Consider the following 56,204-nt stretch of genomic DNA (forward strand, 5'->3'; position numbering starts at 1 on the left):
GAAGTAGCGTGAGCTGCGGAACGCTTCCAGGTACGTGCGACTTTGCGGGCTCTGGTCTTGGTCATACACAGCGAAGGCCAGTTTTTCTACATCGAGGGAAATACCGAAGCCGAAGACCACCATCATGAACAGGGCCCCCAGCAGGGCGAAGGCCATCCGTACTTTGTCGCGCAGCAGCTCCTTACCTTCACGGCTGGCGACAGCCCATAGGCGACCTAGGCTCAAGCCGCGCTGGTCCCGGGGTGTGTCGGCGCTGTCGAGGGCCACTGGGGCGGGGTCCTGCTGCGTCTCGCCCTGGGCTCTTTCCAGGCAAGTGACAAACGCGGCTTCCAGCGTCGGGCCGTTGAATTGCGCCTGTAAAGCCGTCGGCGTATCACAGGCCAATACTTTGCCGGCGTGCATCAATGAAATGCGGTCACAGCGCTGGGCCTCGTTCATGAAGTGCGTGGAAAGGAAAATCGTCACGCCCTGCTCGCGAGACAGCTCGACCAATAGCCGCCAGAAATCATCCCGCGCCGCCGGATCGACACCTGAGGTCGGCTCATCGAGGATCAGGACTTCCGGGCGATGCAACACCGCCACCGCCAGGGACAAACGCTGGCGAAGGCCCAGTGGCAGCGCGCCGGAAGGTTGGTCCGCCAGCGCCCGGAGATTGAAGCGCTGGATCAACTCATCGATGCGCTGGCGACTGTCCGCCGTGGGCAGGTCGAACAGCTTCGCGTGCAGCGTCAGGTTCTGGCGCACGCTCAGTTCGCCGTACAGCGAAAAGCTCTGGGACATGAAACCCACTCGCTTGCGGGTGGCCAGGTCCTTGGCGTCGACCGGGTTGCCCAGCAGCTTGGCACTGCCTTCGCTGGCGGGGATCAGCCCGGTCAGCACCTTCATGGTGGTGGTCTTGCCGCAACCGTTGGAGCCCAGGAACCCAAAGATTTCACCGCGGCCAATCGCGAAGCTGACGTTATCGACGGCAGTAAAATCGCCGAAGCGCAAGGTGAGGTCGTGGGCTTGGATGGCAATGTCGGTGGTGTTGGCGTTCCTCGCAGGGATCAGCAACGGTTCGGTGTCGCGACCACGGTTGCCCTGGAAGTGGGTGAAAGCCGAGTCGAGCTTGCCATCCGGGGTGATCTTTGCCAGCTCTGCGCTCAAGCCCTTGGCGATCAAGCGACCGTTGTCGAGCATCAGGCAATGTTCGAATTGTTCGGCCTCTTCCATGTACGCCGTGGCGACCAGCAGGGTCAGTTGCGGCCGTTGTCGGCGCACGCCTTCTATCAGTTCCCAGAAGCGCCGCCGGGACAGCGGGTCCACGCCGGTGGTGGGTTCGTCGAGAATCAGCAGGTCCGGTTCATGGATCAGCGCGCAACACAGGCCGAGCTTCTGTTTCATGCCGCCGGACAGTTTGCCCGCCGGACGGTCGGCAAAAAGTTGCAGGTCGGTGGCCAGTAGCAAGGTATTCATGCGTTGGTCGCATTCGGTCCGCGATAACCCGAACAGCGTGCCGAAAAACCGAATGTTCTCGCGTATCGACAGATCAGGGTAAAGGTTGCCTCCCAGCCCTTGAGGCATGAAGGCAATGCGTCGATAGAGCGTATTGCGATGGCGTCGATCATTGATCGATGCACCCAGCACGTCCAGTTTGCCGTGCTGAAGTTTTTTTACCCCGGCGATCAACCCCAGCAGGCTTGACTTGCCTGCGCCGTCCGGGCCGATCAGGCCGCAGCGAGTGCCGGCGGGCAGGCTAAAGGTGATATCGCTCAACGCCGCGTGCTGGCCGTAGCGATGCTCAATGCCCGAGGCGTGCAATGCTTCGCTGGGGGCGATGCTCATTGCAAGTTGGCCGGCCAATCAATGGGGGCGGTTCGCACATAGCCGGCGCCGGGCATGCCGGGTTTGGCCTGGGGCACTTCGCCGGGACGGGTCAGGCGCACTTTGACGCGGAATACCAGTTTCTGGCGTTCATCGCGGGTTTCGACTTCTTTCGGGGTGAACTGGGACTTGGCCGCGACGAAACTGACCTTCGCCGGCAGCGGTCGCTCGGGCAGGGCGTCCAGCAGCAGTCGTGCCTCATCGCCCACTGCCAGTTTCCCGACCACCGACGCCGGCAGGTAGAGGTTCATGTATTGATCGTTCGGGTCGATCATCAACAATACTCGACCGCCGGCGCCCAGCACTTCACCGGGCTCGGCCAGGCGCAACTGGATCACGCCGTCGAGCGGTGCCCGCAACGTGCTGTCATCTATTTCGCTGGTGAGCTGGGCCACTTGGGCCAGGGTCGCGCCGATGGCCGCATTGGCGGCCGATTCCTGGGCCCGGGCGGCGTTGACCGCTGCATTGGCGGTGTCGACGCGGGCTTGCTGCTGATCGATGACCTGGCCGCTGGCGTAACCGCGCTTGAACAGTTCCTGGGTTCGCTTGAGTTCCTGATGGGCGAGCAATTGTTCGCTCTGGCGAAACTGTACATTGGCCTGGGTGGCGGCCAGATTTTGCCGGGCACGTAAGACTTCGGCCTCGGCCTGGTTGCGCTGGGCCTCCAGGGTCCGGGTGTCCATGCGTGCCAGCACTTGGCCCTTGATGACGCTGTCGCCCTCATCGACATGGACTTCGGCCAGGCGCCCGGGCGTCTTGCTGGCGATCTGGACTTCGGTGGCCTCGAGGCGACCGTTGCCCAGGCTCAAACCGTCCGGCAGGCGATCATGGCGCGACTTCCAGTAGCCGAAACCGCCGGCAGCCAGCAACACAGCCATCAAGGCGAGGGCAAAAAAGCGAGAGGTACGATGGTTCGTCGACATGTCCGGCATCCTGCTGCTGTAGCGTCGAAGTCTGCAGCATCAATAACCGGCTCAGCTTGATGTCCATCAACTCATCGCTAGTCAGCGCAGCGCAAGCACCGCCGCCCACTGTTCGGCTGTCACCGGCATCACCGACAGCCGCGAGCCTTTCTGTACCAGCGGCATCTCGGCAAGGGCGGCCTGCTGTTTTAGGTAGTCGAGCTTGAGTACGCGTGGGAACGTCTCGATATGGGCGACATCGATCGCAGTCCAAGGATTTTTTTCCGGGCTGGCCTTGGGGTCGAAATAGTGGCTGTCAGGCTCCAGGGCAGTAGGGTCTGGGTAGGCAGCCTGGATGATTTTGCCGATCCCGGCGATGCCTGGCTCGGGACAGCTGGAATGGTAGAAAAAGAACGTATCGCCCACCGCCATGGCCCGCAGGAAATTGCGCGCCTGATAGTTGCGAACGCCGTCCCAGCGCGCTTGGCCGAGCTTTTCCAAGCCCTGGATGGACAATTCGTCGGGCTCGGATTTCATCAGCCAATGGGCCATGATTTCTACTCCTGGGCGATGTGGAAAAAAATAGTTCAGCGATTTTATGACAAACCGACAGTCGGTTGACGCCAGAGTTTGCGTGTGGGTCCGGGTTGCCGCAAAATGCCGGCCTTCCAAGCTTGACGCTGCTGCACGGCCAATAAGAAAACCGCTGCTGTCATCGTGTGTGATATGCCTTGAGGGGGGCAATCGATGAAACGCAAACCGGATTTGTTGTGGATACTGGTCATTCTGTTTGGCCTGGGTGTCGTGACCACGGGTTACGCCCAAAGCCTTTGGGCCAACAAGACCGATGCGCCGGTGGAAATCACCCAGCCCGCACAATCGCTCAAGCGCTGAGCCCGCTTTCCAGGGGCCGCTGATCACCGCGGCGTCTATCCCGCGATATACCATCGCTTGTCGCTGACCGTTCCTTGCAGCGGCACGTCCCAGCTTGCCTGTGCCAATCGTTCGACTTTCTGGCATTCATGGGCCAGCCCCAACAGCGTCGGCTTGCGCCACTGTCTACGTCGTGCCAGGTACGCCAGGCTGCGGTCATAAAAGCCGCCGCCCATGCCCAGTCGACCTCCGGCGTCATCGAATCCCACCAACGGCAACAACACCAGGTCCAGGGCCCAGACCTTGCGCTGCCGGGCGATGTTCTGGCGCGGTTCCGGGATACGAAAGCGGTTGGGCTGCATTTTTTCGCCGGCGTGAATGCGCTGGAACACCATCTTGGTCTGCGGCCAGGGGCTCAGTACCGGCAAGTAGGTCGACTTGCCTCGACGCTGGGCCGCGCGCAGCAGCAGGCGCGGGTCGATCTCGCCGTCGTTGGGCAGGTAAAGCGCAATGTGCTTCGCGCGGCGAAACAGTGGATGCTGGGCCAGTTGCCTGTAGAGCCCGCGGGCCGCTTCCCGCTGCTGGGCCGGCGTCAGGGCACGACGGGCCTGGCGCAGCAGGCGTCGGAGTTGCGGGCGAGGCAGCAGCGCAGGTTCTGTCATATCGAGGCTTCACGAGGCGGTGTCATCACCACAGCGTAACCGCAAATGATCAGGCCAGAAATGGCGAAAGCAGAAACGACAATGCCAGTCATGATGACTGGCATTGTGTCGAGAATCAGGCTCCCCGGATGAACCGCTGTCGGCTTAGCCCTTGAACCCGAAAGTTCAAGGTGGAAGTTGCAGGAGGCGTTAAGGCTTTCCGTCAAGCGGACATGCACACCGGCCCCAACGTGCAACCCCCGTGGTTGTGCGTATCGGCTCAGGGACATCACCAACTGGCAAGCACCCCAGGGAGTGTCGCAAGTATACCCCAGGCAGCCTCGCGAATCAGCCCTTGCTGACGTCCGGATCAGTGGCCAGTACCAAATCCACCCGTTCCAGCAGGTCGCGCACCTGTTCGCGGGTCGAGCCGCTGACCTGTAGGTCGGGCGTATCCTGGCGGTGTAGCAGGTCGTGAGTGATGTTCAAGGCGGCCATCACGGCGATGCGGTCGGCGCCGATGACTTTGCCGCTGCTGCGGATCTCGCGCATCTTGCCGTCCAGGTAACGGGCGGCGCTCACCAGGTTGCTGCGCTCTTCCTGGGGGCAGATGATCGAATATTCTTTATCGAGGATCTGCACGGTGACGCTATTGCTTGAACTCATGAGTCTTGCTCCAGGGCCTTGAGGCGCGAAATCATCGATTCGACCTTACGCCGGGCGATTTCGTTTTTTTCAATGAGGTGCGCGCGTTCCTCGCGCCAGGTTTTTTCCTGAGCTAATAAGAGTCCGTTTTGGCTCTTAAGTTGCTCGACCCGTTCAATTAGCAGCTCGAGTCTGGCCATCAGCGCTTGCAGGTCGGTATCTTCCATTGTGTCCACTGAGGATTGTGTCTGATGGGGAATAAGGGTCGCACAGCCTTTAATGGTCTTGGCGAGTCTGTCGATGTAGGATACAAGGCCTCCATTCTAGACATAGCGCCGTCTGGCGCCTAGCTGCCCATGCCCATTCAGAATTCCCCGTATCAAGCATTCGCCACCCTGCTGAGCACCAGCGGTCATCCTGTCTCGCCTGCCGAACTGCATGGCTTGCTGCTCGGTCGCAGCTGTGCCGGCGCCGGTTTCGACGCCGATGGCTGGCTGGCCGACGCCGCCGAGATGCTCGAAGGCGAGCCTGCCGACAACGTGCGCAACGCGCTCATCGGCCTGCAGGAAATGGTCAAGGGTGAGTTGACCAGCGATGACATGACCGTCGTCCTGCTCCTGCCGACCGACGATGCGCCGTTGAGCGAACGCGCCGCCGCGCTGGGCCAGTGGTGCCAGGGCTTCCTCGCCGGTTTCGGCCTGACCCGCCGCGAATACACCCTGAGCGATGAAGCCAAGGAAGTGCTGCAAGACCTGGCGGCCATCTCTCAGGTCCAGGATGCCCTGGAAGAATCCGACGACGGCGAAAGCGACTATATGGAAGTGATGGAATATCTTCGGGTCGCGCCACTGCTACTGTTTACCGAGACCAAGAAAACCGCTGAGCCGGCTGCCAAGCCATCCTTGCACTGATCGCTTGAAAGGGAACACCGTCTGCCCATGATTCATATCCCGAAATCGGAATACAGTCGTCGCCGCAAGGCCTTGATGGCGCAGATGGAACCCAACAGCATCGCAATCCTGCCCGCCGCCGCCGTTGCTATCCGCAACCGCGACGTCGAGCATGTCTATCGCCAGGACAGCGATTTCCAGTACCTCAGCGGCTTTCCCGAGCCGCAGGCGGTCATTGTGCTGATGCCCGGCCGGGCCCATGGCGAGTACGTCCTCTTCTGCCGCGAACGCAACGCCGAGCGTGAGCTATGGGATGGACTGCGCGCCGGCCAGGAGGGCGCAATTCGAGACTACGGCGCCGACGACGCATTTCCCATCACCGATATCGACGACATCCTGCCGGGCCTGATCGAAGGTCGCGACCGGGTGTACTCGGCCATGGGCAGCAACCCTGAATTCGACCGGCACCTGATGGAGTGGATCAATGTGATCCGTTCCAAGGCCAACCTCGGCGCCCAGCCGCCGAACGAATTCGTTGCCCTGGATCATCTGCTTCACGACATGCGCCTGTATAAATCGGCAGCGGAAGTGAAAGTGATGCGCGAAGCGGCCCGGATTTCGACCCAGGCGCATATACGGGCGATGCAGGCGGCTCGGCCCGGGCTGTATGAGTTCAGCCTGGAAGCCGAGCTCGATTACGAATTCCGCAAGGGCGGCGCAAAAATGCCGGCCTACGGCTCCATCGTCGCGGCGGGGCGCAACAGCTGCATCCTGCACTACCAGCAGAACGACGCGCTGCTCAAGGACGGCGACCTGGTGTTGATCGATGCCGGTTGTGAGATCGATTGCTACGCCAGCGACATCACCCGTACCTGGCCGGTCAGCGGCAAGTTTTCGCCCGAGCAGAAGGCGATCTACGAAGTGGTGCTGGCCGCCCAGGAAGCGGCGTTCGCTGAAGTCGCGCCGGATAAACACTGGAACCAGGCCCATGAAGCGACGGTCCGGGTCATCACCGAAGGGTTGGTGCGCCTGGGCTTGCTTGAGGGCGACGTGGATGAGCTGATTGCCAGCGAAGCCTACCGGGCGTTCTACATGCATCGCGCCGGCCATTGGCTGGGCATGGATGTGCATGATGTGGGCGAATACCGCGTCGGTGGCGAATGGCGCGTATTGGAAGCAGGCATGACGTTGACGGTGGAGCCGGGAATTTATATCTCGCCGGACAACCGCAACGTAGCGAAAAAATGGCGCGGCATTGGCGTGCGCATCGAGGATGACGTGGTAGTGACCAAGACCGGTTGTGAAATCCTGACCCGTGGCTTGCCCAGGACGGTCGCCGATATCGAGGCCCTGATGGCCGCTGCACGGACCCAGGCGGCATGAGCCGGGTCAATGTGGCAATCGTCGGCGGCGGCCTGGTCGGCGCGAGCCTTGCGCTGGCGTTGCAGGCCGGTGCAAAGGCGCGGGGCTGGAAGATCATGCTGATCGAGCCCTTTGCACCTGGCGACACCTGGCAGCCGAGCTATGACGCGCGGTCCTCGGCGCTTTCATTCGGCGCCCGGCAGATCTATCAACGCTTGGGCCTGTGGCAGGAGATTTCCCGCCGCGCCGAGCCGATCAAGCAGATCCACGTGTCCGATCGCGGGCGGTTTTCCACGGCGCGGCTGTCCGCGATGGAAGAGGGCGTGCCGGCCCTCGGCTATGTCGTGGAAAACGCTTGGCTCGGCCAGTGCCTGTGGCAGGGCTTGGATCCGGAGGTCGTCAGTTGGCGCTGTCCGGCGCAGGTCACTCGGATGGAGCCGCAAGTCGAGGGTTATCGCCTGACCCTCGACGACGAAACCGTCCTCGAGTGCGACCTGGCGGTGCTTGCCGACGGCGGTCGTTCCGGCCTGCGGGAGCAGTTGGGGGTCGGTGTGCGCAACCGACCTTATGACCAGAGCGCGTTGATCGCCAACATCACGCCGGGCGAAGCCCATAACGGCATGGCGTTCGAACGGTTTACCGATGACGGTCCGATGGCCCTGTTGCCGCTCCCGGAGAATCGCTGTGCGTTGGTCTGGACCCGGCAGGGGATGGATGCGCAACGCCTGGCGGCATTGGACGAGCGCAGCTTCCTCAGTGAACTGCAGGAGGTGTTTGGCTATCGGTTGGGCGCGCTCAAGCAGGTCGGCGCGCGGCATCTTTACCCCTTGGCGCTGGTGGAGGCTGAAGAACAGGTCCGTCCGCACTTGGTGATCCTGGGCAATGCCGCCCATAGCCTGCATCCGATCGCCGGACAGGGGTTCAACTTGTCCCTGCGCGATGCGCAAGCCCTGGCCGATGCCTTGCTGGAAAGCGACAGCACGCCTGGCGATTTCGCCGTGCTGCAGGCCTATCGTGAGCGCCAGCGGATGGATCAGGCCCTGACCGTGGGATTCTCGGACCAGGTGACACGCTTGTTCGCCAGCGATCTGCCGTTGGTGTCCGTGGGACGCAATCTGGGCCTGTTGGGCCTTGATCTGTTGCCGCCGGCCAAACGCTGGTTCGCTCGCCAGGCCATGGGCCTGGGAACCCGTCCCGATGCGTGAGCCGGGGTATTTTTTTCACGGGCGGCTCATGTCGCCAGCTACACAGGCTTAAAGCATGGAATTGCGTGCAGATCTGCTGATTGTCGGCGCCGGTATGGTCGGCAGCGCCCTGGCGCTGGCGTTGCAGGGCAGTGGCCTGCAAGTGCTGTTGCTCGACGGCAGCCCGATGAGCGTCAAGCCCTTTGATCCACAGGCGGCGTTCGAGCCGAGGGTCAGCGCCTTGTCGGCGGCCAGCCAGCGGATTCTCGAACGCCTTGGCGTCTGGGACGGCATCACCGGACGGCGCGCCAGCCTGTATACCGACATGCACGTCTGGGATGGCAGCGGCACCGGGCAGATTCATTTTTCTGCCGCCAGCCTGCATGCCGAAGTGCTGGGGCATATCGTCGAGAACCGCGTCGTTCAGGATGCCTTGCTGGACAGGTTGCATGACTGCGACCTGGGCTTGCTGGCCAGTGCGCGCCTGGAGCAGATGCGCCGCTCCGGTGATGACTGGCTGTTGACCCTCGCTGACGGCCGAACCTTGCGGGCACCGCTGGTGATTGCCGCCGACGGCGCGAATTCTGCCGTGCGCCGCTTGACCGGTGTCGCTACGCGCGAATGGGATTATCTGCACCACGCCGTCGTGACCAGCGTGCGCACCGCCAAGCCCCATCGATTGACGGCCTGGCAACGTTTTACCGACAACGGCCCGCTGGCCTTCCTGCCGCTTGCGCGCGACGGCCAGCAGGATTGGTGTTCCATCGTCTGGTCCACGACCCCCGGCGAGGCGCAGCGCCTGATGGCGCTCGATGACGCAGCGTTCCGCGACGAACTGGAACGTGCTTTCGAAGGTCAGCTCGGCACGGTTCTCGCTGTCGACCCGCGCCTGTGCGTGCCGCTGCGCCAACGCCACGCCAAGCGCTACGTGGCCGAAGGGCTCGCACTGATTGGCGACGCGGCCCATACGATCCATCCGTTGGCCGGGCAGGGGGTGAACCTCGGCTTCCTCGACGCCGCCGTGCTGGCTGAAGTGCTGTTGCAAGCGGCCGGACGCGGCGAGCGCTTGGCGGACGTGAAGGTATTGAGCCGCTACGAGCGGCGACGCATGCCTCACAACCTGGCGTTGATGGCGGCGATGGAGGGGTTCGAACGGTTGTTCCAGGCCGATCCGCTGCCGGTTCGCTGGTTGCGTAACACCGGGCTGAAACTGGTGGATCGCCTGCCTGAGGCCAAGGCGCTGTTCGTGCGCGAGGCGCTCGGGTTGATTGGGGATTTGCCGGATTTGGCCAAGGCCTGAGAGGTGGGTTGGGCTCATGGCCTCATCGCGAGCAGGCTCGCTCCCACAGGGTTATGTGAAAGCAGGTCAATGTGGGAGCGAGCCTGCTCGCGATGAGGCCGGAACAGCCACCTCGACCCCACCGCTGCAACATTTGGAAACGTGTCTGCCCACTGTCCGATTGTGGTGCTAAATGTGAGTCCTTATCATTTGCGCTCCGTTCACAATCGAGAGACCGCTACCATGTTGGCCACAAAACGCCTGCTGTCCGCCCTCGCCTTGGCCCTGATTGGCACTTCCGCTGCCCAGGCCGCCGATGAGGTGGTGGTCTACTCCTCGCGCATCGATGAATTGATCAAACCGGTTTTCGATGCGTACACCAAGAAGACCGGCGTAGCGGTAAAGTTCATTACCGACAAGGAAGCGCCCCTGATGCAGCGGATCAAGGCCGAAGGTGCGAACGCCACCGCCGACCTGCTGCTCACCGTGGACGCCGGCAACCTTTGGCAAGCCGAGCAGATGGGGATCCTCCAGCCCTTCACCTCGCCGGTCATAGACGCCAACATCCCGCCTCAATATCGTGCGTCCTCCCACGCCTGGACCGGCTTGAGCCTGCGGGCGCGGACCATCGTCTATTCCACTGACCGGGTCAAACCGGGCGAGTTGACCACTTATGAGGCCCTGGCGGGCAAGGAATGGGAAGGCCGCTTGTGCCTGCGGACGTCGAAGAAGGTCTACAACCAGTCCCTGACCGCGACCCTGATCGAAACCCACGGGGCGGAAAAAACCGAGGAAATCCTCAAGGGTTGGGTCAAGAACCTGTCTACCGACGTGTTCTCCGACGACACTGCGCTGCTTGAAGCGATCAATGCCGGCCAGTGTGATGTCGGTATCGTCAACACCTACTACTATGGCCGCCTGCACCAGCAGAAGCCGGACTTGAAGGTCAAGCTGTTCTGGCCGAACCAGGCCGATCGGGGCGTGCACATCAACCTTTCGGGCATTGGCTTGACCAAGCATGCGCCGCACCCGGAGGCCGCGAAGAAGCTGGTGGAATGGATGACCACGCCTGAAGCGCAAAACATCTTTGCCGACGTGAACCAGGAATTCCCGGCGAACCCGAAAGTGGAGCCTTCCAAGGAAGTTGCCGCCTGGGGCAAGTTCAAGGCCGATACGTTGCCGGTGGAAGTCGCGGGTAAGCGCCAGGCCGAAGCCATCCGCATGATGGATCGTGCTGGTTGGAATTAACACCTGTGGGAGGGAGCTTGCTCCCACCGGGCCTGTAGGAGCTGGCAGGGACTGGTCGGAGTTGGTAGGAGCTGGTAGGAGCTGTCGAGTGGAACGAGGCTGCGATCTTTCCCCAGACACTTGAATCTCAAACGAAAGATCAAAAGATCAAAAGATCGTCCGAACGCGGCCCGAGCCTTCGCCAGCTCCTACAGAGCCAGCGGGAGCAAGCTCCCTTGCCACGTGACCATTTAACGAGAGTTTTCCTTGGCCCACCCCGCCCAACGCCGCTGGTATCCCCTGGTCTTCGCCGTCACTGCGTTGGTCCTGCTGCCCTTGAGTGTGCTGCTGCTGTCCTGGCAAAGCATCGATCAGCAGATCTGGTCCCATCTGTGGGAAACCCAGATGCCGCGCCTGTTGGGTAATACCTTGACGCTGATCCTTGGCGTGGGCATCGGCGTGACGCTGTTGGGCGTCAGCCTGGCCTGGCTCACCAGTCTTTGCGAGTTTCCCGGCCGACGCTGGCTCGACTGGGCGTTGATGCTGCCGTTCGCGATTCCTGCCTATGTCCTGGCATTTGTATTCGTTGGCCTGCTGGATTTTGCCGGCCCCGTACAGACGCTGCTGCGTGAATGGTTCGGCAGCGGCCTGCGCCTGCCCCGGGTGCGTTCCACTGGCGGGGTGATCCTGGTTCTGGTCCTGGTGTTCTACCCCTATGTCTATCTGCTCGCCCGAAGTGCTTTCCTGGCCCAGGGCAAAGGACTGATGGAAGCGGCCCGGGCGCTGGGGCAGTCGCCATGGCAAGCGTTCTGGCGTGTGGCGTTGCCGATGGCGCGGCCGGCAATCGGCGCGGGCGTAGCGCTGGCCTTGATGGAGACCCTGGCGGACTTCGGCGCGGTGTCGGTGTTCAATTTCGACACGTTCACCACGGCGATCTACAAGACCTGGTACGGCTTTTTCAGCCTCTCCAGTGCGGCCCAACTGGCAAGTCTCCTGCTGTTGGCGGTGATGGTGGTGCTCTACGGTGAGCGCCGAGCCCGGGGTGCCCAGCGAGCCGGCAACGAGCGACCTCGGGTCAAGGCGCTTTACCCCCTGCAAGGGCTCAAGGCGCTGGCCGCCAGCGGTTGGTGTTTCCTGGTGTTTGCCTGCGCTTTTGTCATTCCGGTGCTGCAACTGGTGGTGTGGTTCTGGCAGCGCGGTCGTTTTGACCTGGACGAGCGTTATGCCGGGCTGATCGTCCATACCCTTTATCTGGGCGGCTTGGCTGCGCTGGTTACCGTATGCGTCGCCTTGCTGCTGGCCTTTGCCCGACGACTGGCGCCGACCCGCGCCATCCGCGCCGGTGTCGGTCTGGCGAACTTGGGCTATGCGTTGCCGGGCTCGGTGCTGGCGGTCTCGATCATGCTTGCGTTCAGCTATCTGGACCGTGAGTGGGTCATTCCGCTGTCGAGCCTGTTCGGCGGTGCGGGCAAACCGCTGCTGCTGGGCAGTCTTTCGGCTCTGGTGTTGGCGTACCTGGTGCGTTTCCTGGCGGTGGCCTACGGTCCATTGGAAAGCAGCCTGGCGCGCATTCGTCCGTCCTTGCCCGAGGCCGCCCGAAGCCTCGGCGTCAGTGGACCGCGATTGTTTTTCAAGGTGTATCTGCCATTGCTGTTGCCGGGCACCCTGAGTGCGGCGCTGCTGGTATTCGTCGATGTGCTCAAGGAAATGCCCGCGACCTTGCTGATGCGCCCGTTCGGTTGGGACACCCTGGCGGTGCGGATCTTTGAAATGACCAGTGAGGGAGAATGGGCCAGGGCAGCGTTGCCGGCGTTGACGCTGGTGCTGGTGGGGCTGTTACCGGTCATCGGATTGATACGACGTTCGGCCCATCGAAACCCCTAGCAGGCGATCTCAATTATTGAGCGTCCTCCTAGGTGCCAGTCCTACATCATGCGGATACAATGCGCGGCATTCGGTGCGGTCCGTCTGTCGGACCGGGTAGCTGGGAGCGTCAGAAAACTCTTCTTTTCAGATGCTCGTGCTGTGCAGTGCCCGTCCGCACCTTCGCCAAGCCCGGAAGGAGAAACCCATGGGACAGCGTACGCCTCTGTATGACCTTCATCTCGCCCTCGGCGCGAAGATGGTCGATTTTGGCGGTTGGGATATGCCTTTGCACTACGGCTCGCAAGTCGAAGAGCACCATCAGGTGCGTCGCGATTGCGGTGTGTTCGATGTATCCCACATGACCGTGATCGACGTTGCCGGTCCCCAGGCCAAAGCCTGGTTGCAGCGCTTGCTGGCCAACGATGTCGATCGCTTGCAGGACGCGGGCCGTGCGCTGTACAGCGCCATGCTCAATGAGCATGGCGGCATTGTCGACGACATGATCATCTACCGGGTCGAGGACGGCTATCGGTTGGTGTTCAACGCTTCGACCCGCGATCAGGACCTGGCTTGGATGCAGGCGCAGCTCGGCGATTACGACGTGCAATTGCATGAGCGTCCCGAACTGGCGATGCTGGCGATCCAGGGGCCTCACGCCCGGCACAAGATCGCTGAACTGGTCACGCAATCTCGCGGCCAATTGCTTCAGCAACTCAAGCCTTTCGAAGGTCGCGCCGACGGTGATTGGTTCATCGCTCGTACCGGCTATACCGGAGAAGACGGTCTTGAAATCGTTCTTCCGGCCCATGAAGCCCCAAGCTTTTTCAACGACCTGGTGGGCGCCGGTATTTCACCCATTGGCCTCGGCGCCCGCGACACCCTGCGCCTGGAAGCTGGCATGAACCTCTATGGCCAGGACATCCACCAGGATGTTTCGCCCTTGGCTTCGAACATGGCCTGGAGCATCGCCTGGGAGCCGGCCAGTCGCCAATTCATCGGCCGCGAAGCGCTGGAAGCCGAACTCGCTGCGGGCGTGCAGCACAAATTGGTGGGGTTGGTGCTTGAAGAACGGGGAGTCTTGCGCGCCCATCAAGTGGTTCGAATCGCAGATGTTGGCGAAGGGGAGATCACCAGTGGTAGTTTTTCTCCTACGCTTAGCAAGTCAATTGCCTTGGCTCGTGTCCCAATGGCCACCGCCGACCGTGCCGAGGTGGAAATTCGTGGCAAGTGGTACCCGGTACGGGTGGTCAAGCCGACCTTCGTCCGCCATGGCAAAACCCTGATCTAACCTTTTTACGGCGGGCCGCCGGCCGCTGACACTTCTCTTGAGGACACAGAATATGAGTGATATCCCTGCCGAACTGCGTTTCGCCGAAAGCCATGAGTGGGCGCGCCTGGAAGCCGACGGTACTGTCACCGTGGGCATCAGCGATCACGCGCAGGAAGCCTTGGGCGATGTGGTGTTTGTCGAGCTGACTGAGGTCGGTAAGGTTTTTGCTGCGGGCGATCAAGCCGGTGTGGTGGAGTCGGTCAAGGCCGCTTCCGATATCTATTCCCCAGTTTCGGGTGAAGTGATTGCAATCAACGAAGAGTTGAGCGGTTCGCCAGAGCTGCTGAACTCCGACCCGTACGGGGCATGGATCTTCAAGCTCAAGCCAAGCGACAAGGCCGAGCTGGACAAGCTGCTCGACGCTGCCGGCTACAAAGCTGCAATCGGCGAATAACCCGGATCTAATGCGGGAGCGAGCAAGCCCGCTCCCGCACTGGGTACTGCGGGCAGCCTGATAATATTTTCGGGCAAAAAAATGCCGCTCAATCGAGCGGCATTTTTTATGGGCCGGGAATCAATCCTGGGCGACGGCGTTCTTCGCCAGGATCGCGTTGGCCAGTTCCATGTCGGTGGCCTGCAGGCCTGGGTTGTCGGCACGGACTTTCTGCATCGCGGCTTCCAGGTAAGGGCCACGGATGCTGCCGTCACTGGCGACAAAGCTGCCGGCGTCGTCCTGGGCGGCGACGATCAGCTTGTGATCCTTGAAGGTCAGGTAGGTGGATCCGGTGGTTGCACCGGACGAGATGACGTTACGCCAAAACGTGTCGGCCATTGCCGAGCCCACAGGAAGAGACAGCAAGGCTAGGGTCGCGACAGCAAGTTTGAGACGCATGATAGGTGACTCCACTGGGTTAACTATGACGTTGGATTGTCGAGGGCTCGATTCAGTTCCATGACGCGTCACTCCGCTCGTTCAACCGTCAACACCGTCCCCTCCTGCGTCACCACCCTGACCCGGGCGCCAACAGGCGAATCGGGTCCCTTCGCCAACCACACGCCATCGGCCACCTTGATCTTGCCCCGTCCATCGACGATTGCCTCGTGGACCTGGAAGACCTTGCCGATCAGTTCCTGACCGCGCAGGTTCAGGTGTGGCTGATCGCTCTGGCGCACCGCGCTGCGCTGGCGTCGCCACCAATACAGGGCTGTTGCGATGGCGAACAGGCCGAACAGCAGGAACTGCATCTCCCAAGCCATTTGCGGCAGGATAAAGGTCAGCACACCGACCGCAGCGGCGGCCATGCCGATCCAGAGCAGATATCCGCCGGCGCCGAATACCTCCAGGATCAGCAGGATGACGCCAAGCGCCAGCCAGTCCCAATACGACATCTGTTGCAGGAAACCCCACATACGCGCGCCTCAGGCTTTCTTGCTGTCGAAGGTGGCCTTGACGATCTCACCGATACCGCCGACGGCGCCAATGACCTGGCTGGCTTCCAGCGGCATCAGGATCACCTTGCTGTTGTTGGCCGAGGCAAGACGGCCGAGGGCATCGATGTATTTTTGCGCAACGAAGTAGTTCACGGCCTGGACGTTACCGGCGGCGATCGCCAGGGACACCACCTGGGTAGCCAAGGCTTCGGCTTGCGCCTGGCGTTCGCGGGCTTCCGACTCCAGGAACGCGGCCTGCCGACTGCCTTCGGCCTCGAGGATCTGCGCCTGTTTCTTGCCTTCGGCGGTAAGAATGGCCGACGCTCGCAGGCCTTCCGCTTCGAGGATCTGGGCACGCTTGATCCGTTCGGCTTTCATCTGCCCGGACATGGCGGCCATCAGGTCGGCTGGCGGGCTGATGTCCTTGATCTCGATCCGGGTGATCTTGATGCCCCACGGCGCCGTGGCCTCATCCACGGTGCGCAATAGTTTTTCATTGATGCCGTCGCGCTGGCTGAGCATGGCATCCAGTTCCATGGACCCCAGCACCGTGCGGATGTTGGTCTGCAACAGGTTGCGGATGGCGTGTTCGAGGTTGTTGACCTCGTAGGCGGCCTGGGCTGTGTTGACGACCTGGAAGAAACACACGGCGTCGATCTGTACCGTGGCGTTGTCGGCGGTAATCACTTCCTGGGGAGGAATATCCAGCACGCTTTCCATGACGTTGATCTTGCGCCCAATGCGATCCATTACCGGAATGATGATGTTCAGGCCGGGCTTGAGCGTATTGGTGTAACGGCCAAAGCGCTCGACGGTCCACTGGTAGCCCTGGGGCACGACCTTGAACCCCATGAACAGGATGGCGACCACGAGGCCGATGAACAGTAAAAGTACGCTACCGATCTGCATGACGGTTCCCTGTGCGAATTGAAATGGACCTGCGAACCCTGAGTGTAGGGCACGCGGCCATTATCTTCGCTACGGTCCGTTCCGGTTTGTTTGTGGGATATTTCTGCCTCTTGAGCAGGATGGTGCCTACTTCTGCTCGCTCTGTGGCGTTACCCGCAATACTTCCTCGACGGTGGTCAAGCCCGCCGCAACCTTTTGCGCGCCCGAGAGCCGCAGGCTGCGCATGCCTTCCTTGAACGCCTGGCGGCGTACGGCCAGCAAATCGGTGTCGGGGTGGATCAAGCCTTTGACGCTGTCGCTCAATTGCATGATTTCGTAGACCCCGGCACGCCCGCGATAGCCGGTGTCACGGCACTCCGAGCAACCGACCGCCCGTTGGGCATTGGTGGGCAAGGGTGCCTGCCAGGGACGCGTCAGGGTTTGCCAGTCGTCTTCGTCCAGGGTCAACGGTGCCTTGCAATGCGGGCACAGCGTACGTACCAGGCGCTGGGCCATGACCCCGAGGACCGTGGCCTTGATCAGGTAATGCGGCACGCCAAGCTCCAGCAGGCGGCTGATGGCGCTCGGCGCGTCGTTGGTGTGCAGGGTCGAGAGCACAAGGTGTCCGGTGAGCGCTGCCTGGATCGCCATCTCGGCGGTTTCCAGGTCGCGGATCTCGCCGATCATGATGATGTCCGGGTCCTGTCGCATCAGCGCGCGGACGCCGGCGGCAAACGACAGCTCGATATTGTGCTGGACCTGCATCTGGTTGAAGGACGACTCGACCATTTCAATCGGATCTTCGATGGTGCAGAGGTTCACTTCCGGTGTCGCCAGCTTCTTGAGCGTGGTGTAGAGGGTCGTGGTCTTGCCGGACCCGGTGGGCCCCGTAACCAGGATGATGCCGTTGGGCTGGCGCGTCATGTCCTGCCAGCGGCGCAGGTCGTCGGCGGAAAAACCGAGCTGGTCGAAATCCTTGAGCAGCACTTCCGGGTCGAAGATCCGCATGACCATTTTTTCGCCGAATGCCGTGGGCAAGGTCGACAGTCGCAACTCCACTTCGCCGCCGTCCGGGGTCTTGGTCTTGACGCGTCCGTCCTGGGGCTTGCGCTTTTCCGCGACGTTCATCCGCCCCAGGCTCTTGAGGCGACTGATGATCGCCATCGTCACCTGCGGCGGGAACTGGTAGACGGTGTGCAGCACGCCGTCGATGCGAAAACGCACGGTGCCCTGCTCGCGGCGGGGTTCGATGTGGATATCGCTGGCGCGCTGCTGGAAGGCGTACTGGAACAGCCAGTCGACGATATTGACGATATGGGCGTCGTTGGCGTCCGGCTCCTGGTCGCTGGCGCCGAGATTGAGCAGTTGTTCGAAGTTGCTCAAGTTGCTCGGTTGCTGCTCGACCGTGGTGGCACCGCTGACCGACTTGGCCAGGCGGTAGAATTCCACGCTGAGGCGCTGGATATCCACCGGGTTGGCGACCACCCGCTTGACCGGCAACTTGAGCACGTGGGTCAGGTCCGCTTCCCAACTGCTGACGTAAGGCTGGGCGCTGGCAACGGTGACCGCGTCGCGATCGACCGCCACGGCGAGGATCTTGTGGCGCTGCGCAAAGGCGTAGGACATCAGGGGCGTAACGGCTGCCACGTTGATCTTCAACGGGTCGATGCGCATGTAGGGCTGGTCGGCCTGCTCGGCCAGCCACAGCGTCAGGTTTTCCAGGTCCAGGCGCTTGCCGGGACGGCTCAGGTCGTCCAGGTGCTGGTTGGCAATGAATTCAAGTGGATGCAACTGGCTGTTGGCAGTGTGACGCCGACGCGCATTGAGTGCGGTTTCCGCTGAATCCTGGCTGATGATGCCTTGGGCGACCAATTGGCGCAGCAGATCGTTAAGGTCCAGCCAGCGGTCCTGAGTGGCGTGTTTGGTGGACATGAGCGTTCGAATTCCTATTGGACAATTGCAGCAAAGCCGCGATACAGACACCTCGATGTCTTGGCCTGGTCTGCAAAAGAATAGTCGCGACGTTATGTACCGTTGGGCCACTACCCGACCAATGAGTTTCGAATTCTTGCCGCAGCGATCTCAACTCGCTGCCTGAACCGATCCAGCCCGTGCAATATCAATGTCTTGCATGTCCACCGAACTCACGCTGATCAAGTTACGTAATTTTTCCGCAATCACCTGGGCACGGTGCCAGCTCAGCCCGTCCACGAGGATCTCCATGGACAGTTGATCATGGTGGCACTCCATATGGATTTTCTCCGGCGTCAGGCCCTGCAACGCGAACAGGTTGAGCACCCGGCAAGGCAGATCCGGCTCGGCCTCGCCCGACAATTGATACTCGACGCGACGATGGGGATTGGCGGAGTGCCAGACGTCGGCGCGCAGTGGAGGCGTGGCAGTGGATTCGAATGAGGGCATGGAACATCTCCTGGATATGCGGAGAAATATTTACATGCGTCCTGAGGTATTTCTTATCTAAGATATGCCTTTATGCTGTTCTAGCGAATTAATCCAATCGATATCTGGCTTGTTAAAGGTTTATTTATGCACAGCGAGCTGGACAGCTACGACCGCAGGATACTCGCACTGCTGCAAGAGGACGCTTCGCTGTCCAGCGCGCAGATTGCCGAGCAGGTGGGTTTGTCCCAATCGCCGTGCTGGCGACGGATCCAGCGGATGAAGGAGGAGGGGATCATTCGCGGGCAGGTGACGTTGCTGGATCGCAAGAAAATCGGCCTGAACACGCAGATATTCGCCGAAGTGAAACTCAACGCCCACGGTCGTTCGAACTTCACTGAGTTCACCGAGGCGATCCGCGGCTTTCCCGAAGTCCTGGAGTGCTATGTGCTGATGGGGTCAGTGGATTTCCTGCTGCGTATCGTCACGGCGGACATCGAGGCGTATGAGCGGTTCTTCTTCGAGAAGCTGTCGATGGTGCCGGGGATCCAGGAAGTGAACTCGATCGTGGCGCTGTCGGAGATCAAGTCGACGACGAGTTTGCCGGTGGTGCGCTGAGCTTGTTTTTGCGATGTTTGGGCTGACCTCATCGCGAGCAAGCTCGCTCCCACAGTTGATCTTCAGCGGCCACAAGATCTGTGTGCAACGCTGGACCCCTGTGGGAGCGAGCTTGCTCGCGATGGCGATCTTACAGGCGCAACAAAGTCTTCCACGCCCGATTCTGATACACCGCGATCGCCTGTTGCTTGCGCGCATCCAGAAGCTCGTCGGTGATCGGCTCGTTGGCCAGTTGCGCCAGCTTGTTCAATTCACCGTAGAGGCGGTCCATTTCCGGAATATCGAGGACGTGGCGGGCATGGTGCAGCCAGGCCTGGATCCGTTCGATGCGCGGCAATTGCTCGGCCAGGTCTTCCGGCTGTTGCTGGTAGCGTTGCAGTTGCAAAGACGAAGCTTCTTCGCTCAACAGGCGCGGCAACCAACTGCCCAGTTGCGCTGCGCCTTGGCGGTTGCCGCGGGTGTTGCGGTCGGCGGTCCAGCTACGGGCCAGCAACCAGCGTGAGGCTTCGAGGGAGAACAGGCCCCAGCGCGGGTCCTGCAGCTCTTCGAGGAATTGCTCCGGGGCTGCCTTGCGCACGTCTTCGTCTTCGATGCCGGCCTGGACCAATGGGCGCCAGTCTTCCAGCAGTGCGTCCAGGGCAACGCGCAGATCATGAGTCGATTGACGCGGCGCGGCCTGGCCGAGGCTGCTGAGCAGCGCACGCAGTTCGGCGAGGTTTTCCGCCCAGTCTTGCAGCAGGCGCCAATGGCCATTGAAACGGTATTGTTCGGCCAGGCGCTGGCTGCTGCCCAGCAAATGCCAGCTCAAGGCGGCGAAGGCATCGTCCAGCGGTGTTTCGACGGTCAGTTGCGGGGCCGGCAGGCTCAGGGCATAGCTGCCCGCGTCATGCAGGCGATAGCCCCGTTCGGCCTTGCTGATGTCGCAGGGCATCAAGGGCAGGGTCACGGCCAGCTCGGCGGCCAGCTCCAATAGCGCGGCGGGTTCGCCTTCGCGCAGCTCCAGCTCCAGCTCGCAGATTTCTTCCTTCTGCTTGCCCACCACGACGTGGCCCAGGTCGAGCGCGGCCTCGATGACCACTTTGCTCTTGCCACGGCCCCAGGCGATTTCGGCGCGCTCGCGAACGAAGTCGGTGGTGAAGATCGCCTTGAGGGTTTTCTTGTCCAGTTCGGCCAGTGCCTCGGGCCAGCATTCGCCCTCGAGTTTCTTCAGGTCCAGCTTGGCCTTGGGCAGGTGCCAGTCGTACTCGTTGCGCTCGGACAGGCCGGCGACGCTCTGGCCACGGGTCTTGAGGGTCTGGATCACTTCTTCACCGTCGCGGCGCAGGCGCAGGGCAACCTTGGCCCGGGCGAGGTCACGCTCCGGGGTGTCGAAGTACTGATTCATCAGTTCGTGGCGTTCCCAGCCACTCTTGTTGCGTTTTTTCAGCAGCGGATGCTCACGCAAGGCTGCCAGGGTCTCGCGGCTGACGCGGAGTTTGATTTCGGTTTCTTTCTGCATGGCCGGAAAATCCAGGGATCGGGTGCGCAGCCGGGGGGAGGTGTGGCTGCCAAGGTCGTGCAGTGTACAGGACTGACTCGCCCTAGGTTTATTCCTGGGGCCAGATGGTTCTATGATGAACGCCAATCTGTAAGCCCGGAGCCAGCGATGCCTTTGCCGTCCATGAAAGATCAGTTCGCTGCCCTGATCGCCGCGCCTTCGGTCAGTTGTACCCAGCCTAAGCTGGACCAATCCAACGGTGCGGTGATCGAGTTGCTGGCGGGCTGGCTTGCCGAGCTCGGGTTTTCCTGTGACATCCAACAGGTGAGCCCGGGCAAATTCAATTTGCTCGCCAGTTTTGGCACAGGCCCCGGCGGGCTGGTGCTGGCCGGTCACAGCGATACGGTGCCGTTCGATGGCGCGTTGTGGCAGACCGATCCGCTGAAACTCACCGAAGTCGACGGTCGTTGGGTGGGCCTGGGCAGTTGTGACATGAAGGGTTTTTTCGCCCTGGCCATCGAAGCAGTCAAGCCGCTGCTGGACCAACCCTTCAAGCAGCCGCTGTTGATCCTCGCCACCTGCGATGAAGAAAGCTCCATGTCTGGCGCCCGTGCCCTGGCCGACGCCGGACGGCCGTTAGGGCGTGCCGCGGTGATTGGCGAGCCCACCGGCTTGCGGCCGATCCGCCTGCATAAAGGCGTGATGATGGAGCGCATCGACATCCTCGGGCGCAGTGGCCATTCTTCCGATCCGAGCCTGGGCCACAGCGCCCTCGAAGCGATGCATGACGCCATGGGCGAGCTGCGCGGCCTGCGCCTGCAATGGCAGCGTGAATTCCGCAACCCGCAATTCACCGTGCCGCAACCGACCCTGAATTTCGGCTGCATCCACGGCGGCGACAACCCCAACCGGATCTGCGGCCAGTGCTCCATGGAATTCGACTTGCGGCCCTTGCCCGGCATGGATCCGCAAGTGCTGCGGGCGGCGATCCAGCAGAAGCTCGACCCGATTGCCGAACGACACCACGTGAAGATCGACTACGCGCCGCTGTTCCCCGAAGTGCCGCCATTCGAGCAGGTCGAGGATGCCGAACTGGTGCGCGTGGCCGAACGGCTTACCGGCCATCGTGCCGAAGCAGTGGCGTTCGGCACCGAAGCGCCTTATCTTCAGCGCCTTGGCTGCGAAACCCTGGTGCTCGGCCCTGGCGACATCGCCTGTGCCCACCAGCCGGGCGAATACCTTGAAATGTCACGTTTGCAGCCTACCGTGCAATTGCTCCGTCAGTTGATTGGGCACTACTGCTTGACGCCGGCCACGGCCGGTTAAATTGCCCTCTTGCGGGCCCGTATTCATCACATGAGGAGAGCGCGCGTGTCGCCAAGCCTGTTCCGACGATAACCACCAGCCCGCTGTGCGTTCTGTTTCGTCTTTTTTCGGCTGTTATTTATTACAGGTCAGGTTCATGCCCGAATACGTCAATTGGCTTCGCCACGCTTCGCCCTATATCAATGCCCACCGTGATTGCACCTTCGTCGTCATGCTGCCCGGAGATGGGGTTGAACACCCCAACTTCGGCAACATCGTTCATGACCTGGTGTTGCTGCACAGTCTCGGCGTGCGCCTGGTGCTGGTCCATGGTTCGCGCCCGCAGATCGAGACTCGCCTCGCGGCACGGGGCCTGACGCCTCATTACCACCACGGCATGCGCATCACCGATGCCGCGACCCTGGAGTGCGTGATCGACGCGGTCGGCCAACTGCGCATCGCCATCGAGGCGCGCCTGTCCATGGACATGGCGTCTTCGCCCATGCAGGGCTCGCGGCTGCGGGTCGCCAGTGGCAACCTGGTCACTGCGCGGCCGATCGGCGTCCTTGAGGGCGTGGACTATCACCACACCGGCGAAGTGCGCCGGGTCGATCGCAAGGGCATCAACCGCCTATTGGACGAGCGTTCCATCGTGCTGCTGTCGCCGCTGGGCTATTCGCCCACGGGGGAAATCTTCAATCTGGCCTGCGAGGATGTCGCCACCCGGGCGGCCATTGACCTGGCGGCTGACAAGTTGCTGCTTTTCGGCGCTGAACAGGGGCTGATCGATGAGCATGGACGCCTGGTTCGCGAGTTGCGTCCGCAACAGGTTCCGGCCCACATGCAGCGATTGGGCAGCGACTACCAGGCGGAACTGCTCGACGCCGCGGCCCAGGCTTGCCGCGGTGGTGTCGCGCGCAGCCATATCGTCAGCTATGCCGAGAACGGTGCGCTGTTGGCCGAGTTGTTCACCCGCGATGGCAGCGGCACGCTGGTGGCCCAGGAGCAATTCGAGGTGGTGCGCGAAGCGGCCATCGAGGACGTTGGCGGCTTGCTGGACCTCATCAGCCCGCTGGAGGAGCAGGGGATCCTGGTGCGTCGTTCCCGTGAAGTGCTGGAGCGTGAGATCGAACAGTTCAGCGTGGTCGAGCGCGAGGGCATGATCATTGCCTGCGCCGCGCTGTATCAGATTGCCGATTCGGACGCGGGTGAGCTGGCCTGCCTGGCGGTCAATCCGGAGTATCGCCATGGCGGGCGCGGTGATGAACTGCTGGAGCGAATCGAAACCCGTGCCCGTGCCCAGGGGCTCAAGACGCTGTTCGTGCTGACGACCCGGACCGCCCACTGGTTCCGCGAACGGGGCTTCGAGCCCAGCAGCGTCGAACGCCTGCCGGCGGCGCGGGCTTCGCTGTACAACTACCAGCGCAATTCGAAGATCTTCGAAAAATCCCTGTAGACGGCTCTCGGAAATCTCCCATCGCCGCGACTTTCTTGATTTCAGACAATGAGCAGCTAGTCTGGAACGCGTCAAGATCGCGGCATGCGCGAGTTGTCATGAGCAGGATCGAAGGCGCAGGAGGCGCGGAATATATCTCGTCGCCAGGAATTCGCGGGGTTGCGTAAAACCCGGACGAATAACCGTTCAGTTATCCCCTACGTCGCCGATAAGGCTTGTCACAGCTTGATGACGCTGTGATGGCACTCATATGTCAAAACGCACTGAAAACTGTTGAAACAATTCTTTTTGGATTTATAAAGAATCCTTTATTCTGCGGGCCGATGTCGCGGGGTTAGACCATGGTCGTAGTCCGAAAGGGTTACGGTTGACTTGCCAGTCACGGTCTGGCGCTAATCGCGCATCCGCGGATTCCGGGCGTTCGATCCGGAGCCAAAGATAGACAAGAATTAGAAAACGAGAGGAGCGATGCATGAAGAAGTCCACCTTGGCCATGGCAGTGGCCGTTGGGGTATTGGCGCAGCAGGCAGGCGCCGCCGGTTTTATCGAAGACAGCAAGGCGTCTGTCAGTTCTCGCACAATGTATTTCGACAACGATAACCGTGAGGGCGCTGAAGATCAGCGTGAGGCGGCCACTGGCCTGAAGTTCGACTACAAGTCCGGCTTCACTCAAGGTGTGGTTGGTTTTGGTATCGACGCCCAGGCGATGGTTGGTCTTCACCTTGATGGTGGTAAAGGTCAGCGTCCAGACGCCAATAACACCTTCTCGCCAAGCGACTCCGACGGGTCCGCGGAGCACAGCTGGAGCCGTGCGTCGGCCAACGTGAAAGCGCTCTTTTCCAAGACTGAGGCTCACCTGGGCGGTGCACTGCAGCCTAACCTGCCAATCCTGGTCGCCAGCGATGGTCGTCTGCTGCCGCAAACCTTCGAAGGTGGCACCATCACCTCCAAGGATCTGGACAACGTGACGTTCAACGCCGGTCAGCTGGAACATGCCGTTGGCCGTGCGTCGAGCAACCGTACCGGCTTGGCAGTCTCTGGCGGTACCGAAGAAAGCAATCAATTCCGCTACGCCGGTGCTGACTGGAAGGTCACCAAAGACCTGACCTTGCAGTACTACTACGCCAACCTGCAGGATTACTACAAACAGCACTTCCTGGGTGCTGTACATGTTTTCCCGATCACCGAAGGCCAATCGTTCAAGACTGACCTACGTTATTTCGACAGCAGCTCGGATGGCCGCAACGGTGATGCGGGCTATCAGTTCGATAACAACCAAGGCTATGCCAAAGAGCAGGGTGTGGTCGACAACAAGACCTGGAGCGCAATGTTCACCTACACCCTGGGTGGCAGTGCCTTCATGTTGGGTCACCAACAAGTCGGCGATGACGGCGGTTTTGTCTACCTGAACCAAGGCAACGTGCTTGATGGCAACGGTAACAACGAAGGTGCCGGTGGCTCGAGCTTCTATCTGTTCACCGACAGCATGATCAACGGGTTCGTCCGTGCCGGTGAAAACACCACCTTCGGTCAATATTCCTATGACTTTACCGGTCTGGGCGTTCCTGGCCTGAAAGCCGCAGTGGCCTACTTGCATGGTGAAAACATCAAGTCTACGACCGCAGGTGGCAGCGATTCGTCCGAGTGGGAACGCGACATGCGCTTGGATTACGTCGTGCAGCAAGGTGCCCTGAAAGGTTTCGGCACCACCCTGCGTCATGGCTCCTATCGCGGTACCGGTAGCGGTTCCGGCGCTGACCGGGATCAGACCCGCCTGATCTTCAACTACACTTACAACTTCATGTAAGACGTAGCGAAGTAAAAAAAGCCCCGCCCGGCATCACGCCGGGCGGGGCTTTTGCGTTTCGGGTATGTCGGATGGATCTCGCCTTTATCCCTTTGGCTCCGCTGCGTCCTTGCGCAGGATAAACGCACTGAACGCCAGAAAATCATCCAGATGCCCGGTAATGATCGCGACCATGATCGGCAGTTGAAGGGCCTGGTAGTCATGCACCGCGATGTTCCTGAACCCCACCATGTTCTTCAGGTTTTTCACCAGGCCTTCTTCGATCCAGCCGCCTTGAAAAAGCAACTCGAATGTATCGCGGGCACTTTGCGGGACACCCAATCGCTCACGGCGAATCAGATGCTGCCCCATATCCAGCGCCGCTTCGCAGGCACGCTGGATGTTCAGGACGGCCGAATCCTGGCGAGTGAAATCGGTGGCAAACGTGGCAGGATCTTTCCCGTATTCCTCGCGCACCCTGGCTACGCAACGCTCGATACTCGCTGCCTTGTTGATCAATACGTCATCGGCCATACACGCTGCCTTGTTCCTGAATATCTTTGAGCAATCCTGCTCGAGTCTCATCGAGCGCGGTCTTTTCGCTGAGAATGAAACATTCGAACAACCCCGCCTGTACATCTTTGGCCCAGAGTCTTCGGCCTCGGGTCACGATCTGGTACTGCATGACGGTGGTTGCCGCCCGTAGATCTATCAGATCCACCGGACTGCCCGCAATGTCCGCCAAATCGCCTGAAAGTTGCCACAACGACACCGGGTCCACCGTGCCTGACAACAGCACAGCCAAATCGACATCACTGTCAGGTCCGGCGGTCCCCTGGGCGTGGCTTCCGAACAGGTAAACCGCCAACAGGTCAGGCAGATGATTTTGCAAGTGCGTCAACAAGGCTTGAGCGTTCATGCTGCCTATCCTAGCCGCTCGTCTCAAAATCGCGTCAATAATTTCCGTAATGTAGCTCCAAAACAAAAAAAGCCCCGCCCGGCATCACGCCGGGCGGGGCTTTTGCGTTTCGGGTCCGGCCCACCCCTGTAGCCTTTCCCGAACCTTCTCCTCTTTCTCGCAGCTCGAGGCCTTGTCAAACCTCGGAAATGATCTTGGGCCGGTATGCGTCAAGGCACCAGTGAACAGTTTTTTATATTTCCTAATGATCTAAATAAATGGGTATTCATTCTTTTTAAAGCAACGAAAAGCGGCGCACAGTTTGGGCTCATAAAAACCATCCAGGAGCCGCATCATGAGCCTCAGACTCGGCGATATCGCCCCCGATTTCGAACAGGATTCCAGCGCCGGCAAGATTCGCTTCCACGAATGGCTCGGCGACAGCTGGGGTGTGCTGTTCTCCCATCCGGCGGATTTCACCCCGGTGTGCACCACCGAGCTGGGCCTCACCGCCAAGCTCAAGGATGAATTCGCCAAGCGCGGCGTCAAGGCCATCGCCCTGTCGGTGGACCCGGTGGACTCGCACCATAAATGGATCGAAGACATCAACGAAACCCAGAACGCCGTGGTCAATTTTCCGATCCTGGCCGATGCCGACCGCAAGGTGTCCGACCTGTACGACCTGATCCATCCCAACGCCAGCGACACCTTGACCGTGCGCTCATTGTTCGTGATCGACCCGAACAAGAAGATTCGCCTGACCATCACCTACCCGGCCAGCACCGGGCGCAACTTCAACGAAATCCTCCGAGTGATCGACTCCCTGCAACTGACCGACAACTACAAAGTCGCCACGCCCGCCAACTGGCAGGACGGTGATGAAGTGGTGATCGTGCCGTCGCTCAAGGACGAAGAAGAGCTCAAGCAGCGCTTCCCCAAGGGCTATCGCGCGGTGAAGCCATACCTGCGCCTCACGCCCCAACCTAATCGTTGACGCAATACCGAACCTGTGGGAGCGAGCTTGCTCGCGATAGCGGTGTATCACTCAACATCAAGGCTGGCAGATCTGACGCCATCGCGAGCAAGCTCGCTCCCACAGGAACATCTGTGTACCAAGGGTTTTGGCCGTTTCGACGGCCTTTTTTATTGCGCAGAGAAAAGCAGGACGCATATCTCTATATCGAATAACCAAATGAATAAATATGATTTAAAGATATATGACGGCGCTGTTATGGTTGGCCCCATACCGCGAGATCGCCCACCGCGAATCGCACGTGACATTAAGGATGGTTGGCATGTTGGTTGTCTCGCTCGGCGGCAGTCCCAGCCAGCGCTCCCGTTCTGGAGTGCTGTTGGAGCGCTCGCAACGTTGGTTGCAGCAACACGGTGTGGAAGTGGTGAGTTATCAGGTGCGTGATTTCCCCGCCGAGGATCTGCTCCATGCCCGCTTCGACAGTCCCAAGGTGGTGGACTTGCTGGCCCAGATCGAAAACGCGGACGGGCTGCTGATTGCCACGCCGGTCTACAAGGCGTCTTTTTCCGGTGCGTTGAAGACCGTGCTTGATCTGCTGCCGGAGCGGGCCCTGGCCCACAAGGTGGTGTTGCCCATGGCGACAGGCGGCAGCATCGCCCACATGTTGGCGGTGGACTACGCCCTGAAGCCGGTGCTGTCGGCGCTCAAGGCCCAGGAAATGCTCCATGGGATTTTCGCCGAAGACAGCCAGATCGCTTATGGCGAAGGCAGCGCCCAGGCGCAATTGACGCCGGCCTTGCAGCAGCGCCTGGACGAAGCGCTTGAACAGTTTCACAGCGCCATGGCCCGTCGGCCGAGGCCGCTGGACCCCGATGTATTGAACGAACGTTTGTTGAGTGCTCGCTGGAGCATCTGAACCCCAAACACCACTGATTCAACTCACCTTACTCAGCCGTCAACGGCCAAGCAGGTGCAGCCAAAACCCCACAGCAAAAAGGAGAGGCGCCATGCGCACTGTCATTTTGCGTCGCGGGCTGGTCGCTCTGTTTGCTGCGGCTGTGTCCTTCGGCGCCATCACCCAGGCTCAAGCCGAGACCTTGCGGATCGGTTACCAGAAATACGGCACCCTGGTGCTGCTCAAGGCCAAGGGCTCATTGGAAAAACGCCTCGCGGCCCAAGGCGTGGACGTGCAATGGACGGAGTTTCCCGGCGGCCCGCAACTGCTTGAAGGCTTGAACGTCGGCTCCATCGATTTTGGCGTCACTGGCGAAACCCCGCCGGTGTTTGCCCAGGCCGCAGGCGCCGACCTGCTCTATGTCGCCTACGAACCTCCGGCGCCCACCAGCGAGGCGATCCTCGTGCCGAAAGGCTCGGCCATCCAGTCGGTGCAGGACCTCAAGGGTAAGAAAGTCGCGCTGAACAAAGGCTCCAACGTCCACTATCTGCTGGTGCGGGCGCTGGAAGACGCCGGTCTCAAATATTCAGACATCCAGACGGTTTTCCTGCCGCCGGCCGATGCCCGTGCGGCGTTCGAGCGGGGCAGTGTGGACGCCTGGGTCATCTGGGATCCGTACCAGGCCGCGGCTGAACAGCAGTTGCAGGCACGCACCCTGCGTGACGGCAAGGGCATCGTCGATAACCATCAGTTCTACCTCGCGACCAAACCCTATGCGCAGAAAAATCCCCAGGTGATCACGGCCCTGGTGGAGGAAGTGCGGGCGGTGGGGGAGTGGTCCAAGGCCAATCCTGAAGACGTGACCCAGCAGGTCTCGCCGCTGCTCGGGCTGCCAGCGGATATCACCCTGGCGTCGGTGAAGCGCCAGGGCTACGGCGCGTTGTTCCTCACGCCGGAAGTCGTCGCGGCCCAGCAGAAAATCGCCGACAGCTTCTACCAACTCAAGTTGATTCCCAAGCCCTTGAGCATCAAGGACGTGATCTGGACGCCGCCGGCGGCCGTTGCGAACGCGCAGTAATTCGATCCCTTAGGAGACCACTCCATGAGCCTCAACATTTTCTGGTTCCTGCCTACCCACGGCGACGGCCATTACCTTGGCACCGCCGAAGGCGCTCGCGCCGTCGATCATGGTTACTTGCAACAAATCGCCCAAGCGGCGGATCGGCTGGGTTTTGGCGGCGTCTTGATTCCCACCGGGCGTTCCTGCGAAGACTCCTGGCTGGTAGCCGCTTCGCTGATTCCGGTGACCCAACGCCTGAAGTTCCTGGTTGCCCTGCGCCCCGGGATCATCTCCCCGACGGTGGCGGCGCGTCAGGCGGCGACGCTGGATCGGTTGTCCGGTGGGCGCGCGCTGTTCAACCTGGTGACCGGCGGTGATCCGGACGAACTGGCCGGCGATGGGCTGTTTCTTGATCACGAAGAGCGTTACCAGGCGTCGGTGGAGTTCACCCGGATCTGGCGTCGGGTGCTGGAAGGCGAGACCGTGGATTACGACGGTGAGCACATCAGTGTGAAGGGCGCCAAGCTGCTCTATCCGCCCATCCAGCAACCGCGCCCGCCGCTGTATTTTGGTGGCTCGTCGGAAGCGGCACAGGACCTGGCCGCCGAGCAGGTGGAAATGGTGCTGACCTGGGGCGAGCCGCCTGCAGCCGTCGCGCAGAAAATCGAACAGGTGCGCGCCAAGGCCGCGAAGCTTGGGCGCACCGTGCGCTTCGGTATTCGCCTGCATGTGATTGTGCGGGAAACCAACGCCGAGGCCTGGCAAGCGGCCGACCGTTTGATTTCCCATCTGGACGACGAAACCATCGCCCGTGCCCAGGCCTCCCTGGCGCGCTTCGACTCGGTGGGCCAGCAACGCATGGCCGCGCTGCACGGCGGTCGCCGCGACAAGTTGGAAGTCAGCCCCAACCTGTGGGCCGGGGTCGGCCTGGTGCGTGGTGGTGCCGGTACGGCGCTGGTGGGCGATGGCCCGACCGTGGCCGCGCGGGTCAAGGAATACGCCGACCTGGGCATCGACACGTTCATCTTCTCGGGTTATCCACACTTGGAAGAGTCCTATCGGGTGGCCGAGCTGTTGTTCCCGCACTTGGATGTGGAGCGCCCGGAGCTGCCGAAAAGCCAGGGCTACGTGAGCCCGTTCGGTGAGATGGTCGCCAACGACATCCTGCCCAAAGCCGCGTCCCAGAGCTGAGGCGGCCATGAAAAAAGTTATCCACAACCTGGCGCCGTGGGCGGTGCCGCTGCTGTTGCTGGCGGTGTGGCAATTGTCGGTATCGGCCGGCTGGCTGTCCACGCGGATCCTGCCGGCACCGGTCGCGGTGATTGAGGCCGGTGTGAACCTGGTGCGCAGCGGCGAGATCTGGACACACTTGGCCATCAGCGGCTGGCGCGCGGCGGTCGGCTTCTTGATTGGCGGCGGCCTCGGCCTCGGCCTTGGCTTTATCACCGGCCTGTCGAAGTGGGGCGAGCGGTTGTTGGACAGCTCGGTGCAGATGGTGCGAAACGTGCCGCACCTGGCGCTGATTCCGTTGGTGATCCTTTGGTTCGGCATCGACGAGTCGGCGAAGATTTTCCTGGTGGCGCTGGGCACGCTGTTCCCCATCTATCTCAATACCTATCACGGCATTCGCAACGTCGACCCGGCGCTGGTGGAAATGTCCCGCAGCTACGGCTTGTCCGGTTTCAGCCTGTTTCGCCAGGTGATCCTGCCGGGTGCCTTGCCTTCGATCCTGGTGGGCGTGCGGTTTGCCCTGGGTTTCATGTGGCTGACGCTGATCGTGGCGGAAACCATCTCGGCCAGTTCCGGCATCGGCTACCTGGCGATGAATGCCCGTGAGTTCCTGCAGACCGATGTGGTGGTGCTGGCGATTCTTCTGTACGCCGTGCTCGGTAAGCTGGCCGACCTCGCCGCCCGCGGCCTGGAACGGGTCTGGTTGCGCTGGCATCCGGCCTATCAAGTGAACAAGGGAGGTGCCGCATGACCGCCCAGCAACCTCCACGCCTGCTGCGGGGCATTCCGCTGGCGGTGCGCAATCTGCAAAAGACATTCGGCTCGCGACAGGTGTTGCGTGACATCGACCTGCATATCCCGGCTGGGCAGTTCGTCGCGGTAGTGGGACGCAGTGGCTGCGGTAAAAGCACCTTGCTGCGCTTGTTGGCCGGCCTCGACCAACCCACGGACGGCCAACTGCTGGCGGGTTCGGCACCGTTGAGTGCGGCGCAACAGGACACGCGGTTGATGTTCCAGGACGCGCGTTTATTGCCTTGGAAGAAGATCATCGACAACGTCGGTCTTGGCCTCAAGGGCAACTGGCGACCACAAGCCTTGCAGGCGCTCGATGCCGTGGGCCTGGCGGATCGCGCCCATGAATGGCCGGCGGCGTTGTCCGGCGGCCAGAAGCAGCGGGTGGCGCTGGCTCGGGCGCTGATCCACCAGCCGCGCCTGCTGCTGCTCGACGAACCCTTGGGAGCGCTGGACGCCCTGACCCGGATCGAGATGCAGCAACTGATCGAGCGCCTGTGGCAGCAACACGGCTTCACCGTGCTGCTGGTGACCCACGACGTCAGCGAGGCGGTGGCGATTGCCGACCGGGTCATCCTGATCGAGGACGGCCAGGTCGGCCTCGACCTGGCCATCGACCTGCCACGCCCCCGTGCTCGCGGCTCGCATCGCCTGGCGAGCCTGGAAACCGAAGTCCTCAACCGCGTGCTGTCCTTGCCCGGCCAACCGCCGGAACCCGAACCCGTTTCACCCTTGCCCACGCAGTTGCGTTGGGCGCAATAACTTCATCCAGACAGGAATCGATACCATGACTATCAAAGCCATCAACGTTCGCAACCAGTTCAAAGGCACCATCAAGGAAATCGTCGAAGGCGACGTGCTGTCGGAAATCGACGTGCAGACGGCTTCGGGTATTGTCACTTCGGTCATCACCACCCGCTCGGTGAAAGAGCTGGAACTGGCGATCGGCAGCGAAGTGATTGCTTTCGTCAAATCAACGGAGGTGTCTATCGCCAAGTTGTGAGCGGTGTTTCACCCGCAGCCCCGGATGGCGTGAGCCCTTCGGGGCTTTTTTTGTGCTTCTAGGAGGCTTTAAAGGGATTTTAAATGCGCTTATTTGTTATAAAGCGCTTTATAAGGATTCTTATCTCCATGTCATCGTATGCCTTCGATTTTTCAGGCGGCTTCGCGCTTGGGCAAATACGGTGGCAGATACAGCCCCAGGTACGCATCGAACACCCGCATGCCTTCCTCGGCCATGCGCGGGGTGATCTCGCCGTGCTGTTGGACCGAACGGGCGTAGACGCGGTCCCCCAGTTCCATGGCCAAGGCGAACACGTCGACGTCGGAGGGCAGTGCCGGCAATTGAAAATGACGGGCGAAGACCGTGTGCATCAGCTCGCCCAGTTCCAGGTCGTGCTGGCGGTCAGCCTGGGTGACTTCGGTCAGGCCGTGCTGGGCCAGGATCAATTGCCGGGCGGCGGCGTCTTCGCTGTAGATCACAAGCATGCGTTGCTCCACCAGTCGCGACAGGTCGTGCCAGTGGTTCAGCGCGCCATGGTCGATCGGTGCTTGCAGGCAGGCGCGAAAGGCCGCATGGACGTCAGCGGTCAGGGCTTCGAGCAAGGCCGGGACGCTGGCGAAGAAGTGATAGACGGAAGAGGGCGGGATCCCGGCGCGTTCGGCGACGCTGTAGATCGACAGGCTGGCCACGCCTTCGGCGGCAAGCAGCGTACGGGCGGCATCAAGAATGGTGTCGATCCGGGCCTGGCTGCGTGCGCGGGGTTTGCGAGGGGTGGCGATGCGCGTCATGGACGTCTCCTGCGGGACTGGCGGGCATTGTACGCAGAGCGGGCGGCTGGTCCATACCTGCACTTGAGAGGAGAGCAAGCTCCCTCGCCACGGGGGGGAAGCGCCAAAAAAAACGCCGCAGGCCCTGAAGCCTGCGGCGTTTTTGTTCTACAGCAACCGCTTACACGGTATGCAGGTACCAGTTGTACTCAAGGTCGGAGATGGAGTGTTCGAACTCTTCCAGCTCACTTTCCTTACAGGCCACGAAGATATCGATGTATTTCGGATCGATGTACTTGGCCATGACTTCGCTGTCGTCCAGCTCGCGCAGGGCATCACGCAAGTTGTTCGGCAGGCTTTGCTCGTTCTGCTCGTAGCTGTTGCCTTCGACCGGCGCGCCGGGCTCGATCTTGTTGGTCAGGCCGTGATGCACACCCGCCAATACGGCTGCCATCAGCAGGTACGGGTTGGCGTCGGCGCCGGCAACGCGGTGCTCCAGGCGCACCGCATCGGCCGAGCCGGTCGGTACGCGCAAGGCGACGGTGCGGTTGTCCAGGCCCCAGGTCGGCGAGTTCGGCACATAGAACTGTGCGCCGAAACGACGGTAGGAGTTGACGTTCGGGCAGAGGAAAGCCATCTGCGCGGGCAGGGTCTCGAGCACACCGCCGATCGCGTGACGCAGTGCGGCGTTCTGCTCGGGATCCTCGCTGGCAAAGATATTCTTGCCGTCTTTGTCCAGGATCGAAATGTGGACGTGCAAACCATTGCCTGCCTGGCCCGGGTACGGCTTGGCCATGAATGTGGTGTCCATTTCATGGTCGTAGGCAATGTTCTTGATCAACCGCTTGAGCAGGACCGCGTAGTCGCAAGCCTTGATCGGGTCGGCGACGTGGTGCAGGTTGACTTCGAACTGCGCCGGGGCACTTTCCTTGACGATGGCGTCGGCGGGAATGCCTTGCTCCTTGGCCCCTTCCAGGATGTCCTGGAGGCAATCGACGTATTCGTCGAGGTCATCGATCAGGTAGACCTGTGTCGAATGCGGGCGTTTTCCGGAGATGGGCGAGCGGGGCGGTTGTGGGCGGCCATTCACGTTCTCTTGGTCGATCAGGTAGAACTCCAGCTCGAAAGCCGCGCAGATGGTCAGGCCCAATTCATCGAACTTGGTCACGACCTGGCGCAGGACTTCACGCGGGTCGGCAAAGAAGGGTTCGCCTTCCAGTTCGTGCATGGTCATCAGCAGTTGCGCGGTCGGGCGCTTCTGCCAGGGTTCGTTGCTCAGAGTGCCGGGGATGGGATAGCAGATGCGGTCGGCATCGCCGATGTCCAGGCCCAGGCCGGTGCTTTCCACCGTCGAGCCATTGATATCCAGGGCAAATAGAGAGGCCGGCAGGTTGATGCCTTTCTCGTAAACCTTGTGGAGGCTGGTGCGTTCGATGCGCTTGCCGCGCACCACACCATTCATATCCGCAATCAGAAGGTCAACGTACAGAACCTCAGGATGTTCCTTAAGGAACGCGTTCGCTTCGTTAAGCTGAACGGCACGCGGGGGTACCGACATGATGCAACACCTTTGTTGTTAAAAATATCAATCATTGATCTCTTCGAAAGCCAGTCAACCCGAACGGCATGCCGAAGTCAAGCAGGGCCTTTTTTGCCCTAAAAAAGCACCTGTGGGGCTTTTTTGAGGCAATTTGGGGCGTTTTTTTCCCTTTGAGGGGCTTGGCGCCCGCAGGCTTGAGCGGGCCGTGTTGTATTTTTTACGGGGGTGTTGTGTAAAAAAATGAACAAGGCTAAGCTCGATTCAAACCCATAACAGCAATAATACCGGGGTGCTTCATGTCTCGCCTGCCGTTAATCGGCATCACCACCTGCTCCAGGCAGATCGGTTTGCATGCGTATCACACCACTGGCGACAAATATGCCCGGGCTGTCGCAACAGCCGCCAAGGGCTTGCCAGTGCTGATCCCCTCACTGGCGGATCTGTTCGCACCGTCCGATATTCTGGACGCCCTGGACGGTATTCTCTTTACCGGCTCTCCTTCCAATGTAGAACCTTTTCACTACCAAGGCCCGGCCAGTGCGCCAGGCACTGCCCATGATCCTGCACGTGACGCCATCACCCTTCCGCTGATCCGCGCCGCTGTCAACGCGGGCGTCCCGGTGCTGGGCATCTGCCGGGGCTTCCAGGAAATGAACGTAGCCTTTGGCGGCAGCCTGCATCAGAAAGTTCATGAAGTCGGAACCTTTATCGATCATCGTGAAGACGACACCCAACCGGTCGAGATCCAATACGGCCCGGCCCACGTCGTGCATATCCAGCCTGGCGGGGTTCTCGCGGGCCTGGGCCTGCCGCCGCAGATCGACGTCAACTCGATTCACAGCCAGGGCATCGAGCGCCTGGCGCCGGGACTGCGGGCCGAAGCGCTGGCGCCGGATGGCCTGATCGAGGCCGTCTCGGTTGTACAAGGCAAGGCTTTTGCTTTAGGTGTGCAATGGCACCCGGAATGGGCGGTAGGCTCTAATCCGTACTATCTTGCGATTTTCCAGGCATTTGGCGATGCCTGCCGAGCAAGGGCAACACAACGCGACGCCGATGCGTCAAACAACGCCTGACTTCTAATAGCAGCCAGGAAACTCACGCCTAGAGGCATTTATGAGTAACAACCTCGACCAGCTCACCGATTGGTTGAAAGACCACAAGATCACAGAAGTCGAATGCATGATTGGCGACCTGACCGGCATCACCCGGGGCAAGATCTCGCCGACCAACAAGTTCATTGCCGAAAAAGGCATGCGCCTGCCCGAGAGCGTCCTGCTCCAGACCGTAACGGGCGACTATGTCGAAGACGACATCTATTACGAACTGCTCGACCCTGCCGACATCGACATGATGTGCCGCCCGGACGAAAACGCAGTGTTCCTGGTGCCATGGGCCATCGAGCCCACCGCACAGGTGATCCATGATTCCTACGACAAGCAAGGCAACCCCATCGAGCTGTCGCCGCGCAACGTATTGAAGAAGGTGCTCAAGCTCTACGCCGACAAGGGTTGGCAGCCGATTGTCGCGCCGGAAATGGAGTTCTACCTGACCAAGCGCAGCGACGACCCGGACTTTCCACTGCAACCGCCGATCGGCCGCTCCGGCCGCCCGGAAACCGGTCGCCAATCGTTCTCGATCGAAGCGGCCAACGAATTCGACCCGCTGTTCGAAGACGTCTATGACTGGTGCGAATTGCAGGAGCTGGACCTCGACACGCTGATCCATGAGGACGGCACCGCGCAGATGGAGATCAACTTCCGTCATGGCGACGCGCTGTCCCTGGCCGACCAGATCCTGGTGTTCAAGCGCACCATGCGCGAGGCAGCGCTCAAGCACGACGTGGCCGCCACGTTCATGGCCAAGCCCATGACCGGCGAGCCGGGCAGCGCGATGCACCTGCACCAGAGCATCATCGACAAGGAAACCGGCAAGAACGTCTTCTCCAATGAAGACGGGACCATGAGCGATCTGTTCCTGCACCACATCGGTGGCCTGCAGAAATTCATCCCCGAGCTGCTGCCGCTGTTCGCACCCAACGTCAATTCGTTCCGCCGCTTCCTGCCCGACACCTCGGCGCCGGTGAACGTGGAGTGGGGCGAGGAGAACCGTACCGTGGGCCTGCGGGTTCCGGATGCCGGGCCGCAGAACCGTCGGGTGGAAAACCGCTTGCCGGGCGCCGACGCCAACCCGTACCTGGCGATTGCCGCCAGCCTGTTGTGCGGCTACATCGGCATGGTCGAAGGCATCAATCCGAGCGCCCCCGTGGTGGGCCGAGGGTATGAGCGCCGTAACCTGCGCCTGCCGCTGACCATCGAAGATGCCTTGGAGCGCATGGAAAACAGCACCACCATCGAGAAATACCTGGGCAAGAAATTCATCACGGGCTACGTCGCGGTCAAGCGGGCCGAGCATGAAAACTTCAAGCGCGTCATCAGTTCGTGGGAGCGGGAATTCCTGCTCTTTGCCGTCTGAAGCGCCGGGCGGGGCTGACCCAGGCCTCGCCCCCAATGGAATAAAGGAGAATTCGCATGACCCGCAACAACCCTCAAACCCGTGAATGGCAGGCCCTGAGCAACGACCATCACCTCGCGCCATTCAGCGATTTCAAACAGCTCAAAGAGAAAGGCCCGCGCATCATCACCCACGCCAAGGGCGTGTACCTCTGGGACAGTGAAGGCAACAAGATCCTCGACGGCATGGCCGGCCTCTGGTGCGTGGCCGTCGGCTACGGTCGCGATGAGCTGGCGGATGCCGCCAGCCAACAGATGCGTGAGCTGCCGTACTACAACCTGTTCTTCCAGACCGCCCACCCGCCGGTACTGGAATTGTCCAAGGCCATCGCCGACATCGCCCCGGAAGGCATGAACCATGTGTTCTTCACCGGCTCCGGCTCGGAAGGCAACGACACCATGTTGCGCATGGTCCGCCATTACTGGGCGATCAAGGGTCAGCCGAACAAGAAAGTCATCATCAGCCGCAAGAACGGTTATCACGGCTCGACCGTGGCCGGCGCCAGCCTGGGCGGCATGACCTATATGCACGAGCAGGGCGACCTGCCGATCCCTGGCATCGTCCATATCGCCCAGCCGTACTGGTTCGGCGAAGGCGGCGACATGAGTCCTGAAGAGTTCGGCATCTGGGCCGCCAACCAACTGGAAGAGAAGATCCTCGAGATCGGCGTCGACAACGTCGGTGCGTTCATCGCCGAGCCGATCCAGGGCGCGGGCGGGGTGATCGTGCCGCCGGACAGCTACTGGCCGCGCATGAAGGAAATCCTCGCCAAGTACGACATCCTGTTCGTGGCCGATGAAGTGATCTGCGGTTTCGGGCGCACCGGTGAGTGGTTCGGTACCGACTTCTACGGGTTGAAACCGCACATGATGACCATCGCCAAGGGCCTGACCTCCGGCTACATCCCCATGGGTGGCCTGATCGTGCGCGATGACGTGGTCGCGGTGCTCAACGAAGGCGGCGATTTCAACCACGGCTTTACCTACTCCGGTCATCCCGTGGCCGCTGCGGTGGCCCTGGAAAACATCCGCATCCTGCGTGAAGAAAAGATCATCGAGCGCGTCCACGGCGAAACGGCACCCTATTTGCAACAACGCCTGCGGGAACTGAACGATCATCCGCTGGTGGGTGAAGTGCGCGGTGTCGGTTTGCTGGGGGCTATCGAACTGGTCCAGGACAAGGCCACGCGCAAACGCTACGAAGGCAAGGGCGTGGGCATGATCTGCCGGCAGTTCTGCTTCGATAACGGGCTGATCATGCGTGCGGTGGGCGACACCATGATCATTGCGCCGCCGCTGGTGATCAGCAAGGCCGAGATCGACGAACTGGTGGCCAAGGCGCGGCAATGCCTGGACCTGACGCTCAGTGCGTTGCAGGGCTAAGTGCTAGGCTCTGAGCGAGGTGCCGGAACGGCCCTCGCCCAGCATGAACAAAAGGCTGGGCTTGTGTTGAAAGCCTGCCCTGTAACTTGCCAGACTACCGCTGCTGTTCAAGTTGCGCTGAACGTGGCTAAAAAGAATAACCGGAGCATCATCCATGAAGGCATTAGGTATGAAGATAGCTGGCAAGACCCTCCTCGCCATGTCCCTGGCGGGCCTGATGGCGGGCGCCGTCCAGGCGGACGATAAAGTGCTGCACGTCTATAACTGGTCCGACTACATCGCGCCGGACACGGTCGCCAAGTTCGAGAAAGAGACGGGGATCAAGGTCGTCTACGACGTGTTCGACAGCAACGAGACGCTGGAAGCCAAATTGCTGGCCGGCAAGTCCGGCTACGACGTCGTGGTGCCGTCGAACAACTTCCTCGCCAAGCAGATCAAGGCCGGCGTCTACCAGGAGCTGGACAAGTCCAAGCTGCCTAACTGGAAGAACCTGGACACCGACCTGCTCAAGGCCGTCGGCGATGCCAGCGACCAAGGCAACAAGCACGCCTTCCCTTACATGTGGGGCACCATCGGCATCGGCTACAACCCCGAGAAGGTCAAGGCCGCATTGGGCGTCGACAAGATCGATTCCTGGGACACCCTGCTCAAGCCGGAGAACATCGCCAAGCTCAAGAGCTGCGGTGTGAGTTTCCTCGATTCGCCAACGGAAATGATCCCGGTGGCCCTGCATTACCTCGGTTACCCGACCGACAGCAAGGACAAGAAGCAACTGGCCGAAGCCGAAGCATTGTTCCTCAAGTTGCGCCCATCGATCGGTTACTTCCACTCTTCCAAATACATCTCGGACCTGGCCAACGGCAACATCTGCGTGGCCGTGGGCTACTCGGGTGATATCGAGCAATCCAAGAGCCGCGCAGCCGAAGCTGGCGGCAAGGTGAAAGTGGCCTACACCATTCCGAAGGAAGGTGCCGGTTCGTTCTATGACATGGTCGCCATTCCCAAGGACGCCGAAAACCTCGAGGCCGCCTACAAGTGGATGAACTTCATCATGCAGCCGGAAATCATGGCGGAGATCACCGACAACGTGCGTTTCCCGAACGGCAACAAGGCCGCCACCCCTCTGGTGGACAAGGAAATTTCCGGTGACCCGAGCATTTATCCATCGGACGAAGTGAAGGCCAAGCTGTACGCGATCAGCGATCTGGATGCGGCCACCCAGCGGCTACTGACCCGCAGCTGGACCAAGATCAAGTCCGGTAAATAAGCCGGCTTGAAGCAGTCTCTCGTTGTCGCGGTCATCGCGACGGCGACAACGGGAGCGATTAAATAATTAAAAGTTTTGCTGGATCGGTTTATCGAGGGTAAGTTGCGCGCCGGTTTTGTTGCAGGGCACTTCATTGGCCCGGTGACGGGGGCAACTTGGGCCCAACTATTTAAGAGGACCTCCACGTGCCTGTCTTTTCTTTGTTGCGCAACGCCTTGCTGGTCGGTGCCGGCCTGACATTCGCTGTCAGTGTCCAGGCGGCCTCCACCGTGCATATTTATAACTGGTCGGACTACATCGGCGAATCCACGCTGGCGGACTTCGAGAAAGCCACCGGGATCAAGCCGGTCTATGACGTATTCGATTCCAACGAAACCCTGGAAGGCAAGTTGCTGGCCGGTCGTACCGGTTACGACGTGGTCGTGCCGTCCAACCATTTCCTGGGCAAGCAGATCAAGGCCGGGGCGTTCCAGAAGCTCGACAAGTCTCAACTGACCAACTACGCCAACCTCGATCCGCTGTTGCTCAAGCGCCTGGAAAAGAATGACCCGGGCAACCAGTACGCCGTGCCTTACCTGTGGGGCACCAACGGCATCGGCTACAACGTCGAGAAGATCAAGGCCGTCCTGGGCGTCGACAAGATTGATTCGTGGGCCATGCTGTTCGAGCCGGAAAACATCAAGAAGCTGTCCAGCTGTGGCGTTTCGTTCCTCGATTCGGGTGACGAGATGATTCCGGCGATGCTCAATTACCTGGGCCTGGACCCCAACAGCCAGGATCCGGAAGACTACAAGAAGGCCGAGGCCCAGCTCCTCAAGATCCGGCCTTACGTGACCTATTTCAACTCCTCCAAGTACATCTCCGATCTGGCCAATGGCGAGATCTGCGTGGCCGCCGGGTTCTCCGGCGACATCTTCCAGGCCCGTTCCCGCGCCAGCGAAGCCGGCAAGGGTATCGAAATTGCCTACGTGATTCCCAAGGAAGGCGGCAACCTCTGGTTCGACATGCTGGCGATCCCGCGCGACGCCACCAACGTCAAGGAGGCCCATGCGTTCATCAACTACCTGCTCAAGCCTGAAGTGATCGCCCAGGTCAGCGACGTGGTCGGTTATGCCAACCCGAACCCCAAGGCTGGCGAACTGATGGACCAGAAAGTACGCACCGACGAAGCGGTTTATCCACCGCAAGCGGTCGTCGACAAGCTCTACGTCAACGCCGAGTTGCCGGCCAAGATCCAACGACTCATGACCCGCAGCTGGACCAAGGTCAAGTCGGGTAAATAGCGTTCAACGCTCTAACTTTCAGAAGGTTCGCCCGTCTTGGGCGAGCTGCAAATTTTGTGGGAGTTTCGTAAATGGCAGTTGCCTCCGGCGCCTATAAGAAAGCCCTCGAGGGCGACCAGACACCCAAGCAGGTGTTGGTCAAAATCGACCGGGTCACGAAGAAGTTCGACGAGACGATTGCCGTGGACGACGTGTCCCTGGAGATCAAGAAAGGCGAGATCTTTGCCTTGCTCGGCGGTTCGGGATCGGGCAAGTCCACCTTGCTGCGCATGCTGGCAGGTTTCGAGCGGCCCACGGAGGGGCGGATTTTCCTCGATGGCGTGGACATCACCGACATGCCGCCCTATGAGCGGCCAATCAACATGATGTTCCAGTCCTACGCCTTGTTCCCGCACATGACCGTGGCGCAGAACATCGCCTTCGGCCTGCAGCAGGACAAGATTCCCAAGGCCGAGATCGACGCCCGCGTGGCCGAGATGCTCAAGCTGGTGCAGATGAGCCAGTACGCCAAGCGCAAGCCGCACCAGCTCTCCGGCGGCCAGCGTCAGCGCGTGGCCCTGGCCCGTTCCCTGGCGAAGCGGCCGAAGCTGCTGCTGCTCGATGAACCGATGGGTGCCCTGGACAAGAAGCTGCGCTCGCAGATGCAACTCGAACTGGTGGAAATCATCGAGCGGGTCGGCGTGACCTGCGTGATGGTGACCCACGACCAGGAAGAGGCCATGACCATGGCCGAGCGCATCGCGATCATGCACCTGGGCTGGATCGCGCAGATCGGCAGCCCGATCGATATCTACGAGACCCCGACCAGCCGCCTGGTCTGCGAGTTCATCGGCAACGTCAACATCTTCGAGACCGAAGTGGTGGACGACGCCGAAGGCCACGCGGTGCTGACCTGCAAGGACCTGGACCGCAGCATCTACGTCGGCCATGGCATCAGCACCTCGGTGCAGGACAAGTCGGTGACCTACGCCATTCGCCCGGAAAAACTGCTGGTCACGTCCGAGCAGCCGACCTGCGAGCACAACTGGTCCAGCGGCAAGGTCCACGACATCGCCTACCTGGGCGGCCATTCAGTGTTCTACGTCGAATTGCCGAGCGGCAAGCTGGTGCAGTCCTTCGTCGCCAATGCCGAACGCCGTGGCCAACGTCCGACCTGGGGTGACCAGGTGTTCGTCTGGTGGGAAGACGACAGCGGCGTGGTGCTTCGCTCATGAACATGCGCAAATTCAAACGCCGACTCGCCCGAATAACGCCCGGTGGCCGTCAGATGGTCATCGGGGTGCCCTTCATCTGGTTGTTCCTGTTCTTCATGCTGCCGTTCTTCATCGTCCTGAAGATCAGCTTCGCCGAAGCCGACGTGGCGATTCCGCCGTATACCGAGATCTACAGCTACGTCGACCAGAAACTGCAGGTGCTGCTCAATCTCGCCAACTACGTGATGTTGAGCGAGGACGAGCTGTACATCGCCGCCTACCTTGGGTCGCTGAAAATGGCCCTGATCAGCACCACCTTGTGCCTGCTGATCGGCTATCCGATGGCCTACGGCATCGCCAACGCCCGCAAGGAAATGCAGACGGTGCTGGTGCTGCTGATCATGATGCCGACCTGGACCGCGATCCTGATCCGCGTCTACGCGTGGATGGGCATCCTCAGCAACAACGGCTTGCTCAACGGTTTCCTGATGAGCATGGGCTGGATCAGCGAGCCGCTGCAGATTCTCAACACCAACCTGGCGGTGTATATCGGCGTGGTCTATTCGTACCTGCCGTTCATGATCCTGCCGTTGTACGCCAACCTGGTCAAACACGATCCAAGCCTGCTGGAAGCCGCGTCCGACCTGGGCTCGAGCACCTTTAACAGCTTCTGGAAAATCACCGTGCCGCTGTCCAAGAACGGCATCGTTGCCGGCTGCATGCTGGTGTTCATCCCGGTGGTGGGCGAGTTCGTGATTCCGGAGCTGCTGGGCGGTCCGGAAACGCTGATGATCGGTAAAGTGCTGTGGCAGGAATTCTTCAACAACCGTGACTGGCCGGTGGCATCCGCCCTGGCGGTAGTGATGCTGGCGATCCTGATCGTGCCCATCATCCTGTTCAACCGCAGTCAGGCCAAGGAAATGGAGGGCAAGGAATGAAGCGCTTCAGTTTTTCAAGCCTGATGCTGGTGCTGGGCCTGTTGTTCATCTACGCACCGATGGTGATCCTGGTGATCTTCTCGTTCAACGCCTCGAAACTGGTGACGGTGTGGGGCGGCTGGTCGGTCAAGTGGTACGTCGGCCTGCTGGACAACACCCAACTGATGGGCTCGGTGGTGCGCTCGCTGGAGATCGCCTGCTACACCGCGATCGCTGCGGTAGCCCTGGGGACGCTGGCGGCCTTCGTGCTGACCCGTATCACCCACTTCAAGGGCCGCACGCTGTTTGGTGGCCTGGTCACCGCGCCATTGGTGATGCCGGAAGTGATCACCGGTCTGTCGCTGTTGCTGCTGTTCGTGGCCATGGCGCAAATGATCGGCTGGCCCCAGGAGCGTGGCATCGTCACGATCTGGATCGCCCATACGACCTTCTGCGCGGCCTATGTGGCGGTGGTGGTGTCGGCGCGCTTGCGTGAGCTGGACCTGTCCATCGAAGAGGCGGCGATGGACCTTGGGGCGCGGCCGTGGAAGGTGTTCTTCCTGATCACCATTCCGATGATCGCGCCGTCGCTGGCGGCAGGCGGCATGATGTCGTTCGCGCTGTCCCTCGACGACCTGGTATTGGCCAGCTTCGTCTCCGGCCCTGGCTCCACCACGTTGCCGATGGAAGTCTTCTCGGCGGTACGCCTGGGGGTGAAACCGGAAATCAACGCCGTGGCGAGCCTGATCCTGCTGGCGGTGTCCTTGGTGACCTTCCTGGTCTGGTACTTCAGCCGCCGCGCCGAAGAAAACCGCAAGCGGGCGATCCAGCAAGCCATCGAGGAAAGCGCCGCCGATTCCTGGAAACAACCGGAAGTACGCCGGGCGGAGACTGCTTCGGCCTGAGGTAACGCAGAACCCCAATGTGGGGACAAGCTTGCTCCCACAGTTTTTTGTGGTCCGTGAATTTGTGGCCTGGCTCGGATCCTGTGTGGGAGCGAGCTTGCTCGCGATAGCGGTGTGGCAGTCGATGCAGGTGTTGACGGTCAGTCCGCCTTCGCGAGCAAGCTCGCTCCCACAGGTTTTTGTGGTGTCCATAAATTCGTGGCCTGGCTCGGATCCTCTGTGGGAGCGAGCTTGCTCCGGGCGGCGATCCGACGATAGCGGTGTGGCAGTCGATGCAGGTGTTGACGGTCAGTCCGCCTTCGCGAGCAAGCTCGCTCCCACAGGTTTTTGTGGTGTCCATAAATTCGCGGCCTGGCTCGGATCCTCTGTGGGAGCGAGCCTGCTCGCGAAGGTGGTGTACAGGCTGGTTATGAATTCCAAGGCGAGCTGCGGATTACTTCAACGAAGTTCATCGGATTGAACCCCGGCTCCTGATCCCTCAGCACGTCGGTCTTCACATTGCCGAAGGTGGTCTGCGGACGATGCCGCAAGCCGTCGGCGAAGGCGCAGATGATGCATTCCTTGAAGCCTTCCCCACGGGGATGCGCATGCACCACGGCGTCGCGCTGTGCGGCGGGGAATGCGGCGTAATCCATGCCCAGCACGTCCATCTCCACGCCAGCGGTCACCAGGGCGACGTTGGGGCGCAGGTGCTTCGGCACGCCGGGCGTGGTGTGCAACGCGATCGACAGCCACACTTGCTCGATGTCGTCGTCGCTCAACCCGTAGGGTTTGAGAAACGCTGCGGCGGCATTCGCGCCATCCACCTCGAAACGCTCATCGTCGCTGCGATAACCTTCGACCAGCCCGATATCGTGAAACATCGCGCCGACGTACAGCAGCTCCGGATCGTAAGCCAATTGCTGGCGTTGGCCGCTCAACGCGCCGAACAGGAACACCCGGCGGGAATGGTGGTACAGCAGGTCCGATTCAATGTCGCGAATGTATTCGGTGGTGGCCCGGGCGAGGGCGCTGTCGGGGATCTGGATGCCGGCGATGCTGTTCATGCTGCTCTCCTCTTGACGGTGCGCCGTGGCGGCGCTGAGGTTCCAGTCTGTTCGCCGGGGTATGGCGCAGCAATCGCGCCATGGCTGCGATTACGGCCAATGAACTCGGGTTTCATGCCATCTGGCTTCTGCGCGCCGGATTGGCTAGGGTTCGGTGGTCAATCCGGACAGGTCGGCCAGAATCATGGAAATATCCGTCGCCATCGTGGTGTTCACAGGCGCCCAATCCCCGGACGTCAGCGGCCCCATGGATGTGTTTTGCGAAGCCAATCGCTTTCTCGCCACGCAGGATCACTATCGGTTGCAAGTGATCGGCGTCGAGCGCGGTGCGACGTCTTGCTCCAACGGAATGTCCCTCAATCCCCACCGTCATTTCAGCGAAGCATCGGAGGCGTACGACCTGCTGTTGGTCGCGGGCGGGCCGCAATTGCCGTTCATGGACTTTGGCCCGGCGTTCAATGCCTGGCTGCGCGAGGCCTGCGCACGGGCCCGGCGCTTTGGTTCGATCTGCAATGGCGCGTTCATGCTGGCCCGGGCCGGACTGCTCGAAGGGCGGACCGTCACCACCCATTGGGGCGATGCTTCGGCGCTGGCGCAGATGTGCCCCTCGACCCGGGTCGAAGCCGATCGGCTGTACGTGCAGGACGGCGAGCTCTATACCTCGGCGGGCGTTACGGCAGGCATCGACCTGTCGCTGTTCCTGCTGGCGCAGGACCACGGGCCGGACGTGGCGCTGAATGTCGCCAAGCGGCTGGTGGTGTTCACCCAGCGTTCAGGCGGTCAATCGCAGTTCAGTCCGTTCCTCACGCCCCATGCCGAGCCGACCTCCACCGTGGCTCAGGTCCAGGCGTACGTGCTGGCGAATCTCAACGGTGACCTGGGCATCGCCGACCTCGCCAACGCGGCGAACATGAGCCCACGCAATTTCTCCCGCGTGTTCAGCCGGGAGGCGAAGGTCACGCCGGCGGAGTTCGTCGAGCAGGCCCGGGTGGACGCGGCACGCGTGATGCTGGAAAGCACTCGGGCACCGCTCAAGACCGTGGCATACCAATGCGGCTTTCGTGATGCCCAACACATGCGCAGCGTATTCAATCGGCGGTTGGGCGTGACACCGCAACAGTTCAGGTTGAATTTCGCCGCGATGCTTTGAGCTCATTTTTTCAGTGCGTCATGGGCCTCCAGCGCCCGCAGGGAATAGATATAAGCCGCGCCGGCATTCAGCGAGACCGCTGTCGCCAGGGTGGCCGCGATTTCTTCGCGGGTCGCGCCGGCCTTGATCGCGGCGTCGGTGTGTACGCCGATGCAACCGTCACAGCGGGTGGTGATCGCCACGGCAATGGAGATCAGCTCGCGGGTCTTGGCGTCGAGTACGTCGTTCTCGGCGGCGGCTTCATCCAGGGCCATGTAGGCCTTGACCATTTTCGGATTGCTTTTGCCCAAGGCGCCAAAGGCGCTCTTGATGGTAGGCAGCAGCTCGGACCAGTTATTGAACATTGCGTGGACTCCTTCGAGATAAATGGGTTTGGGCCCTTGTAGTCTTGACCATCCAAGGCGATAGGGCCTGCTGATGGTCGAAAAGATTTACTCCGCCCTGGCGGGTAGCAGCTTCAACGTACCGCGGGTGTTGGCCGTGACCTCTTCTTCGGCCAGGTGCGCCTGGTGATACAGCCCCTCGATGTAGGCTTCGGCCTGGTCCTCGTAGTGCTTGTCGAACGGCACGCCGCTCTGGCCCACGGGATTGATGGTGACGCTGTGGGTCGGGTCGGCGAAGTCGATGATGCGCCGGGTGGAGGGGCCATAGGTCACTGGCCAGGGCGCCGGACCGATCCTGGCCGAGAGGTTGTTCGGCACTTCATGGGTGCCGGGGGCGGCGAATGGGCCGACGTTGAAGATCCGGTCCAGCGGTTTCTGCTGGCCCAGCGGATGGCCGTGGGTCAGGGTGTGAGCCTGGCCCCACTGCCATTGGCTGGCGTCCTCGCCCAAGGTGGCCTTCAGGTGCACCAGGGTCCGGTGCCAGGCCTTGATGACCATGTCGGCGCGGGTTTCGGTGCCCAGCGTCGAACGGTCGTCCCACCATGGCGAATCCTTGGCGGCGGCCAGGCGGGGGAGCGCGGCGTCAATCACGCGGGTCGACAGCGCGGTTTCGAAGAAACTGTCCCCCAGTTCATCACGCAGGGCAACGTCGGCCAAGTCGAACAGGAACTGGTTGAACAGCGTGGCGCTGACGGAATCCAGCGGGTAGTCGCCCTTCCAGTCAGCCAGTTGCTCCACCCACTTGCGTTCCTGCGGGTCGCTGACCGCTTCGCGCAGGATCGGCAACAAGGGCGCGAGCAAGCGCGGACCGTAGGCGGTGGTGGTACCCAGTTGCAGTTTCTGGGTGGTCTGGATGTCCCATTTGGCTTGCTTTTCACTCAACTGCCGGTCGAGTTGCTGGCCGCGGTCGGGCAGGTTGTAGTAGCCGGGGATCTCGATCCCGCTGGCCGCCACCGGCTGGAAATTCGCCGAGAGGACATAGCCCCGGGCCGGGTTCTCTTCCTGGGGGTTACTGCCGAACGGGTAGAAACCGTCCTTGTCCGCTTCGGTGCTGCTGCCGTCGAGAATGAAACCGGGCTTCACACCAGCCGGCCGCTTGGGTAATTGGGCTGCGGCCCACCAGCCGATATCACCCTTGGCGTTGGCCCAGACCACATTCAGGCCGGGCGCATGGATCTTCGCCGACGCGCCACGAGCCTTGACCAAGGTGTCGGCGCGATTGAGCTGGTAGAACGCCTCGAGGATCGGGTTGCGGCTTTCCAGGAACCCCCACCACATGGCGATTGGCGTCTTGCCGGCATTGGCACCGAGGGCATCGTTGACGATCGGCCCATGGGGCGACTGGCGCAGCACCAGTGTCACGGGTGCTTGGCCCTTCACGGCAATCTGCTGTTCGCTGCGGGTCATGTCCACCCATCGGTCGCGGTACCAGACCTGTTCGGGGTTGTCCGGGTTGACCTTCTCGGCCACCAGGTCCAGGTCGTCGTTCTGGAACATGGTGACGCTCCAGCCGAAATCCTTGTTCATGCCCAGCGAGGCAAACGGCATCAGGGCCTGGTACTGGCCGTAGAGTTCGAATCCCGGCGCCGAGAGGTGTGCCTCGTACCACACCGACGGCGCTGAAAAACGGATATGCGGATCGCCGGCCAGCAAGGGCTTGCCACTGTGGGTGCGATTGCCGGAGACCGCCCAGGCGTTGCTGCCTTCGAATTGCGGCAGGCCGTTGTCGGCCAAGGCCTGCTCGCTCAGGCGCGCCAGGGCGTTGACGTCTTTCCAAGCGCTGGCGGTCAGTGTCGGACCGCTTGCCGGAGCCTGCTGTAGCACGCCCTGGGGCTGCCAGTCGAGGTCGAAGATGTTCAGGTAGTCGGCACCGAGCTGGTCACGCACGTAGGTCAGCAAGGGTTCGGTGCGAAAGGCCGCGGCAAAGCTGTAGGCCATGTAGCCGACGATGCTGGCGGTGTCTTCGGCGGTGAAGGGACGCTTGGGAATGCCCAGCACATCGAACTCCAGCGGCCGCGTGTGAGTTTGCTGATAGGTGTTGATGCCGTCCAGGTACGCCTGCGTCGCGATCCAGGCCGGCGATTGTCGATCCTGCTCGGCGACGTAGCTGGCGGCGCGCTCGCGAATGCGCAGGCTGCGCATCAGCTTGTCGGTGTCGAGCAGCTTGGGGCCGAGGATTTCCGCCAGTTCGCCCCGGGCGAGGCGGCGCATGATTTCCATCTGGAACAGCCGGTCCTGGGCATGGACATAACCGAGGGCGCGGTACAGGTCGGTTTCGTTCTCGGCGCGAATGTGCGGCACGCCGCGTTCGTCATAGCGCACCGTCACCGAGCCCAGCAGCCCTTGCAACTGCACCGAGCCCTGGCGGGTCGGCTGCTTGCTGTAGAGGTAGCCGCCCGCGACGATGATTGCAGTGACGATCAGCGACAGGAAGGCGACGAGGGTGCGTTTCATGGTTGATCCTTATTCGAGTGGCAGCGGTCCCATGATCTTGCTGCTGATTCCCTGTTTAACATGCAATCGCGTGCCGGTGCATCGTTCCTCGGAGGGATTTTCCTTTCCATCAACCGAATCGCCCACGGCGAGGGCGCTTGGCCTGTAGGAGCTGGCGAAGCCTGCGATCTTTTGATCTTTCGCTCCAGATTCAATGGGTAGTGGAAAGATCGCAGCCTCGCTTCGCTCGGCAGCTCCTACAGGCCAGTGGGAGCAAGTTTCCTTGCCATGCAAAGGCAGACGTTGAGCGTTGTCATGGAGCGCAGAGAAGTGATTCGGAGTGTCGCGAGGGCTGGCCACAGGCGAATGCCTGTGGCCAGCGAGGAGGGAAGGATGCCGGACCGTCTGGCGATGGCCCGGCGGTTTTTCAGCTTGGCCGGGTGGTGGGCGTGGCTTCGGTGGACGGTCCGCCCTGGGGTCGCGCTTCGCCGCGCTCTGCCAGTTCCAGGCCGTCGCCGGCCTTTTTCGGCCTCGTTACCACGCCCTTGGCAAAGTCAGCGGTGATGTTCAGCGCGGAAAGGGTGCTTTGCGGAACCACCTGGGTCAGGCCCCGGGTGACGTGATAGGCGTTCTCGAGGTTGCGGGTCAAGCCCTCGGTCTGGGTGTGGGGCAGGGTGTCGCGGTTTGGACTGGTAACGTTCTGCCACGGTACCTGCGCTCGCTTGGTCAGGTCGTCCGTGCCATCGCCCAGTGCTTTATTTTCCAGCGGTGCCGCCACGCTGTTGGCGAAGAATGGGAGCAGCGTCAGGCCGGAGGAGAAGAAGGTCGTGACAATCTGCTCCATTTTCTCCCGGACATCGGGATTTTCACCCACCGCGGCGGCGTCTCCGACCCCGGTGCGCATGGCGATCCCCGGACCGACACCGACGATTCGGTTGGTCAAGTCACTGACATTGGCCATGCTGATCGGGTTGAGCTTGCCAGTCGCTTCGGCAAACGCCTTGGGCAGGAGCTCTTTCCATTCGCGGTTTTCCTTCGTGACGCGATAGGTGGGGATCTGCTCGTCGCCGTGGGTCTGGGCATATTTGGCCACCGCCTGGCCGCCCGCCATGAAGGTGCCGCCCACTGCCGAGGCGACGCTGCGAGCCGCGATGCCGGAGGCGTTGACGGACGTGAACTGGTCTATCGTGTCCCGTACCGCATGGGCCGCGCCGAAGGCGAGGTAACCGGTGAAGTCGCCGCTCATGGTGCCGAAGTTGTTGGCGTTCTGTTTCAGTTTGAAATCGGCTCGCTTGTCGCTCTGTGTCGCGTCGAGGGTGTCACGTTGGGCGTTGGCAACCCGCCGCCCATTCACGGTGATGTCTTGCAAGGCCTTGGGGTACACCGCCAGCGGGTCGACCTTTTCCAACCCCCGGCCGATGGTCTTGTCGACGACGACTTGGATAAACGGGCGCAGACCGTCGCTGATGACCTTGTGGGCGGTACCAAGGACGGTTGATGTCGCCGCTACATGTTTTCCAAAGGACTGATCCGCCATCGCCTCGTCGATTGCCGCGGTGCTGGCGCCGAAGTGTCCGGCAGACGCGAAGCCCTGGGGGATCCCCGCGTCGGCAAATACGGCCAGGCCCGTCACGAAGCCGCTGTGGGTCTTGAGTTCGGCCACGTAGTCCTGGCGTCCGACATTCTTCAGCGCGGTGTCCAGCACTTCGTTCTTCTTCGTGGCTTTTGCCAGTTCGCTTGTGGTACCGGGCTTGTCGTCATCTTTCTTGAGGAACTCGCCAAGCTCATCCCGGACCTCACGCAGTTGGCTCAACTCGTCGTTCGCCTTGTCTCGGTCGGCCTGGGGCAGGCTCTCGTTGCTCGCCGCTTGTTGCGCGTGCTCGATCCGGCTTTCCATGAACCTGTTCAGTCGCTGGGGCATGTCTTGCGTCATGGCTTGCGTGACGCCTTTTGCATAACCACGGAAGGCTTTATGGCTGCTCTCCAGCAGCTTGCGATCGTCTTCCCCCGGGGTTTGGTCGATCACTTCCTGGCACAGCGAGTGATAGGCGCCGAGGGTGTTACCGACGCGCTCGCAATGCTTGTCCCAGACGGCTTTGAAACCGCCGCTTTCTTCCCGATCGGCCTCGTTCTTGCCTAGGTACTCGTTGAAATCCTTGACGAATGCTTCGGTTTCTTCGTGGCCGGACAGCATTGGATGAGGCGTGCCGCCAAGTTCGGCAAGGTGCTTTTGGATGTCCTGATAGCCTGCATTGGGCGCGTAGTCCAACGCGGTACCTTCCAGAACCATCTGTTGGCGTGCATAGCCGATAGGGTTGCTATCAGCGTTTTCCTTGCCGAGTTTGTTGATCATCACTGTCAGGCGATGCTGCCTGGTCTTGAGCGTTTCCTGGGTCTTGTCGCTTGCTTTCCCTTCGAAGTGATAAGGCACCAGGGGAGTCGTGGAAGGACGCACCTGTCCGGCCAGGCTGGTGCCCACCGGCGTGATCCGATCATCCTGCTGCTGGTGCAATGGCGCCGAACTTGAGGTTCCGCCTACTGATACTGCTGGCATGTGATGTTCTCCTTTCCTAGATCGACAGGGCGTTGTTCAGCCCTGCGCTACGCGGGGTGGGTTTTTGCTGGGTGGTCTTGGCGGCTTGGCCCGGGCTGGCGCCGTCGAAGAAGTAGCCCTCCCGCCAGATAAGCGCCATGTCGGCAGCACCGCCCATCAGTCCGAGCAGGCGCTCGGCGCTGAGGTTGTCCAGGGGCACGTGGCCGATCAGGACCACCTGTTCGCTGTCGCGGTTGTACGACAGCGACGGGCAGAACGCGCCGCTCAGCAGGTACAGGTTGGTTTCCAGCAGCCGTTGCATGACCGCTTCGCGATTCGCCACGGGCAACGGCCCGAAGCCGCAGTAGATGAACACGTCTCCCTCGCCCACGCCGGGTGTGTGCTTGAGGGAAAAATCGACTTCCTTGACCGACAGGTTTGCCTGTTCGTAGAACGCTGACGGGGTAGGAATCATCGTGAGTTCGCAGAGCTGATCGATCAGCTTGCAATAGGTGGGTGACGCCATGATTGACCTCGCATTGTCATCCAGGCACCGACGAGCGCCTGCTGCCCATCGTGAGTGACACCTGCGGCATTTCGGTTCCACTGCGCCGCGTGGAACCGCTGGCAGCTGATCTGCCACCCAATGGCGCCACCTCATTCAAGGTTGACCGCCCATGTCCCGATCACTTGCACTTTCGCCGGCCCTTCGATTTGTCCCCAAAGGGTTGTCTCTGCTCGCCATGGGGACCTTGCTGTACGGGTGTCAACACCTCGAACCGCAGCTGACCATCGGCGATCGTTTCGCCAATGAACCGTATCGCGCCCAATTGCGCTGGCTCGAACCGGCGCCCACCGACACGATCATCGAGATTGGCGAATCATCGCCGCAAAGCGGTGGCAGCCTGTGGGCACGGATGCGCCAGGGGTTTTCCTTGCAGGCCAAGACCCAAGGCGTGGCGCGTATCGACGAGCAACGCCGCTGGCTGATGGAGCGCCCGGCGTTTCTCACCCAGACCGGACGCGCCGGCAGCCGATACTTGCACTTCATCGTCGGCGAACTGAACAAGCGCAACATGCCGCTGGAGCTGGCCCTGCTGCCGGCGATCGAGAGCGGGTTCAACCCCAATGCGCAATCGCCTGCCCAGGCCTTGGGGCTCTGGCAATTCATTCCCGCCACCGGGCGTCGTTATCAATTGCAGCAACGGGGCGACTACGACGAGCGTCGAGACATTCCGTCGTCCACCCGGGCGGCCCTGGATTATCTGTCCTACCTGCACGACTACTTCGACGGCGACTGGCTCCTGGCGCTGGCCGCCTACAACGCCGGGGAAGGGCGGGTGCGCGACGCCATCACCCGGAACCGCGCCCGGGGCCTGGCGACCACTTACTGGAACCTGTCGTTGCCCGGAGAAACCCAGAACTACGTGCCACGGTTGCTGGCGCTGTCGCAGTTGGTCAACGCGCCAGCGAGCTACGGCGTGAGCCTGGCGCCGATTGCCGACCAGCCGTACTTCCAGATGGTCGCGTTGGCGCAACCCGTGGACCTCGCGCAACTGGCGCAGGTATCCGGCGTCCATGAACGCGAGTTGCGCATGCTCAATCCAGCCGGGCGCGGCCGGGTCAGGGGGCGTCTGCTGATGCCGGTGGAAGCGTCACGCAGGTTGCTGGCACAACCGGATATGATCGCCAAGGCGGCGCTGCCTCGGGCGAGTGGTGATGAGCAAGTCGCTGCTTCTCCGGAGGCCGGTGTGGCCGAGCCGCAGGTCGCGGAGGTGGTGCCGCCTCCGGGGGTTTGAGCGGGCTGTGCAATGAGTTGCCGATATTCAATCCGTGGCGAGGGAGCTTGCTCCCGCTTGGGTGCGCAGCGCCCATCAGACAATGGGATTGCTGCGCAATCCAGCGGGAGCAAGCTCCCTCGCCACGGATCCAGCGCCGGGTGTCCGGTTCAGAGACACCCCATCGCCACATTCGCCAGGCCGCGTGCGCGAGGGTCCATCAAGACGTAGGAACCAATGGTGTTGCAGGCAAAGCCGAACGCCACGCCGCGCTCGGGGTCGGCAAAACCGATGGTGCCGCCGGCGCCCATGTGGCCAAAGGCGTCGGGTCCCATGCCGTAACTGCCGTTCGCCACGTCCGACTGGTTAAGCATGATGCCCAGGCCGAACCGCGTCGGTGTCTGGATGGTCGGGTCATATTCGGCGCTGTGCTCGCGCAGCATTTCGTTGAGCAGTGGCGACTCCAGCAACCGCCCGTCCAGCAGGCCGGCATAGAACTCCGCCAGGCTGCGGGCGTTGCCGTGACCGTTCGCCGCCGGCTGGGTCATGCGCTTCCAGCCCGGCTCGTTACTGCGCCCCAGCACCATCGGCGGGTTGGCGAAGGCCAGCGAGCTCATGGCTGTCGGCTCGGTGAGCACATACTGCAGGACTCGACCAAAGGCTTCATCGTCGACTTCATCTTTGGTTCGGGCCATGTAGGCGCAGCGAGCGATGGTCGCGTCGTCCAGGCCGATATGAAAATCCAGTCCGAGCGGCACCGCCACCCGCTGGTGGATGCTTTGCGCCGGGCTTACGCCATCCACTCGGCGTAGCAGCTCACCGAGAATCCAGCCGAACAGCAACGGTGAATAGGTCTGCTGTTGCCCTGCATCGGCCCATGGCTGCTCCTCGGCGATCAGGGCAATCATGGTGTCCCAGTCGTAAAGGGTTTCCGGGGCGAGGGGCGTGCGCAGCGCCGGTAGCCCGGCGCGATGGCAGAGCACTTGGCGCACGGTCGTCGATGCTTTGCCGGCGTTGGCGAACTCGGGCCAGTAGCGGCAGACCGGTGCATCCAGGTCCAGGCGTCCTTCGCCAACCAGTTGCATGATCGCCACGGCCGTGAAGGGCTTGGTGCAGGAGAACAGGTTGAGCAGTGTGTCGCGCTGCCAATGGCTGTCCGGTTCCGGCCCGGCGATACCAGCCCACAGGTCGATCACTGTTTCACCGTCGACCTGGACGCACAGGGCGGCGCCGCGTTCGAAAGGGCTTTGCATCAGTCCGGTGAAGGCCGCTTTGACCGGTTCGAAGCGAGGATCGCAGTGGCCGTGGATGGCGGGTGAGTGTGTCATGTCAGTTCCACGCAGGGTTGGGGGTTTTCCTTGAGTGACGAGGGCTGGGGGAACGGTTCACTGACCTCTGGGGAGCATTCAGTCGGGATGTTGTTGATCGGGTACATATCCATTGCTGCGGTCACGGCGGCTTATGGTTCCGCCCTTACGGCGGGTCACTTTTTTCAGACGCCAAAAAAGTAACCAAAAAGGCTTGCCCCACCACTCGGTGCCTCGCCTAGGCTCGGCATGCCCGCACTCCGGCATTGCTCCGTGGTCCCGCCGCGATGGGCCATCCATGGCCCTGCGCGGCTAACCCGGCATCCATGCCGGGTTGCCCACTCCACAATGCCTGCGTTCGGCCATCGTGGTTAACGGGGCCTGGCAGATCAAAAGCCGAGCCGAGGCGGCCTTAGGGCCGACCTGGCTCTGGTGCCACACCACATTTCCCTTGTGGGAGCGAGCTTGCTCGCGAAGGCGGCCGTTCAGCTTGCATTGATAGCCACTGATCCACCGCCGTCGCGAGCAGCGTTTTTTCATAGGGATCTTTTTGGGCGCCCCCCGCCACTCAGGAGCAACGATGCCTGCCCCCGGAGAATGTCCATGCCCTACGAGCGTACCCTCGACTTGAACAGCGACGCCTTTCGCGGCGAGGCTTATCGGCATTATGCGGCGTTGCGCCAAGCGTCCCCGGTGTTCCTCAGCCAGCCCGATGGGCAGTTGCCGATGTGGTACGTCACCGGGGCCCGGGAGGTCGAGGAGGTGCTGTTGGACAGCGAGCGCTTCGCCCGCGATCCGTCACGGATCGATCCGCAGTTCGCGGCGATGCTGGGGGGCGAGCAGTCCATCGCCTTTCTCAATGACCACATGCTTAACCGTGACGGAGAGAGTCATCGTCGGCTGCGTCGGCTGGTCAACAAGGCGTTTACCCTGAAGGCGGTGACCGCCATGCGGCCGCGTATCGAGCAGATTGCCGAGTCGCTGCTGGACGCCGTTGGGCCAAGCGGGCGAATGGATGTGGTGAGCCAATATGCCTTCCCGCTGTCGATCACCGTCATCGCCGAGCTGCTCGGCGTACCTGCTCAGGACCGAGACGATTTCCGCCGCTGGTCCCACATGATCGTCCGGCAGGTGGGCCACGATCTGAGTGAACTGCAACGCTGCTACAACGAGTTCGCCGGCTACATGCTTGCCTTGATCGACCGGCGCCGGGCCTATCCGACCGATGACCTGGTGTCGGCCCTGGCCCAGGTCGAGGAAGAGGGCCGCATGCTCAGCCGAAGCGAGTTGTGCAGCATGATTGCGCTGCTGATCATCGCCGGCCACGAAACGTCGGCGTCGATGATTGGCAATGCTGTGCACACGCTCGTGCAACACCCCGATGCGCTGGTCCGGTTGCGTGATGAGCCGGCACTGATGCCCGACGCGGTCGAGGAGTTCTTGCGCTATGACTCGTCGGTGGAACGGGCAATGGTCCGCTTCGTCACGCGGGACACTGAATTGGCCGGGCAACATCTGCGACGCGGGCAATTTGTGGTGGCGGTGGTGGGCTCGGCCAATCGTGATGAGGCGATGTGCGCCAATCCTGAACGGCT

The 56,204-nt window shown here is 61.4% G+C and carries 53 protein-coding genes and 1 other RNA gene (2 of these 54 only partly in view); 31 read left to right on the forward strand and 23 right to left on the reverse strand.

Going from position 1 to position 56,204, the window contains the following annotated elements; genetic code table 11:
• The 3 genes from rbbA to JMN22_RS01815 form a co-directional block, all read right to left on the reverse strand.
• On the reverse strand, positions 1-1,824 hold the 5' portion of the coding sequence (rbbA, locus tag JMN22_RS01805; protein WP_198797511.1) for a ribosome-associated ATPase/putative transporter RbbA. The gene continues 900 nt to the left of window position 1, outside the view; only the first 1,824 of its 2,724 coding nucleotides appear in the window; the start codon lies at positions 1,822-1,824; its stop codon lies off the left edge, out of view.
• The gene (locus JMN22_RS01810) at positions 1,821-2,786 is read right to left on the reverse strand and encodes an HlyD family secretion protein (protein WP_030138129.1); all 966 of its coding nucleotides are present in this window, start codon (positions 2,784-2,786) and stop codon (positions 1,821-1,823) included. The genes rbbA and JMN22_RS01810 overlap by 4 nt, the downstream gene beginning before the upstream one ends.
• 81 nt (positions 2,787-2,867) lie before the next feature.
• Positions 2,868-3,317, reverse strand: a complete 450-nt coding sequence (locus JMN22_RS01815; protein WP_030138128.1) for an EVE domain-containing protein — start codon at positions 3,315-3,317, stop codon at positions 2,868-2,870.
• A 195-nt stretch (positions 3,318-3,512) separates the two neighbouring features.
• On the opposite strand from JMN22_RS01815, the gene JMN22_RS01820 reads away from it, so the two are divergent.
• Complete coding sequence (locus JMN22_RS01820; protein WP_085987032.1) at positions 3,513-3,659, forward strand: hypothetical protein; 147 nt, start codon at positions 3,513-3,515, stop codon at positions 3,657-3,659.
• Positions 3,660-3,694: 35 nt separating this feature from the next.
• Here the strand turns inward: JMN22_RS01820 and JMN22_RS01825 are convergent, their stop codons facing one another.
• The 4 genes from JMN22_RS01825 to JMN22_RS01840 all read right to left on the reverse strand — a co-directional run bounded on the left by JMN22_RS01825 (position 3,695) and on the right by JMN22_RS01840 (position 5,151).
• Positions 3,695-4,300 carry a 5-formyltetrahydrofolate cyclo-ligase gene (locus JMN22_RS01825; RefSeq protein WP_198797510.1) on the reverse strand — a complete coding sequence of 202 codons (606 nt, stop codon included), beginning with the start codon at positions 4,298-4,300 and terminating at the stop codon, positions 3,695-3,697.
• A 117-nt stretch (positions 4,301-4,417) separates the two neighbouring features.
• Positions 4,418-4,597: non-coding RNA, 6S RNA (gene ssrS, locus JMN22_RS01830), on the reverse strand.
• Between the two features lie 30 nt (positions 4,598-4,627).
• The gene (locus JMN22_RS01835) at positions 4,628-4,945 is read right to left on the reverse strand and encodes a cell division protein ZapA (protein ID WP_030138126.1); all 318 of its coding nucleotides are present in this window, start codon (positions 4,943-4,945) and stop codon (positions 4,628-4,630) included.
• Positions 4,942-5,151 (reverse strand): TIGR02449 family protein, encoded by a 210-nt coding sequence (locus JMN22_RS01840; protein WP_030138125.1) that lies wholly within the window; start codon positions 5,149-5,151, stop codon positions 4,942-4,944. The genes JMN22_RS01835 and JMN22_RS01840 overlap by 4 nt, the downstream gene beginning before the upstream one ends.
• Before the next feature lie 129 nt (positions 5,152-5,280).
• Here JMN22_RS01840 and JMN22_RS01845 point away from each other — a divergent pair, with 129 nt between their 5' ends.
• The 8 genes from JMN22_RS01845 (at position 5,281) to gcvH (ending at position 14,456) form a co-directional block, all read left to right on the forward strand.
• Complete coding sequence (locus tag JMN22_RS01845; RefSeq protein ID WP_030138124.1) at positions 5,281-5,835, forward strand: YecA/YgfB family protein; 555 nt, start codon at positions 5,281-5,283, stop codon at positions 5,833-5,835.
• Positions 5,836-5,862: 27 nt separating this feature from the next.
• Positions 5,863-7,197, forward strand: coding sequence for a Xaa-Pro aminopeptidase (gene pepP, locus JMN22_RS01850; protein ID WP_198797509.1), 1,335 nt, complete (start codon positions 5,863-5,865; stop codon positions 7,195-7,197).
• Positions 7,194-8,381: a 2-octaprenyl-6-methoxyphenyl hydroxylase gene (gene ubiH, locus JMN22_RS01855; protein ID WP_198797508.1), complete on the forward strand. Its 1,188-nt coding sequence runs from the start codon at positions 7,194-7,196 to the stop codon at positions 8,379-8,381. The genes pepP and ubiH overlap by 4 nt, the downstream gene beginning before the upstream one ends.
• A 61-nt stretch (positions 8,382-8,442) precedes the next feature.
• On the forward strand, positions 8,443-9,660 hold the full coding sequence (locus JMN22_RS01860) for a 2-octaprenyl-3-methyl-6-methoxy-1,4-benzoquinol hydroxylase (RefSeq protein WP_198797544.1): 1,218 nt from the start codon (positions 8,443-8,445) through the stop codon (positions 9,658-9,660).
• Between the two features lie 222 nt (positions 9,661-9,882).
• Positions 9,883-10,887, forward strand: a complete 1,005-nt coding sequence (locus JMN22_RS01865) for an extracellular solute-binding protein (RefSeq protein ID WP_198797507.1) — start codon at positions 9,883-9,885, stop codon at positions 10,885-10,887.
• Between the two features lie 246 nt (positions 10,888-11,133).
• Positions 11,134-12,750: an ABC transporter permease gene (locus tag JMN22_RS01870; RefSeq protein ID WP_198797506.1), complete on the forward strand. Its 1,617-nt coding sequence runs from the start codon at positions 11,134-11,136 to the stop codon at positions 12,748-12,750.
• Positions 12,751-12,937: 187 nt separating this feature from the next.
• A complete protein-coding gene (gene gcvT / locus JMN22_RS01875) occupies positions 12,938-14,020 on the forward strand; it encodes a glycine cleavage system aminomethyltransferase GcvT (RefSeq protein WP_198797505.1) in 1,083 nt (360 codons plus the stop codon).
• A gap of 52 nt (positions 14,021-14,072) precedes the next feature.
• Positions 14,073-14,456 carry a glycine cleavage system protein GcvH gene (gene gcvH / locus JMN22_RS01880; RefSeq protein WP_030138117.1) on the forward strand — a complete coding sequence of 128 codons (384 nt, stop codon included), beginning with the start codon at positions 14,073-14,075 and terminating at the stop codon, positions 14,454-14,456.
• A gap of 120 nt (positions 14,457-14,576) precedes the next feature.
• Here the strand turns inward: gcvH and JMN22_RS01885 are convergent, their stop codons facing one another.
• From JMN22_RS01885 to JMN22_RS01905, 5 genes are all read right to left on the reverse strand, one after another.
• Positions 14,577-14,897, reverse strand: coding sequence for a DUF2388 domain-containing protein (locus tag JMN22_RS01885; RefSeq protein ID WP_172680574.1), 321 nt, complete (start codon positions 14,895-14,897; stop codon positions 14,577-14,579).
• Positions 14,898-14,962: 65 nt separating this feature from the next.
• Positions 14,963-15,412 carry an NfeD family protein gene (locus tag JMN22_RS01890; RefSeq protein WP_030138116.1) on the reverse strand — a complete coding sequence of 150 codons (450 nt, stop codon included), beginning with the start codon at positions 15,410-15,412 and terminating at the stop codon, positions 14,963-14,965.
• 9 nt (positions 15,413-15,421) lie between these two features.
• Positions 15,422-16,342, reverse strand: a complete 921-nt coding sequence (locus JMN22_RS01895; RefSeq protein WP_198797504.1) for an SPFH domain-containing protein — start codon at positions 16,340-16,342, stop codon at positions 15,422-15,424.
• Between the two features lie 126 nt (positions 16,343-16,468).
• A complete protein-coding gene (locus tag JMN22_RS01900) occupies positions 16,469-18,253 on the reverse strand; it encodes a GspE/PulE family protein (RefSeq protein WP_030138114.1) in 1,785 nt (594 codons plus the stop codon).
• Between the two features lie 150 nt (positions 18,254-18,403).
• A complete protein-coding gene (locus JMN22_RS01905; protein WP_198797503.1) occupies positions 18,404-18,742 on the reverse strand; it encodes a hypothetical protein in 339 nt (112 codons plus the stop codon).
• Between the two features lie 126 nt (positions 18,743-18,868).
• Between JMN22_RS01905 and JMN22_RS01910 the strand changes: the two genes are divergently transcribed.
• Positions 18,869-19,339: an Lrp/AsnC family transcriptional regulator gene (locus JMN22_RS01910; RefSeq protein ID WP_198797502.1), complete on the forward strand. Its 471-nt coding sequence runs from the start codon at positions 18,869-18,871 to the stop codon at positions 19,337-19,339.
• 130 nt (positions 19,340-19,469) lie between these two features.
• Here JMN22_RS01910 and JMN22_RS01915 read toward each other — a convergent pair whose 3' ends face one another.
• On the reverse strand, positions 19,470-20,837 hold the full coding sequence (locus tag JMN22_RS01915; protein ID WP_198797501.1) for a CYTH domain-containing protein: 1,368 nt from the start codon (positions 20,835-20,837) through the stop codon (positions 19,470-19,472).
• Positions 20,838-20,984: 147 nt separating this feature from the next.
• On the opposite strand from JMN22_RS01915, the gene argE reads away from it, so the two are divergent.
• The 3 genes from argE (at position 20,985) to JMN22_RS01930 (ending at position 25,384) form a co-directional block, all read left to right on the forward strand.
• Positions 20,985-22,142 carry an acetylornithine deacetylase gene (gene argE, locus JMN22_RS01920; protein ID WP_030138110.1) on the forward strand — a complete coding sequence of 386 codons (1,158 nt, stop codon included), beginning with the start codon at positions 20,985-20,987 and terminating at the stop codon, positions 22,140-22,142.
• 136 nt (positions 22,143-22,278) lie between these two features.
• A complete protein-coding gene (argA, locus tag JMN22_RS01925; protein ID WP_198797500.1) occupies positions 22,279-23,577 on the forward strand; it encodes an amino-acid N-acetyltransferase in 1,299 nt (432 codons plus the stop codon).
• A gap of 472 nt (positions 23,578-24,049) precedes the next feature.
• Positions 24,050-25,384, forward strand: a complete 1,335-nt coding sequence (locus tag JMN22_RS01930) for an OprD family porin (RefSeq protein WP_198797499.1) — start codon at positions 24,050-24,052, stop codon at positions 25,382-25,384.
• A gap of 84 nt (positions 25,385-25,468) precedes the next feature.
• Here JMN22_RS01930 and hepT read toward each other — a convergent pair whose 3' ends face one another.
• Both hepT and mntA read right to left on the reverse strand, forming a co-directional pair.
• Positions 25,469-25,897 (reverse strand): type VII toxin-antitoxin system HepT family RNase toxin, encoded by a 429-nt coding sequence (gene hepT, locus JMN22_RS01935; RefSeq protein ID WP_030138107.1) that lies wholly within the window; start codon positions 25,895-25,897, stop codon positions 25,469-25,471.
• The gene (mntA, locus tag JMN22_RS01940) at positions 25,887-26,282 is read right to left on the reverse strand and encodes a type VII toxin-antitoxin system MntA family adenylyltransferase antitoxin (protein ID WP_198797498.1); all 396 of its coding nucleotides are present in this window, start codon (positions 26,280-26,282) and stop codon (positions 25,887-25,889) included. Before mntA ends, hepT begins: the two co-directional genes overlap by 11 nt.
• Before the next feature lie 334 nt (positions 26,283-26,616).
• Between mntA and JMN22_RS01945 the strand changes: the two genes are divergently transcribed.
• The 7 genes from JMN22_RS01945 to JMN22_RS01975 all read left to right on the forward strand — a co-directional run bounded on the left by JMN22_RS01945 (position 26,617) and on the right by JMN22_RS01975 (position 32,214).
• A complete protein-coding gene (locus tag JMN22_RS01945; protein ID WP_003206652.1) occupies positions 26,617-27,255 on the forward strand; it encodes a peroxiredoxin in 639 nt (212 codons plus the stop codon).
• 301 nt (positions 27,256-27,556) lie between these two features.
• Positions 27,557-28,150 (forward strand): NADPH-dependent FMN reductase, encoded by a 594-nt coding sequence (ssuE, locus tag JMN22_RS01950; RefSeq protein WP_198797497.1) that lies wholly within the window; start codon positions 27,557-27,559, stop codon positions 28,148-28,150.
• A gap of 91 nt (positions 28,151-28,241) precedes the next feature.
• The gene (locus tag JMN22_RS01955) at positions 28,242-29,207 is read left to right on the forward strand and encodes a sulfonate ABC transporter substrate-binding protein (RefSeq protein WP_198797496.1); all 966 of its coding nucleotides are present in this window, start codon (positions 28,242-28,244) and stop codon (positions 29,205-29,207) included.
• A gap of 24 nt (positions 29,208-29,231) precedes the next feature.
• Positions 29,232-30,380: an FMNH2-dependent alkanesulfonate monooxygenase gene (ssuD, locus tag JMN22_RS01960; RefSeq protein ID WP_198797495.1), complete on the forward strand. Its 1,149-nt coding sequence runs from the start codon at positions 29,232-29,234 to the stop codon at positions 30,378-30,380.
• A gap of 7 nt (positions 30,381-30,387) precedes the next feature.
• Positions 30,388-31,170, forward strand: a complete 783-nt coding sequence (gene ssuC, locus JMN22_RS01965) for an aliphatic sulfonate ABC transporter permease SsuC (protein WP_030138102.1) — start codon at positions 30,388-30,390, stop codon at positions 31,168-31,170.
• Positions 31,167-31,973 carry an aliphatic sulfonates ABC transporter ATP-binding protein gene (gene ssuB, locus JMN22_RS01970; protein ID WP_030138101.1) on the forward strand — a complete coding sequence of 269 codons (807 nt, stop codon included), beginning with the start codon at positions 31,167-31,169 and terminating at the stop codon, positions 31,971-31,973. Before ssuC ends, ssuB begins: the two co-directional genes overlap by 4 nt.
• Before the next feature lie 25 nt (positions 31,974-31,998).
• Entirely contained in the window at positions 31,999-32,214 is a 216-nt protein-coding gene (locus JMN22_RS01975) for a TOBE domain-containing protein (RefSeq protein ID WP_003177394.1), read from the forward strand.
• A 152-nt stretch (positions 32,215-32,366) separates the two neighbouring features.
• Here JMN22_RS01975 and JMN22_RS01980 read toward each other — a convergent pair whose 3' ends face one another.
• Both JMN22_RS01980 and JMN22_RS01985 read right to left on the reverse strand, forming a co-directional pair.
• Entirely contained in the window at positions 32,367-33,002 is a 636-nt protein-coding gene (locus tag JMN22_RS01980) for a TetR/AcrR family transcriptional regulator (RefSeq protein ID WP_030138100.1), read from the reverse strand.
• 160 nt (positions 33,003-33,162) lie between these two features.
• Positions 33,163-34,539 (reverse strand): glutamine synthetase family protein, encoded by a 1,377-nt coding sequence (locus tag JMN22_RS01985; RefSeq protein ID WP_030138099.1) that lies wholly within the window; start codon positions 34,537-34,539, stop codon positions 33,163-33,165.
• Between the two features lie 278 nt (positions 34,540-34,817).
• On the opposite strand from JMN22_RS01985, the gene JMN22_RS01990 reads away from it, so the two are divergent.
• From JMN22_RS01990 to JMN22_RS02025, 8 genes are all read left to right on the forward strand, one after another.
• The gene (locus JMN22_RS01990) at positions 34,818-35,594 is read left to right on the forward strand and encodes a gamma-glutamyl-gamma-aminobutyrate hydrolase family protein (protein ID WP_198797494.1); all 777 of its coding nucleotides are present in this window, start codon (positions 34,818-34,820) and stop codon (positions 35,592-35,594) included.
• A gap of 40 nt (positions 35,595-35,634) precedes the next feature.
• The gene (locus JMN22_RS01995; RefSeq protein ID WP_030138097.1) at positions 35,635-36,993 is read left to right on the forward strand and encodes a glutamine synthetase family protein; all 1,359 of its coding nucleotides are present in this window, start codon (positions 35,635-35,637) and stop codon (positions 36,991-36,993) included.
• Between the two features lie 56 nt (positions 36,994-37,049).
• Entirely contained in the window at positions 37,050-38,414 is a 1,365-nt protein-coding gene (locus JMN22_RS02000) for an aspartate aminotransferase family protein (RefSeq protein ID WP_198797493.1), read from the forward strand.
• A gap of 169 nt (positions 38,415-38,583) precedes the next feature.
• On the forward strand, positions 38,584-39,681 hold the full coding sequence (locus JMN22_RS02005; protein WP_030138095.1) for a polyamine ABC transporter substrate-binding protein: 1,098 nt from the start codon (positions 38,584-38,586) through the stop codon (positions 39,679-39,681).
• A gap of 185 nt (positions 39,682-39,866) precedes the next feature.
• Positions 39,867-40,964 carry an extracellular solute-binding protein gene (locus JMN22_RS02010; RefSeq protein WP_198797492.1) on the forward strand — a complete coding sequence of 366 codons (1,098 nt, stop codon included), beginning with the start codon at positions 39,867-39,869 and terminating at the stop codon, positions 40,962-40,964.
• 71 nt (positions 40,965-41,035) lie between these two features.
• The gene (locus JMN22_RS02015; RefSeq protein WP_030138093.1) at positions 41,036-42,178 is read left to right on the forward strand and encodes an ABC transporter ATP-binding protein; all 1,143 of its coding nucleotides are present in this window, start codon (positions 41,036-41,038) and stop codon (positions 42,176-42,178) included.
• Positions 42,175-43,095, forward strand: a complete 921-nt coding sequence (locus JMN22_RS02020) for an ABC transporter permease subunit (protein ID WP_030138092.1) — start codon at positions 42,175-42,177, stop codon at positions 43,093-43,095. Before JMN22_RS02015 ends, JMN22_RS02020 begins: the two co-directional genes overlap by 4 nt.
• A complete protein-coding gene (locus tag JMN22_RS02025) occupies positions 43,092-43,979 on the forward strand; it encodes an ABC transporter permease subunit (RefSeq protein WP_198797491.1) in 888 nt (295 codons plus the stop codon). Before JMN22_RS02020 ends, JMN22_RS02025 begins: the two co-directional genes overlap by 4 nt.
• A gap of 407 nt (positions 43,980-44,386) precedes the next feature.
• On the opposite strand, the gene JMN22_RS02030 is transcribed toward JMN22_RS02025, so the two are convergent.
• Entirely contained in the window at positions 44,387-45,025 is a 639-nt protein-coding gene (locus JMN22_RS02030; protein WP_198796922.1) for an HD domain-containing protein, read from the reverse strand.
• A gap of 184 nt (positions 45,026-45,209) precedes the next feature.
• Here JMN22_RS02030 and JMN22_RS02035 point away from each other — a divergent pair, with 184 nt between their 5' ends.
• Positions 45,210-46,175, forward strand: a complete 966-nt coding sequence (locus JMN22_RS02035) for a GlxA family transcriptional regulator (protein ID WP_198796921.1) — start codon at positions 45,210-45,212, stop codon at positions 46,173-46,175.
• Positions 46,176-46,177: 2 nt separating this feature from the next.
• Here the strand turns inward: JMN22_RS02035 and JMN22_RS02040 are convergent, their stop codons facing one another.
• The 4 genes from JMN22_RS02040 to JMN22_RS02055 all read right to left on the reverse strand — a co-directional run bounded on the left by JMN22_RS02040 (position 46,178) and on the right by JMN22_RS02055 (position 52,050).
• Positions 46,178-46,519 (reverse strand): carboxymuconolactone decarboxylase family protein, encoded by a 342-nt coding sequence (locus JMN22_RS02040; protein WP_003206631.1) that lies wholly within the window; start codon positions 46,517-46,519, stop codon positions 46,178-46,180.
• Positions 46,520-46,606: 87 nt separating this feature from the next.
• Positions 46,607-49,012: a penicillin acylase family protein gene (locus JMN22_RS02045; protein ID WP_198796920.1), complete on the reverse strand. Its 2,406-nt coding sequence runs from the start codon at positions 49,010-49,012 to the stop codon at positions 46,607-46,609.
• A gap of 406 nt (positions 49,013-49,418) precedes the next feature.
• Positions 49,419-51,545: a hypothetical protein gene (locus tag JMN22_RS02050; RefSeq protein WP_030138087.1), complete on the reverse strand. Its 2,127-nt coding sequence runs from the start codon at positions 51,543-51,545 to the stop codon at positions 49,419-49,421.
• Positions 51,546-51,561: 16 nt separating this feature from the next.
• Positions 51,562-52,050, reverse strand: a complete 489-nt coding sequence (locus JMN22_RS02055; protein ID WP_030138086.1) for a type III effector — start codon at positions 52,048-52,050, stop codon at positions 51,562-51,564.
• A 151-nt stretch (positions 52,051-52,201) separates the two neighbouring features.
• Between JMN22_RS02055 and JMN22_RS02060 the strand changes: the two genes are divergently transcribed.
• The gene (locus JMN22_RS02060) at positions 52,202-53,323 is read left to right on the forward strand and encodes a transglycosylase SLT domain-containing protein (protein ID WP_198796919.1); all 1,122 of its coding nucleotides are present in this window, start codon (positions 52,202-52,204) and stop codon (positions 53,321-53,323) included.
• Between the two features lie 149 nt (positions 53,324-53,472).
• Here the strand turns inward: JMN22_RS02060 and JMN22_RS02065 are convergent, their stop codons facing one another.
• The gene (locus JMN22_RS02065; RefSeq protein ID WP_198796918.1) at positions 53,473-54,630 is read right to left on the reverse strand and encodes a serine hydrolase domain-containing protein; all 1,158 of its coding nucleotides are present in this window, start codon (positions 54,628-54,630) and stop codon (positions 53,473-53,475) included.
• Positions 54,631-55,212: 582 nt separating this feature from the next.
• Here JMN22_RS02065 and JMN22_RS02070 point away from each other — a divergent pair.
• Positions 55,213-56,204, forward strand: partial view of a cytochrome P450 family protein gene (locus tag JMN22_RS02070; protein ID WP_030138416.1) — the 5' portion only. It continues 223 nt past the right edge of the window; only the first 992 of its 1,215 coding nucleotides appear in the window; it begins with the start codon at positions 55,213-55,215; the stop codon falls past the right edge of the window.

This window comes from Pseudomonas sp. HB05 (assembly GCF_016756915.1).
Lineage (GTDB): Bacteria > Pseudomonadota > Gammaproteobacteria > Pseudomonadales > Pseudomonadaceae > Aquipseudomonas > Aquipseudomonas alvandae.

Excerpts from the sequence above, each read along its gene's own strand:
- JMN22_RS01955 (WP_198797496.1), top strand. The coding sequence starts at position 28,242 with ATGCGCACTGTCATTTTGCGTCGCGGGCTGGTCGCTCTGTTTGCTGCG.
- mntA (WP_198797498.1), bottom strand. The coding sequence starts at position 26,282 with ATGAACGCTCAAGCCTTGTTGACGCACTTGCAAAATCATCTGCCTGAC.
- gcvT (WP_198797505.1), top strand. The coding sequence starts at position 12,938 with ATGGGACAGCGTACGCCTCTGTATGACCTTCATCTCGCCCTCGGCGCG.
- JMN22_RS02015 (WP_030138093.1), top strand. The coding sequence starts at position 41,036 with ATGGCAGTTGCCTCCGGCGCCTATAAGAAAGCCCTCGAGGGCGACCAG.
- JMN22_RS02055 (WP_030138086.1), bottom strand. The coding sequence starts at position 52,050 with ATGGCGTCACCCACCTATTGCAAGCTGATCGATCAGCTCTGCGAACTC.
- hepT (WP_030138107.1), bottom strand. The coding sequence starts at position 25,897 with ATGGCCGATGACGTATTGATCAACAAGGCAGCGAGTATCGAGCGTTGC.
- JMN22_RS02050 (WP_030138087.1), bottom strand. The coding sequence starts at position 51,545 with ATGCCAGCAGTATCAGTAGGCGGAACCTCAAGTTCGGCGCCATTGCAC.
- ssuE (WP_198797497.1), top strand. The coding sequence starts at position 27,557 with ATGTTGGTTGTCTCGCTCGGCGGCAGTCCCAGCCAGCGCTCCCGTTCT.
- JMN22_RS01980 (WP_030138100.1), bottom strand. The coding sequence starts at position 33,002 with ATGACGCGCATCGCCACCCCTCGCAAACCCCGCGCACGCAGCCAGGCC.
- JMN22_RS01915 (WP_198797501.1), bottom strand. The coding sequence starts at position 20,837 with ATGCAGAAAGAAACCGAAATCAAACTCCGCGTCAGCCGCGAGACCCTG.
- JMN22_RS02005 (WP_030138095.1), top strand. The coding sequence starts at position 38,584 with ATGAAGATAGCTGGCAAGACCCTCCTCGCCATGTCCCTGGCGGGCCTG.
- JMN22_RS01825 (WP_198797510.1), bottom strand. The coding sequence starts at position 4,300 with ATGACAGAACCTGCGCTGCTGCCTCGCCCGCAACTCCGACGCCTGCTG.
- ssuB (WP_030138101.1), top strand. The coding sequence starts at position 31,167 with ATGACCGCCCAGCAACCTCCACGCCTGCTGCGGGGCATTCCGCTGGCG.
- JMN22_RS01905 (WP_198797503.1), bottom strand. The coding sequence starts at position 18,742 with ATGCCCTCATTCGAATCCACTGCCACGCCTCCACTGCGCGCCGACGTC.
- JMN22_RS01990 (WP_198797494.1), top strand. The coding sequence starts at position 34,818 with ATGTCTCGCCTGCCGTTAATCGGCATCACCACCTGCTCCAGGCAGATC.
- JMN22_RS02040 (WP_003206631.1), bottom strand. The coding sequence starts at position 46,519 with ATGTTCAATAACTGGTCCGAGCTGCTGCCTACCATCAAGAGCGCCTTT.
- JMN22_RS01845 (WP_030138124.1), top strand. The coding sequence starts at position 5,281 with ATGCCCATTCAGAATTCCCCGTATCAAGCATTCGCCACCCTGCTGAGC.
- JMN22_RS01820 (WP_085987032.1), top strand. The coding sequence starts at position 3,513 with ATGAAACGCAAACCGGATTTGTTGTGGATACTGGTCATTCTGTTTGGC.
- JMN22_RS01975 (WP_003177394.1), top strand. The coding sequence starts at position 31,999 with ATGACTATCAAAGCCATCAACGTTCGCAACCAGTTCAAAGGCACCATC.
- JMN22_RS01840 (WP_030138125.1), bottom strand. The coding sequence starts at position 5,151 with ATGGAAGATACCGACCTGCAAGCGCTGATGGCCAGACTCGAGCTGCTA.
- JMN22_RS02060 (WP_198796919.1), top strand. The coding sequence starts at position 52,202 with ATGTCCCGATCACTTGCACTTTCGCCGGCCCTTCGATTTGTCCCCAAA.
- JMN22_RS01910 (WP_198797502.1), top strand. The coding sequence starts at position 18,869 with ATGCACAGCGAGCTGGACAGCTACGACCGCAGGATACTCGCACTGCTG.
- ssuD (WP_198797495.1), top strand. The coding sequence starts at position 29,232 with ATGAGCCTCAACATTTTCTGGTTCCTGCCTACCCACGGCGACGGCCAT.
- JMN22_RS01985 (WP_030138099.1), bottom strand. The coding sequence starts at position 34,539 with ATGTCGGTACCCCCGCGTGCCGTTCAGCTTAACGAAGCGAACGCGTTC.
- argE (WP_030138110.1), top strand. The coding sequence starts at position 20,985 with ATGCCTTTGCCGTCCATGAAAGATCAGTTCGCTGCCCTGATCGCCGCG.
- JMN22_RS02035 (WP_198796921.1), top strand. The coding sequence starts at position 45,210 with ATGGAAATATCCGTCGCCATCGTGGTGTTCACAGGCGCCCAATCCCCG.
- JMN22_RS01815 (WP_030138128.1), bottom strand. The coding sequence starts at position 3,317 with ATGGCCCATTGGCTGATGAAATCCGAGCCCGACGAATTGTCCATCCAG.
- ubiH (WP_198797508.1), top strand. The coding sequence starts at position 7,194 with ATGAGCCGGGTCAATGTGGCAATCGTCGGCGGCGGCCTGGTCGGCGCG.
- JMN22_RS01945 (WP_003206652.1), top strand. The coding sequence starts at position 26,617 with ATGAGCCTCAGACTCGGCGATATCGCCCCCGATTTCGAACAGGATTCC.
- JMN22_RS01930 (WP_198797499.1), top strand. The coding sequence starts at position 24,050 with ATGAAGAAGTCCACCTTGGCCATGGCAGTGGCCGTTGGGGTATTGGCG.
- JMN22_RS01900 (WP_030138114.1), bottom strand. The coding sequence starts at position 18,253 with ATGTCCACCAAACACGCCACTCAGGACCGCTGGCTGGACCTTAACGAT.
- pepP (WP_198797509.1), top strand. The coding sequence starts at position 5,863 with ATGATTCATATCCCGAAATCGGAATACAGTCGTCGCCGCAAGGCCTTG.
- JMN22_RS01835 (WP_030138126.1), bottom strand. The coding sequence starts at position 4,945 with ATGAGTTCAAGCAATAGCGTCACCGTGCAGATCCTCGATAAAGAATAT.
- JMN22_RS01995 (WP_030138097.1), top strand. The coding sequence starts at position 35,635 with ATGAGTAACAACCTCGACCAGCTCACCGATTGGTTGAAAGACCACAAG.
- JMN22_RS02025 (WP_198797491.1), top strand. The coding sequence starts at position 43,092 with ATGAAGCGCTTCAGTTTTTCAAGCCTGATGCTGGTGCTGGGCCTGTTG.
- JMN22_RS01890 (WP_030138116.1), bottom strand. The coding sequence starts at position 15,412 with ATGTGGGGTTTCCTGCAACAGATGTCGTATTGGGACTGGCTGGCGCTT.
- argA (WP_198797500.1), top strand. The coding sequence starts at position 22,279 with ATGCCCGAATACGTCAATTGGCTTCGCCACGCTTCGCCCTATATCAAT.
- JMN22_RS02020 (WP_030138092.1), top strand. The coding sequence starts at position 42,175 with ATGAACATGCGCAAATTCAAACGCCGACTCGCCCGAATAACGCCCGGT.
- JMN22_RS02000 (WP_198797493.1), top strand. The coding sequence starts at position 37,050 with ATGACCCGCAACAACCCTCAAACCCGTGAATGGCAGGCCCTGAGCAAC.
- JMN22_RS02045 (WP_198796920.1), bottom strand. The coding sequence starts at position 49,012 with ATGAAACGCACCCTCGTCGCCTTCCTGTCGCTGATCGTCACTGCAATC.
- gcvH (WP_030138117.1), top strand. The coding sequence starts at position 14,073 with ATGAGTGATATCCCTGCCGAACTGCGTTTCGCCGAAAGCCATGAGTGG.
- JMN22_RS01865 (WP_198797507.1), top strand. The coding sequence starts at position 9,883 with ATGTTGGCCACAAAACGCCTGCTGTCCGCCCTCGCCTTGGCCCTGATT.
- JMN22_RS02065 (WP_198796918.1), bottom strand. The coding sequence starts at position 54,630 with ATGACACACTCACCCGCCATCCACGGCCACTGCGATCCTCGCTTCGAA.
- JMN22_RS01810 (WP_030138129.1), bottom strand. The coding sequence starts at position 2,786 with ATGTCGACGAACCATCGTACCTCTCGCTTTTTTGCCCTCGCCTTGATG.
- JMN22_RS02030 (WP_198796922.1), bottom strand. The coding sequence starts at position 45,025 with ATGAACAGCATCGCCGGCATCCAGATCCCCGACAGCGCCCTCGCCCGG.
- JMN22_RS01895 (WP_198797504.1), bottom strand. The coding sequence starts at position 16,342 with ATGCAGATCGGTAGCGTACTTTTACTGTTCATCGGCCTCGTGGTCGCC.
- ssuC (WP_030138102.1), top strand. The coding sequence starts at position 30,388 with ATGAAAAAAGTTATCCACAACCTGGCGCCGTGGGCGGTGCCGCTGCTG.